52 protein-coding genes (1 of these 52 running past the window's edge) are annotated in these 57,671 nt (G+C 65.2%); 40 read left to right on the top strand and 12 right to left on the bottom strand.

The features are described 5' to 3' along the window. The 9 genes from dnaA (at window position 1) to G6P99_RS00045 (ending at window position 11,272) form a co-directional block, all read left to right on the top strand. The gene (dnaA, locus tag G6P99_RS00005) at window positions 1–1,431 is read left to right on the top strand and encodes a chromosomal replication initiator protein DnaA (RefSeq protein ID WP_029079416.1); all 1,431 of its coding nucleotides are present in this window, start codon (window positions 1–3) and stop codon (window positions 1,429–1,431) included. A gap of 366 nt (window positions 1,432–1,797) precedes the next feature. Further along, complete coding sequence (dnaN, locus tag G6P99_RS00010) at window positions 1,798–2,916, top strand: DNA polymerase III subunit beta (protein WP_029079415.1); 1,119 nt, start codon at window positions 1,798–1,800, stop codon at window positions 2,914–2,916. A gap of 49 nt (window positions 2,917–2,965) precedes the next feature. Further along, window positions 2,966–3,253 (top strand): GIY-YIG nuclease family protein, encoded by a 288-nt coding sequence (locus tag G6P99_RS00015; protein ID WP_029079414.1) that lies wholly within the window; start codon window positions 2,966–2,968, stop codon window positions 3,251–3,253. Window positions 3,254–3,299: 46 nt separating this feature from the next. Beyond that, complete coding sequence (gene recF / locus G6P99_RS00020) at window positions 3,300–4,436, top strand: DNA replication/repair protein RecF (protein WP_029079413.1); 1,137 nt, start codon at window positions 3,300–3,302, stop codon at window positions 4,434–4,436. Window positions 4,437–4,665: 229 nt separating this feature from the next. After that, window positions 4,666–7,101: a DNA topoisomerase (ATP-hydrolyzing) subunit B gene (gene gyrB, locus G6P99_RS00025; protein WP_029079412.1), complete on the top strand. Its 2,436-nt coding sequence runs from the start codon at window positions 4,666–4,668 to the stop codon at window positions 7,099–7,101. 186 nt (window positions 7,102–7,287) lie between these two features. Then, window positions 7,288–8,580 carry a UDP-N-acetylglucosamine 1-carboxyvinyltransferase gene (murA, locus tag G6P99_RS00030; protein WP_029079411.1) on the top strand — a complete coding sequence of 431 codons (1,293 nt, stop codon included), beginning with the start codon at window positions 7,288–7,290 and terminating at the stop codon, window positions 8,578–8,580. Window positions 8,581–8,730: 150 nt separating this feature from the next. Then, window positions 8,731–10,128, top strand: a complete 1,398-nt coding sequence (locus G6P99_RS00035) for an MATE family efflux transporter (protein ID WP_029079410.1) — start codon at window positions 8,731–8,733, stop codon at window positions 10,126–10,128. Between the two features lie 10 nt (window positions 10,129–10,138). Continuing rightward, entirely contained in the window at window positions 10,139–10,612 is a 474-nt protein-coding gene (locus tag G6P99_RS00040; protein ID WP_029079409.1) for a DUF2867 domain-containing protein, read from the top strand. Between the two features lie 3 nt (window positions 10,613–10,615). After that, a complete protein-coding gene (locus tag G6P99_RS00045; RefSeq protein ID WP_029079408.1) occupies window positions 10,616–11,272 on the top strand; it encodes a 2-hydroxychromene-2-carboxylate isomerase in 657 nt (218 codons plus the stop codon). A 7-nt stretch (window positions 11,273–11,279) separates the two neighbouring features. Here the strand turns inward: G6P99_RS00045 and G6P99_RS00050 are convergent, their stop codons facing one another. Continuing rightward, window positions 11,280–12,419, bottom strand: coding sequence for an FUSC family protein (locus tag G6P99_RS00050; RefSeq protein WP_165126966.1), 1,140 nt, complete (start codon window positions 12,417–12,419; stop codon window positions 11,280–11,282). 147 nt (window positions 12,420–12,566) lie between these two features. On the opposite strand from G6P99_RS00050, the gene G6P99_RS00055 reads away from it, so the two are divergent. Next, window positions 12,567–13,937 carry an MmgE/PrpD family protein gene (locus G6P99_RS00055; RefSeq protein ID WP_029079406.1) on the top strand — a complete coding sequence of 457 codons (1,371 nt, stop codon included), beginning with the start codon at window positions 12,567–12,569 and terminating at the stop codon, window positions 13,935–13,937. Between the two features lie 354 nt (window positions 13,938–14,291). On the opposite strand, the gene G6P99_RS00060 is transcribed toward G6P99_RS00055, so the two are convergent. The 4 genes from G6P99_RS00060 to G6P99_RS00075 all read right to left on the bottom strand — a co-directional run bounded on the left by G6P99_RS00060 (window position 14,292) and on the right by G6P99_RS00075 (window position 18,250). After that, window positions 14,292–14,582, bottom strand: coding sequence for a DUF1330 domain-containing protein (locus G6P99_RS00060; RefSeq protein WP_165126968.1), 291 nt, complete (start codon window positions 14,580–14,582; stop codon window positions 14,292–14,294). A 128-nt stretch (window positions 14,583–14,710) separates the two neighbouring features. Then, window positions 14,711–16,138 carry a serine hydrolase domain-containing protein gene (locus G6P99_RS00065; protein WP_029079404.1) on the bottom strand — a complete coding sequence of 476 codons (1,428 nt, stop codon included), beginning with the start codon at window positions 16,136–16,138 and terminating at the stop codon, window positions 14,711–14,713. Between the two features lie 446 nt (window positions 16,139–16,584). Next, window positions 16,585–17,643, bottom strand: a complete 1,059-nt coding sequence (locus G6P99_RS00070; protein WP_029079402.1) for a helix-turn-helix domain-containing protein — start codon at window positions 17,641–17,643, stop codon at window positions 16,585–16,587. A 31-nt stretch (window positions 17,644–17,674) separates the two neighbouring features. After that, window positions 17,675–18,250: a GNAT family N-acetyltransferase gene (locus tag G6P99_RS00075; RefSeq protein WP_029079401.1), complete on the bottom strand. Its 576-nt coding sequence runs from the start codon at window positions 18,248–18,250 to the stop codon at window positions 17,675–17,677. Window positions 18,251–18,523: 273 nt separating this feature from the next. Here G6P99_RS00075 and G6P99_RS00080 point away from each other — a divergent pair, with 273 nt between their 5' ends. From G6P99_RS00080 to G6P99_RS00100, 5 genes are all read left to right on the top strand, one after another. Then, a complete protein-coding gene (locus G6P99_RS00080) occupies window positions 18,524–19,441 on the top strand; it encodes a pirin family protein (RefSeq protein ID WP_029079400.1) in 918 nt (305 codons plus the stop codon). An 82-nt stretch (window positions 19,442–19,523) separates the two neighbouring features. Next, window positions 19,524–20,438, top strand: a complete 915-nt coding sequence (locus tag G6P99_RS00085) for a phosphoribosylaminoimidazolesuccinocarboxamide synthase (RefSeq protein ID WP_029079399.1) — start codon at window positions 19,524–19,526, stop codon at window positions 20,436–20,438. Between the two features lie 311 nt (window positions 20,439–20,749). Then, on the top strand, window positions 20,750–21,544 hold the full coding sequence (locus tag G6P99_RS00090) for a crotonase/enoyl-CoA hydratase family protein (RefSeq protein ID WP_165126970.1): 795 nt from the start codon (window positions 20,750–20,752) through the stop codon (window positions 21,542–21,544). Between the two features lie 241 nt (window positions 21,545–21,785). Continuing rightward, a complete protein-coding gene (locus tag G6P99_RS00095) occupies window positions 21,786–22,601 on the top strand; it encodes a hypothetical protein (RefSeq protein WP_165126972.1) in 816 nt (271 codons plus the stop codon). 135 nt (window positions 22,602–22,736) lie between these two features. Beyond that, entirely contained in the window at window positions 22,737–23,981 is a 1,245-nt protein-coding gene (locus tag G6P99_RS00100; RefSeq protein ID WP_156928704.1) for a hypothetical protein, read from the top strand. 142 nt (window positions 23,982–24,123) lie between these two features. Here G6P99_RS00100 and G6P99_RS00105 read toward each other — a convergent pair whose 3' ends face one another. Together G6P99_RS00105 and G6P99_RS00110 are read right to left on the bottom strand one after the other, a co-directional pair. Next, window positions 24,124–25,494 carry an NAD(P)/FAD-dependent oxidoreductase gene (locus G6P99_RS00105; RefSeq protein WP_029082408.1) on the bottom strand — a complete coding sequence of 457 codons (1,371 nt, stop codon included), beginning with the start codon at window positions 25,492–25,494 and terminating at the stop codon, window positions 24,124–24,126. Window positions 25,495–25,560: 66 nt separating this feature from the next. Further along, the gene (locus tag G6P99_RS00110) at window positions 25,561–26,184 is read right to left on the bottom strand and encodes a GntR family transcriptional regulator (protein ID WP_245284747.1); all 624 of its coding nucleotides are present in this window, start codon (window positions 26,182–26,184) and stop codon (window positions 25,561–25,563) included. 205 nt (window positions 26,185–26,389) lie between these two features. Here G6P99_RS00110 and G6P99_RS00115 point away from each other — a divergent pair, with 205 nt between their 5' ends. Together G6P99_RS00115 and G6P99_RS00120 are read left to right on the top strand one after the other, a co-directional pair. Further along, the gene (locus tag G6P99_RS00115; RefSeq protein ID WP_029082410.1) at window positions 26,390–27,289 is read left to right on the top strand and encodes an amino acid ABC transporter substrate-binding protein; all 900 of its coding nucleotides are present in this window, start codon (window positions 26,390–26,392) and stop codon (window positions 27,287–27,289) included. 205 nt (window positions 27,290–27,494) lie between these two features. Beyond that, window positions 27,495–29,099 (top strand): sensor domain-containing diguanylate cyclase, encoded by a 1,605-nt coding sequence (locus tag G6P99_RS00120; RefSeq protein ID WP_035977294.1) that lies wholly within the window; start codon window positions 27,495–27,497, stop codon window positions 29,097–29,099. A gap of 95 nt (window positions 29,100–29,194) precedes the next feature. Here the strand turns inward: G6P99_RS00120 and G6P99_RS00125 are convergent, their stop codons facing one another. Further along, window positions 29,195–30,688, bottom strand: coding sequence for an NAD-dependent succinate-semialdehyde dehydrogenase (locus tag G6P99_RS00125; protein ID WP_165126974.1), 1,494 nt, complete (start codon window positions 30,686–30,688; stop codon window positions 29,195–29,197). 170 nt (window positions 30,689–30,858) lie between these two features. Then, entirely contained in the window at window positions 30,859–31,182 is a 324-nt protein-coding gene (locus G6P99_RS00130; RefSeq protein WP_029082413.1) for a hypothetical protein, read from the bottom strand. Window positions 31,183–31,529: 347 nt separating this feature from the next. Here G6P99_RS00130 and G6P99_RS00135 point away from each other — a divergent pair, with 347 nt between their 5' ends. Together G6P99_RS00135 and G6P99_RS00140 are read left to right on the top strand one after the other, a co-directional pair. Continuing rightward, on the top strand, window positions 31,530–32,723 hold the full coding sequence (locus G6P99_RS00135; protein ID WP_029082414.1) for a serine hydrolase domain-containing protein: 1,194 nt from the start codon (window positions 31,530–31,532) through the stop codon (window positions 32,721–32,723). A gap of 163 nt (window positions 32,724–32,886) precedes the next feature. Beyond that, a complete protein-coding gene (locus G6P99_RS00140; RefSeq protein WP_029082415.1) occupies window positions 32,887–34,581 on the top strand; it encodes an AMP-binding protein in 1,695 nt (564 codons plus the stop codon). A gap of 124 nt (window positions 34,582–34,705) precedes the next feature. Here the strand turns inward: G6P99_RS00140 and G6P99_RS00145 are convergent, their stop codons facing one another. Next, window positions 34,706–35,707: an adenosine kinase gene (locus G6P99_RS00145; RefSeq protein ID WP_029082416.1), complete on the bottom strand. Its 1,002-nt coding sequence runs from the start codon at window positions 35,705–35,707 to the stop codon at window positions 34,706–34,708. A gap of 298 nt (window positions 35,708–36,005) precedes the next feature. Between G6P99_RS00145 and murJ the strand changes: the two genes are divergently transcribed. The 17 genes from murJ to G6P99_RS00230 all read left to right on the top strand — a co-directional run bounded on the left by murJ (window position 36,006) and on the right by G6P99_RS00230 (window position 51,594). Next, the gene (murJ, locus tag G6P99_RS00150) at window positions 36,006–37,541 is read left to right on the top strand and encodes a murein biosynthesis integral membrane protein MurJ (RefSeq protein WP_029082417.1); all 1,536 of its coding nucleotides are present in this window, start codon (window positions 36,006–36,008) and stop codon (window positions 37,539–37,541) included. 66 nt (window positions 37,542–37,607) lie between these two features. Continuing rightward, the gene (trpS, locus tag G6P99_RS00155) at window positions 37,608–38,660 is read left to right on the top strand and encodes a tryptophan--tRNA ligase (RefSeq protein ID WP_029082418.1); all 1,053 of its coding nucleotides are present in this window, start codon (window positions 37,608–37,610) and stop codon (window positions 38,658–38,660) included. A 29-nt stretch (window positions 38,661–38,689) separates the two neighbouring features. Next, window positions 38,690–39,085: a hypothetical protein gene (locus tag G6P99_RS00160; protein WP_051346467.1), complete on the top strand. Its 396-nt coding sequence runs from the start codon at window positions 38,690–38,692 to the stop codon at window positions 39,083–39,085. 158 nt (window positions 39,086–39,243) lie between these two features. Continuing rightward, window positions 39,244–39,738, top strand: coding sequence for a universal stress protein (locus G6P99_RS00165; protein WP_029082419.1), 495 nt, complete (start codon window positions 39,244–39,246; stop codon window positions 39,736–39,738). Between the two features lie 142 nt (window positions 39,739–39,880). Beyond that, window positions 39,881–40,450 carry a NifU family protein gene (locus G6P99_RS00170; RefSeq protein ID WP_029082420.1) on the top strand — a complete coding sequence of 190 codons (570 nt, stop codon included), beginning with the start codon at window positions 39,881–39,883 and terminating at the stop codon, window positions 40,448–40,450. Between the two features lie 88 nt (window positions 40,451–40,538). Then, window positions 40,539–41,234: a tRNA (adenosine(37)-N6)-threonylcarbamoyltransferase complex dimerization subunit type 1 TsaB gene (gene tsaB / locus G6P99_RS00175; protein WP_029082421.1), complete on the top strand. Its 696-nt coding sequence runs from the start codon at window positions 40,539–40,541 to the stop codon at window positions 41,232–41,234. Beyond that, window positions 41,231–41,716, top strand: a complete 486-nt coding sequence (gene rimI, locus G6P99_RS00180) for a ribosomal protein S18-alanine N-acetyltransferase (RefSeq protein WP_029082422.1) — start codon at window positions 41,231–41,233, stop codon at window positions 41,714–41,716. The genes tsaB and rimI overlap by 4 nt, the downstream gene beginning before the upstream one ends. A 67-nt stretch (window positions 41,717–41,783) precedes the next feature. Next, window positions 41,784–42,236: a Fur family transcriptional regulator gene (locus tag G6P99_RS00185; RefSeq protein WP_029082423.1), complete on the top strand. Its 453-nt coding sequence runs from the start codon at window positions 41,784–41,786 to the stop codon at window positions 42,234–42,236. 5 nt (window positions 42,237–42,241) lie between these two features. After that, complete coding sequence (locus G6P99_RS00190; RefSeq protein ID WP_165126976.1) at window positions 42,242–42,925, top strand: HAD family hydrolase; 684 nt, start codon at window positions 42,242–42,244, stop codon at window positions 42,923–42,925. 202 nt (window positions 42,926–43,127) lie between these two features. Further along, window positions 43,128–44,516, top strand: a complete 1,389-nt coding sequence (miaB, locus tag G6P99_RS00195; RefSeq protein WP_029082425.1) for a tRNA (N6-isopentenyl adenosine(37)-C2)-methylthiotransferase MiaB — start codon at window positions 43,128–43,130, stop codon at window positions 44,514–44,516. A 65-nt stretch (window positions 44,517–44,581) separates the two neighbouring features. Continuing rightward, entirely contained in the window at window positions 44,582–45,577 is a 996-nt protein-coding gene (locus G6P99_RS00200; protein ID WP_029082426.1) for a PhoH family protein, read from the top strand. Window positions 45,578–45,645: 68 nt separating this feature from the next. Then, window positions 45,646–46,143 (top strand): rRNA maturation RNase YbeY, encoded by a 498-nt coding sequence (ybeY, locus tag G6P99_RS00205; RefSeq protein WP_029082427.1) that lies wholly within the window; start codon window positions 45,646–45,648, stop codon window positions 46,141–46,143. A gap of 1 nt (window position 46,144) precedes the next feature. Further along, window positions 46,145–47,257, top strand: coding sequence for a hemolysin family protein (locus G6P99_RS00210; protein WP_029082428.1), 1,113 nt, complete (start codon window positions 46,145–46,147; stop codon window positions 47,255–47,257). Then, window positions 47,254–48,867, top strand: coding sequence for an apolipoprotein N-acyltransferase (gene lnt / locus G6P99_RS00215; RefSeq protein ID WP_029082429.1), 1,614 nt, complete (start codon window positions 47,254–47,256; stop codon window positions 48,865–48,867). The genes G6P99_RS00210 and lnt overlap by 4 nt, the downstream gene beginning before the upstream one ends. Window positions 48,868–49,128: 261 nt before the next feature. Then, window positions 49,129–49,545 (top strand): helix-turn-helix domain-containing protein, encoded by a 417-nt coding sequence (locus G6P99_RS00220; RefSeq protein ID WP_029082430.1) that lies wholly within the window; start codon window positions 49,129–49,131, stop codon window positions 49,543–49,545. 190 nt (window positions 49,546–49,735) lie between these two features. Then, the gene (locus G6P99_RS00225; RefSeq protein WP_165126978.1) at window positions 49,736–50,860 is read left to right on the top strand and encodes a M20 family metallopeptidase; all 1,125 of its coding nucleotides are present in this window, start codon (window positions 49,736–49,738) and stop codon (window positions 50,858–50,860) included. Continuing rightward, window positions 50,857–51,594, top strand: coding sequence for a tRNA (guanine(46)-N(7))-methyltransferase TrmB (locus tag G6P99_RS00230; RefSeq protein WP_029082432.1), 738 nt, complete (start codon window positions 50,857–50,859; stop codon window positions 51,592–51,594). Before G6P99_RS00225 ends, G6P99_RS00230 begins: the two co-directional genes overlap by 4 nt. A 111-nt stretch (window positions 51,595–51,705) precedes the next feature. Here the strand turns inward: G6P99_RS00230 and G6P99_RS00235 are convergent, their stop codons facing one another. Then, window positions 51,706–52,548 carry a phytanoyl-CoA dioxygenase family protein gene (locus G6P99_RS00235; protein ID WP_029082433.1) on the bottom strand — a complete coding sequence of 281 codons (843 nt, stop codon included), beginning with the start codon at window positions 52,546–52,548 and terminating at the stop codon, window positions 51,706–51,708. A gap of 239 nt (window positions 52,549–52,787) precedes the next feature. Next, entirely contained in the window at window positions 52,788–53,858 is a 1,071-nt protein-coding gene (locus tag G6P99_RS00240) for a DUF2336 domain-containing protein (protein ID WP_029082434.1), read from the bottom strand. Between the two features lie 347 nt (window positions 53,859–54,205). On the opposite strand from G6P99_RS00240, the gene rimP reads away from it, so the two are divergent. The 4 genes from rimP to infB form a co-directional block, all read left to right on the top strand. Continuing rightward, window positions 54,206–54,982 carry a ribosome maturation factor RimP gene (gene rimP, locus G6P99_RS00245; RefSeq protein WP_029082435.1) on the top strand — a complete coding sequence of 259 codons (777 nt, stop codon included), beginning with the start codon at window positions 54,206–54,208 and terminating at the stop codon, window positions 54,980–54,982. Window positions 54,983–54,985: 3 nt separating this feature from the next. Beyond that, window positions 54,986–56,605: a transcription termination factor NusA gene (nusA, locus tag G6P99_RS00250; RefSeq protein ID WP_029082436.1), complete on the top strand. Its 1,620-nt coding sequence runs from the start codon at window positions 54,986–54,988 to the stop codon at window positions 56,603–56,605. Between the two features lie 15 nt (window positions 56,606–56,620). After that, window positions 56,621–57,307 carry an RNA-binding protein gene (locus tag G6P99_RS00255; protein WP_029082437.1) on the top strand — a complete coding sequence of 229 codons (687 nt, stop codon included), beginning with the start codon at window positions 56,621–56,623 and terminating at the stop codon, window positions 57,305–57,307. 106 nt (window positions 57,308–57,413) lie between these two features. After that, window positions 57,414–57,671, top strand: the 5' portion of a protein-coding gene (gene infB, locus G6P99_RS00260) for a translation initiation factor IF-2 (protein ID WP_165126980.1). 2,436 nt of this gene lie beyond the right edge of the window; the window shows 258 of its 2,694 coding nt (coding positions 1–258); its start codon is at window positions 57,414–57,416; the stop codon falls past the right edge of the window.

Here is a 57,671-nt window from a genome sequence, read left to right on the forward strand (position 1 = left end):
ATGACGAATACGGAACAGGATCGCTGGTCGCGGGTGAAGGGACGTCTGCGGACGAGCGTTGGCGAGGACGTGTACACGAGCTGGTTCGCACGGATGGATCTGGAGAGCGTGCACGACGAGAGCGTGCACCTGTCGGTTCCGACCCGGTTCCTCAAGAGCTGGATCCAGGCGCATTACGCCGATCGCGTGCTCTCGTGCTGGCAGGCAGAGATGCCGGAAGTGCACAAGATCGACCTCACCGTGCGCTCCGCTATCCGTGCGATGGCCCCGGCGAAGGAGCCGGTTGCGCCCGTCGAAGCGCGCCGTGTCGAACGAACCGACGGCCGTCCGGCGCCTGAACTGCGCTCGTTCGCGACCGCGCCGGTGTCCGCAAGCCATGACGCGCTCGGCGGCTCGCCGCTCGATCCGCGCCTGACCTTTGCAAGCTTCGTCGTCGGCCGGTCCAACACGCTGGCCCACGCGGCTGCGCGCCAGGTGGCGGAAGGACGCCGCGGCGATCCGGTGATGTTCAACCCGCTCTACATTCATGCCGGCGTCGGCCTCGGCAAGACGCATCTGCTGCAGGCAGTGACCTGGGCCGGTAATTCCGGCGGCGAGCGCAAGGTGCTGTATCTTACCGCCGAGAAGTTCATGTACGGCTTCGTCGCGGCGCTGAAGACGCAGACGGCGCTGGCGTTCAAGGAAGCGCTGCGCGGCATCGACGTGCTGGTGATCGACGATCTGCAGTTCCTGCAGGGCAAGTCGACGCAGGCCGAGTTCTGCCACACGCTGAACGCGCTGATCGACGCCGGCCGTCAGGTCGTGATCGCGGCCGACCGTCCGCCGTCGGATCTGGAAAGCCTCGACGACCGCGTGCGCTCGCGGCTCGCCGGCGGTCTGGTGGTCGAGATGGCTTCGCTCGGCGAGGAACTGCGGCTCGGCATCCTCAAGTCGCGCGTCGCCGCGGCCCGCGTCCACCACGCAAGCTTCGAGGTGCCGGAGGAAGTGCTGGACTATCTGGCGCGCACCATCACCCACAACGGCCGCGACCTCGAAGGCGCGATCAATCGCCTGCTGGCGCACTCCAAGCTCAACAACCAGCCGGTGACGCTGGAGATGGCCGAGCGCGAGGTGCGCGACCTGATCCGCCCGCAGGAGCCGAAGCGGATCAAGATCGAGGACATCCAGCGCGTGGTCGCCCGGCAGTACAATGTCAGCCGCTCCGACCTCTTGTCGTCCCGCCGTACCGCCAATGTGGTGCGCCCGCGCCAGGTTGCGATGTATCTGGCGAAGACGCTGACGTTGCGCTCGCTGCCGGAGATCGGCCGGCGCTTCGGCGGCCGCGACCACACCACGGTGCTGCACGCCGTGCGCAAGATTGAGGCACTGGTCGCCAAGGACACGACGCTGTCGGAGGAAGTCGAATCGCTGAAGCGTCAGCTGCAGGAATAAGGCCGTCGCGTCAGGCTGAAGCCTTTTCGAGCGAAGTGGGTGCCGGCTCGCGTCAAGAAGACGCGTTAAAACCAGAATCAAGAGCCCCGTTCCGATTCAATCGGAACGGAGAAGGCTTTAGATCGTTCCATGGCCCTCCCCTTTTCAAGGGGGAGGGCTAAACTTTTTTCCGGCCCAAAACGTGGGGAACGGGGACCGTTTTGCGCCCGTTTCCCTTGCACCGGCCGCCCATCCGCGCCACCTTGCGGTCCCCCCGTGGGTTTGATCAAATCCGGTATTGATCCGGCTTTTCGGGTTTCCAATGCCGCGGTGCTGCCCTGAACGGCCGCCCGGCTTTTCCATCTGAGGGATCTGGCGGGTATTGCAATGAAGGTCACCGTCGAGCGCGCGCAACTGCTGAAGTCGCTGGGTCACGTTCACCGCGTGGTCGAGCGTCGCAACACCATCCCGATCCTCGGCAACGTGTTGATCCGCGCCGAGGGCGCCAAATTGTCGCTGAAGGCGACCGACCTCGACCTCGAGGTAACGGAGACGCTGGCCGCCGAGACCGGAACCGCCGGCTCGACCACGGTGCCGGCGCACATGTTCTACGACATCGTGCGCAAGCTGCCCGACGGCTCGCAGATCGTGCTGGAAGCCGACGGCGACCGCTCGGTGCTCGCGGTGAAGGCCGGGCGCTCGCGCTTCACGCTGCAGACGCTGCCCGAGAGCGACTTCCCCGGCCTTGCCGCCGGCGACATGACGCACTCGTTCTCGCTGCCGGCCTCCGACATCAAGCGCCTGATCGACCGCACGCAGTTTGCGATCTCGACCGAGGAGACCCGCTACTACCTCAACGGCATCTATCTGCATGCCGCCGGCAGCGCCAAGGCGGCAACCCTGCGCGGGGTTGCGACCGACGGCCATCGCCTGGCCCAGATCGACCTCGCGCTGCCCAAGGGCGCGACCGGCATGCCGGGCGTGATCGTCCCGCGCAAGACGGTCGGCGAGGTGCAGCGGCTGATCGAGGGCGACGACGCCGAGATCTCGATCGAGCTGTCGGACGGTAAGATCCGCTTCACGCTCGGCAATGTGGTGCTGACCTCGAAGCTGATCGACGGCACCTTCCCGGACTATGGCCGCGTCATTCCGCAGAACAACGACAAGGAACTGGTCGTCGACAAGAAGGATTTCGAGGCCGCAGTCGACCGCGTCTCGACCATCTCCAGCGAACGCGGCCGCGCCGTGAAGCTCGCTTTGTCCGCCGGCAAGCTGGTGCTCTCGGTGACCAATCCGGATTCCGGCAGCGCGACCGAAGAGCTCGAGGTCGAATACGCCTCCGACGCGCTCGATATCGGCTTCAACTCGCGCTACCTGCTCGACATCGCGGCCCAGATCGAGGGCGAAGTCGCGGTGCTCAAGCTCGCCGATCCCGGCTCGCCGACCCTGGTGCAGGACAAGGACAGCAAGGGCGCACTCTACGTGCTGATGCCGATGCGGGTGTGAAATTCACTCTCGTCATGGCCGGGCTTGACCCGGCCATCCATCAAACAAAATGATTTATTGGGTGTACATCCTCGCCAGCAAGCCCGGCGGAACCCTGTACGTCGGCGTGACCAACGATCTGGTCCGGCGCGTCTACGAGCATCGCGAGGGGCTGGCAGAGAGCTTTACGAAACGGTACGGGATCAAGACGCTGGTCTACTTTGAGGCGCATGAGACCATCGCAGCGGCGCTCCAGCGCGAGAAAAACATCAAGCACTGGTCGCGCGAGTGGAAAATTGATCTGATCGTCGCCGGCAATCCCGATTGGCGAGATTTATATGATGAAATTGTCCGCTGACGCGGACGATGGATTGCCGGGTCAAGCCCGGCAATGACAAGGTAACATGACCCCGTCCCGCATTCATCGCCTGTCGCTGACGCATTTCCGCAATTACCGGACGGCGACGCTGCAGGTCGCGGGCGACATGGTGGTGCTGGTCGGGCCGAACGGCGCCGGCAAGACCAATTGCATGGAAGCGATCTCGTTCCTGTCGCCGGGCCGCGGCCTGCGCCGCGCGACGCTGGAGGACATCGCCGACAATCAGGGCGACGGCTCCTGGGCAGTCTCGGCCGAGGTCGAGGGCGCGCTCGGGCTCGCCACGCTCGGCACCGGCATCGATCCGCCGACCGCCGAGGCGGGCAACACACGGCGCTGCCGGATCGATCGCGAACCGGTGGGTTCCGCAACCGCGTTCGGCGACCATCTGCGCATGGTGTGGCTGACGCCCGCGATGGACGGCCTGTTCATGGGCGCCGCCTCGGAACGGCGGCGCTTCTTCGACCGCCTGGTGCTGGCGATCGATTCCGAGCATTCCAGCCGCGTCTCGGCGCTGGAGCGTTCGCTGCGCTCGCGCAACCGCCTGCTCGAGGTGCGCAACTACGACGACCATTGGTGTGACGCGATCGAGCGCGAGACCGCGGAGCTTGCGGTTGCGGTCGCCGCATCGCGCGGCCAGACCGCCGCCAAGCTCGCCGTGATGCTGCGCGAGCGCGGCGCGGCCTCGGCATTCCCGTCCGCCGAGATCATGCTCGACGGCTGGATGGAGAATGCGCTGCTTCAGGAGCCTGCGACCGCAGTGGAGGACCGCTACCGCGAGATCCTGCGCGCCAGCCGGTCGCGCGACGCCGCCGCCGGACGCACGCTCGACGGCCCGCATCTGACCGATCTGCAGGTGGTCTACGCGCCGAAGAACATGCCGGCCCGCGACGCCTCGACTGGCGAGCAGAAGGCGCTGCTGATCGGGCTGGTGCTGGCGCATGCCACGATGGTCGCGGAGATGACCGGCATCGTGCCGCTGCTCTTGCTCGACGAGGTCGTCGCCCATCTCGATCCCAACAGGCGCAAGGCATTGTTCGACGAACTCGCCAAGCTCGGTGCGCAGGTCTGGATGACCGGCGCGGATCCCGCTGCCTTCGCCGACATCGGCCCGCGAGGTGAGATTTTCGACGTCGAATCCGGTCGCGCCACACGGCGCGGCTGAGGCGCCGACTCAGCCTCCGCGAGGGGCTCGAATCCACCTCCGAATCGGGCTTTTCAGAGCCTCCGGAATCGGCCTTTGAAGACCTTGAAAAAGGCCTAAAAAATCCCATCTATTCAATAGTTTGTGGACAGAGACTTTGCGCTAGGCGCAACTCCTCTTTCATGGCACAAATAGCATGATCAGCGCCCCATATTGCGCCGCTGATTCGGGACATCCTCGAAGGCCTCACATGACAGAACCTGCCCGGCAGACCCCTGCCGAATCTGAGCATCCCATTCCGGCCGAATACGGCGCGGAATCGATCCGGGTGCTGAAGGGCCTCGACGCCGTCCGCAAGCGGCCCGGCATGTATATCGGCGATACCGACGACGGGTCCGGCCTGCACCACATGGTCTACGAGGTCGTCGACAACGCGATCGACGAAGCACTCGCGGGCCATGCCAGCCGCGTCCTGGTCACTCTCAACGCCGACAATTCCGTCACCGTATTCGACGACGGCCGCGGCATTCCGGTCGACATCCACAAGGGCGAGGGCGTCTCGGCGGCCGAGGTCATCATGACCCAGCTCCACGCCGGCGGCAAATTCGACCAGAATTCCTACAAGGTGTCCGGCGGACTGCACGGCGTCGGCGTCTCCGTCGTCAACGCGCTCTCCAGCAAGCTCGGCTTGCGGATCTGGCGCGACGACAAGGAGCACTACATCGAATTCGCGCACGGTGATGCCGTGGCGCCGCTCAAGGTGGTCGGCGATGCCCCGGGCAAACGCGGCACCGAGGTCACCTTCCTCGCCTCGCCCGAGACCTTCAAGAACATCGAATATGATTTCGCGACGCTCGAGCACCGGCTGCGCGAGCTCGCCTTCCTCAATTCCGGCGTCAACATCGTGCTCTCCGACATGCGCCATGCGGTCGAGAAGCGCGAGGAGATGCACTATTCCGGCGGCGTCGAGGAATTCGTCAAATATCTCGACCGCAACAAGAAGGCGATCGTGCCGGCGCCGATCATGGTGCGCGCAGAAGCCAACGGCATCGGCGTCGAAGCCGCGCTGTGGTGGAACGACAGCTACCACGAGAACGTGCTGTGCTTCACCAACAACATCCCGCAGCGTGACGGCGGCACCCATCTGGCCGGCTTCCGCGGCGCGCTGACGCGCCAGGTCAACGGCTATGCCGAGGCCAATGCAAAGAAGGAAAAGATCGCGCTGACCGGCGATGATTGCCGCGAAGGCCTCACCGCGGTGCTGTCGGTGAAGGTGCCCGATCCGAAATTCTCGTCGCAGACCAAGGACAAGCTGGTGTCCTCGGAGGTTCGACCGGTGGTCGAGAACGTCCTGAACGAGGCGCTCGCGGCCTGGTTCGAGGAGAATCCGAAGGAAGCCAAGGAAATCGTCGGCAAGGTGATCCAGGCCGCCGCGGCACGCGAAGCTGCGCGAAAAGCCCGCGAGCTGACGCGCAAGAGCCCGCTCAGCGTCTCCTCGCTGCCCGGCAAGCTCGCCGACTGCCAGGAGAAGGATCCGGCCAAATCCGAGTTGTTCATCGTCGAGGGTGACTCGGCAGGCGGCAGCGCCAAGCAGGGCCGCAACCGCGAATTCCAGGCGGTGCTGCCACTGCGCGGCAAGATCCTCAATGTCGAGCGCGTGCGTCCCGACAAGATGCTGTCGTCCGAGCAGATCGGCACGCTGATCACCGCGCTCGGCACCGGCATCAGCGACGATTTCTCGGTCGAGAAGCTGCGCTATCACAAGATCATCGTGATGACCGACGCCGACGTCGACGGCGCCCATATCCGCACGCTGCTCTTGACCTTCTTCTATCGCCAGATGCGCTCGATCATCGATGGCGGCTATCTCTATATCGCCCAGCCGCCGCTCTATAAGGTCTCGCGCGGCAAGTCCGAGCAATATCTGAAGGATGAGCGCGCGCTGGAGGATTATCTGATCGCGACCGGGCTCGACGAATGCGTGTTCAAGCCGGCCTCCGGCGACGACCGCTCGGGCCGCGATTTGCGGTCGCTGGTCGAGGACGCAAGGGTGATCCGCTCGGTGCTGCGCAACCTGCACAGCCGCTACAATCGCGCGGTGATCGAGCAGGCCGCGATCGCGGGCGTGCTGACCCCGAGGATCACCGGCGATATCGAGACCGCCAACTCCGCGGCTGATTACATCGCCAAGCGGCTGGACGCGGTGGCCGACGAAGTGGAGCGCGGCTGGGTCGGCACCTTCACCGAAGGCCAGGGCTTCCAGTTCGAGCGCACCGTGCGCGGCGTCAAGGAAGTGGCAGTGATCGACGACGCCTTTCTCGGCTCGGCGGATGCACGCAAGCTCGACGAATATGCGACCAGGCTGCAAGAGATTTACGTGCGGGCGGGCAAGCTCCGGCGCAAGGATATCGAGCAAATCATCCACGGCCCGATCGACCTGTTCGAGGCCGTGACCGATGCCGCCCGCAAGGGTGTCTCGCTGCAGCGCTACAAAGGTCTCGGCGAGATGAACCCGGACCAGCTTTGGGAGACCACGCTGGACAAAGATGCGCGCTCGCTGCTGCAGGTGAAGATCAAGGAGGTCGACGAGGCCGACGACATCTTCACCAAGCTGATGGGCGACGTGGTCGAACCGCGCCGCGAGTTCATCCAGGACAATTCGCTCAGCGCCACCATCGACATCTAACGGCCTGCGCCCCGGCCAAATGACGCATCCGTGACGGCGCGATCGGCGCTGTCGCACTGCTACCTTTCGGGTGGATGCTGCATCGGAAACTGTGTTACGGTGCCGAACTGCCATTGATTCCGTTGTAGAATTTTGAATGGCCGAGTCCGAATTCAAGTCTGCATGATGCGTTAGGGGACATTCCGCGTGCCGCCGATCCAATACATCGTCGAAGGCGGCCGCCGCCTTTCGGGCACCATTGAGCCGTCGGGCAACAAGAATTCCGCGCTGCCGATCATCGCCGCGGCGCTGTTGACCGAGCACCCGGTCACGCTGACCAACGTGCCGCGCATTCGCGATACCGAAACGCTGGTCGAGCTGTGCCGTTCGGTCGGCGCCGCCGCCGAATGGACCGAGCGCAACACGCTGCAGATCCACGCCAAGGAGATCCGCGCCGCCGATCTCGACCCGGCGCTGTGCGCGCGCATCCGCGCCTCGATCCTGCTCGCGGGTCCGCTGCTCGCCCGTTGCGGCGAGGTCGCGCTGCCGCCGCCCGGCGGCGACGTGATCGGCCGCCGCCGGCTCGACACGCACTTTTTGGCCTTCGAGCAGCTCGGTGCCACCGTGACCGCGACGCACCGACTCGAATTCCGCGCCTCGCGACTGAAGGGCGCCGACGTGTTCCTCGACGAGCCCAGCGTCACCGCGACGGAGAACGCGCTGGTCGCCGCCGTTGCCGCCCGCGGCACCACCTATCTGCGCAACGCGGCCTCCGAGCCGCATGTGCAGGACCTCGCGAATTTCCTGGTCGCGCTCGGCGCCAAGATCGAAGGCATCGGCACCAACACCATCACCGTGCACGGGTCGGCGACGCTCGGCGGCGCGACCTACGCGATCCAGCCCGACCATATCGAGGTCGGCTCGCTGATCGGGCTTGCCGCGGTGACCCGCTCGCCGCTGCGCATCGCGCGCGCCGGCGTCGAGCATCTGCGCTCGATCCGGATGGGCTTTGAGCGGCTCGGCATCGTCTGCGGCGTCGAGGGCGACGACCTCGTCGTGCCGTCGAACCAGACCATGAAGATCCAGGACGATTTCGGCGGCCATGTGCCGAAGCTCGAGGACCAGCCCTGGCCGGCGTTCCCGGCCGACCTGATGTCGATCGCGATCGTCACTGCGACGCAGTGCGACGGCGTCATCCTGATGCACGAGAAGATGTTCGAGTCGCGGATGTTCTTCGTCGACAACCTGATCGCGATGGGCGGCCGCATCGTATTGTGCGACCCGCATCGCGCGATCGTCGCCGGCCCCAGCCGGCTGCGCGGCGCGCCGATGAGTTCGCCCGACATCCGCGCCGGCATGGCGATGCTGCTTGCCGCGGTTTGTGCCGAGGGCACCTCCACCATCAACAACGCCGACCAGATCGAGCGCGGCTATGAGCGGATCGAGGAGCGGCTCAACGCGCTCGGCGCCAGGATCAAGCGGATTCCAGCGCGATCGTGATCCGGGCATGATCCGGAAAAGTGCGAAGCGGTTTTCCCGCCGGATCATGCTCAACCAATAACTCAGGGCACGACGACCTCTGCGTGAGATCGTCGCGTCTGGGCAGCTTGGCCATCCTTCTGGCCGGTTTGCCGTGCTAAGCGTGCCATCATGACCTGCATCGACAAGATCGACCCGGCCGCGTCGCGCGCGGCCGTCGTCCCCTCTCGCAAGCTGCTCACGGCCGAGCTCGCGGAAACGCTGAAGCTCGCGGTGCCGCTTGCGCTGACGCAACTCGGGCAGATCGCGATGATGACGACCGATCTCGCCTTCATCGGCCGGCTCGGCAGCGAGAACGTCGCCGCCGCGGCGCTGGCGCATACCGTGTACTTCGTCAGCTTCACCATCGGCATGGGCATGATGTCGGCGGTCTCGCCGCTGGCGGCGCAGGCGTTCGGCGCGCGCAACCCGCGCGTGATGCGGCGCGCGCTGCGGGTCGGGCTGTGGGCCGCCTTCTTCATGGTGCTGCCGCTGATGGCGTTGCCGTTCCAGGGCGAGCGCATCCTGCTCGCGCTCGGCCAGAGCCCGGCCACCGCGCATCTGGCGCAACAATATCTGTTCGGGCTGGCCTGGGGCATCCTGCCGGCGCTGTGGTTCATCGCGCTCCGCGGCTTCATGAGCGCGGTGAACCGGCCCGAGCCGGTGCTGTGGATCACGCTCGCCGCGATTCCAGCCAACGCGCTGATGGTCTACCTTTTGCTCTATGGCAAATGGGGCATGCCCGAGCTCGGCATGTTCGGCGCCGGACTTGCGACCACGATCGTCAATCTCGCCACCTTCGTCGCCGGCGTCTGGTTCGCGGCGCGCCGCCGCCCGTTCCGCAAGTACCACGTCTTCAGCCGCGTCTGGCGCATCGACTGGCCGCTGATGGGAAAGCTCGTCGCGGTCGGCGCGCCGATCTCAATCGCCTTCCTGCTGGAGTACGGCCTGTTTGGCGCGGCCGCCCTGTTGATGGGGCTGATCAGCACCACGGCGCTGGCCGCACATCAGATCGCGCTGCAGATCGCGGCGATCCTGTTCATGGTGCCGTTCGGCGTCAGCATGGCCGCCACGGTACGGGTCGGCCAGGCCGTCGGCCGCCGCGACACCGAGGCGGTGCAGCGCGCCGGCTTTGTCGCGGTCGCGCTTGCCGGCGTGTTCATGAGCGTCATGACGCTGGCGGTGATCCTGGCCCGCTTCGAGATCGCAGCGCTGTTCCTCGGCGAGGCCTCCGACGCCACCGCGCAGCTCACCGCGGCGCTGCTCCTGATCGGCGCCACCTTCTTCATTGCCGACGGCGTGCAGACCACCACCGCCGGCGCGCTGCGCGGCATGAACGACACCCAGGTGCCGCTGCTGTTCGCCGTCATCAGCTACTGGCTGGTGGGATTCGCATCGGCGTCCGCGCTTGCCTTCTGGGCGAAGCTCGACGCCGCCGGTGTCTGGATCGGGCTGTCGCTCGGGACTGCTGTTTATGCGACGCTCCTCATCTTGCGTTTCCGCCTGCTGGCACGCAGACTGGTTGGATGAAGGTTGCCCGATGAAGGTTGACGAGGTCACGCCGAACGTGGATCCCGCCGCGCTGCTCGCCGGCGCGCAGTTTGTCGATGCGTTCAAGATCGCGACCACGCATCCCGATCTCGATGCCCGGCACGCCGCAGAGGCCATGGTGGCGCGGCAACCGCGCTGGATCGAATGGCTGGTCGCCTTGCGCAATCTCCTGGTCGCGCCGCTCGGCCTGAAGACCTCGGGCGCAGCCGACGGCGTAGTGCGCGACATGATCGGGATATTCCCGGTGGTCAGCGAAACGCCGGAGCGGCTGGTCGCGGGCTTCAACGACAAGCATCTCGACTTCCGGCTCGTCGTCGACGTCGCGCCCGAAGGACCCGCGCGCAGCATCACCGCGACCACGCTGGTGCTCACCCACAACAGGCTCGGGCGCGCCTATCTCGCGGTGATCCTGCCGTTCCACCGCCTGATCGTGCCAGCGATGCTGCGCAAGGCCGGAGGCTAGCGCATGCCCCTGTCGGTCGACCTGTTCTTCTCGTTTCGCAGCCCGTACAGCTATCTGGCGCTGCCGAAGACGCTGGAGATGGTCACCGACTATGACGTCGCGGTGAATTTGCGGCCGGTCTATCCGCTCGCGGTGCGGGTGCCCGGCTTCTTCAAGAAGACCGATCCGCGCTTCGCCCGCTATGTCGTGCTGGATTCCAGCCGGGTCGCCAAGCACGAGAACATCCCGTTCCGCTTTCCGCGCCCGGACCCGATCGTGCAGGACATGACGACGTTCGACGTCGCCGAACACCAGCCCTACATCCACCGCCTGACCCGGCTCGGCGCCGCCGCCCAGCTCGAGGGGCGCTCGCTTGCCTTCACTGCCGCGATCAGCCGGGTGCTGTGGGGCGGCTCGGTGAAGGGCTGGAACGAGGGCGATCACCTGGCTGTGGCCGCGACCGCCGCCGGCTTCGATCTCGCCGCGATGGACGCGGCCATCGTGGCCGATCCCGATCGCTATGAAGGGGTCATCAAGGGCAACGAGGACGCGCACGCGGCGTCCGGCCATTGGGGCGTGCCGACCTTTGTATTCGAGAACGAACCGTTCTTCGGTCAGGACCGTATCGACCTCCTGATCTGGCGCATGGAGAGCAAGGGCCTGACGCGCCGCACAGCGTAGTCCGCGATCATGCCGCGCTCTTCTCCGGTGTATCAGCGACGATCTTCTCGGAAGCCTCCTCGCTCGTGCACCAATTGCCGTGACAGCGCTTGAGATCGTTGAGATTCTGCCGCATCTGCTCGAGCGAGAAGCCGAGCGCGTAGAAGCGTTCGGCGGCATCGACCGGCAGGCCGCGGATCAGGCCATCCCTGCGGACCGCGCCAACCTCCTCGGTGTAGGCGTGCAGCGCGTCGTCGACCGGCGCCATGTCGGCCGGGCCGCTGCCGGCACGCAAGGCGGTCGCGACCGCCACCATATAGCTGACGATCGCCTTGCTGACGTCGGCGAGCGGCCGCGCCAGCCTGGCCTGGATATCGGCCGGCAGCGGCACCACACAGGCCCGCCCGATCATCACGACATCATGCCGCAACCGCTGGATCGTGCGCAGCAGCGGCCCGGTATCCGGCCCCGACGACAGATGCATGGAGCGCTCGCGCTCGGCCTCGAGGCCGGTCGCATGCAAATTGGTAATCGCGGTGCCGATGCCGTCCTGGATCCGGTGCAGCGCGTCGTTGTCGAGACCGCGGGTCAGGCCGGCGAGCAATTCGGCGAATGCCGCGGATAGCAGTTCCAGCAGCTTTGAAGCATTGACCCTGATCTGGCTGACCGCGCGCGACGGCAGCACCAGGAACGAGATCGCAAGCCCGGTGAGCGCGCCGACCGTGACCTCGAGGACGCGGTCGATCGCCGAATCCAGCGGGTTGGAGTGATGCATCGTCGGCAGCAGCAGCACGATCACCGCCGTCACCGTCGCCGAGTTCAGGCTGGGATTGAGCGCGGCGATGAAGGCGAGCGGCACGATCGCCAGCACCAAGAGCGCCAGCAGGCTGCCTTCGCCGGAATGCGGGATCAGAACTGCGATCGCGCCGCCATAGATCGCGCCGCCGATGGTGCCGAGCATGTAGTCGCGGGTCGCCTTCAGCGAGCGGCCGACGCTCATTTGCGTGACGATCAGCGAGGTCAGCACCGCCCATAGCGGCAGCATCAGGTTCAGCGCCAGCGCGATGGTATAGGCCGCGACGCCCGCGGACGCGATCCGGACCGCCAGCGCCAGCTGCGTCTTGCGGGTCCAAAGCTGGTCGTACATGCGTTTTGCGAAGGTCCTCATGCACCCTGATCCGCAATCAATGGAAAGGCCCGTGTTACATGATTTGAAGCCAAGCGAGTTGGAGCATGGCTGCTGCCCGCGGCGGCAAGGTGGCTTGAAAGGCCAAACCCGCCCGCCTACCCTGCGCCGCAAAATTGAGGAAACACGATGGCCCACGAAACCGCAACGCTCGCCGCCTACGTCGCCGACCTGAAATATGGCGACATCCCGCCGGAGGTGCTGGAGCGCGCCAAGGTTTTGACGCTGGATTTCCTCGGCAGCACGATCCGCGCCCGCCGCGATGCCGAATCGACGCCCTCGCTGATGAAGATGCTGGAGGCGCTGGCGCTCGACGGCAAGGGCGAGGCCACCGTGTTCGGCGACACCAAGACCTGGACGCCGGCGGTCGCGGCGCTGCTCAACGGCGCGCTCGGCCATTCGCTCGACTTCGACGACACCCACGCCGATTCCTCGCTGCATCCGAGCGCGCCGGTGGTGCCCGCCGCGTTCGCGGTCGGCGAGATGGTCGGCGCCTCCGGCCGCGACGTGCTGACCGCGATCGTCGCCGGCTATGAAGTGTGCTGCCGGCTCGGCAATGCGCTCGACCCGACCTCGCATTACGCCCGCGGCTTCCACCCGACCGCGACCGCCGGCACCTATGGCGCCGCGGCGGCGGCGGCAAAACTGTTCGCCCTGTCGAAGGAACAGATCATCTCCGCCTTCGGCGTCTCCGGCAGCCAGGCGGCGGGCTCGCTGCAATTCCTCGTCAATGGGGCCTGGAACAAGCGCTACCAGGTCGGCGCCGCCGCGATGAACGGCGTGATCGCCGCGACCCTTGCGCGCAACGACTTCGTCGGCTCGAGCGAGGCGGTCGAGGGCAAGCACGGCCTGCTGGTCGGTTACAGCGACGACGCGCATCCGGACAAGGCGGTGGCGGGCCTGGGCCATACCTACGAGACGCTGAAGATCGGCGTAAAACCCTATCCGAGCTGCCGCTACACCCACGCCGCGATCGACGCGCTGATCGCAATGCGGCGCGAGCACAATCTGACGCCGGACCAGATCAAGAAGGTCGAGATCGGCCTGCACCGCAACGGCATCACGCTGACCGGCGACGCCGCCACCAAGCGCCATCCGACCTCGGTGGTCGGCGGCCAGTTCTCGATGTTCTTCACCGGCGCGATCGCGCTCGACCAGGGCCATTTCGGCTGGGACGATTACGGCCGGCTTGGCGATAAGGCAATCGACGCGCTCGCCGACAAGTTCGACGTGGTGCAGGACGACCGCCTCGAGGTCGGCCGCACCCACCCGTTCGGCGCCCGCGTCTCGATCACCACCGACGACGGCGTGCATGAGCGCCTCTACGCCGATCCCTCGGGTGAGCCGGGCTCGTTCCCCGATGCGCAGGCGATGCAGCAGAAGTTTTTGACGCTGGCCCGCCCGGTGCTCGACAAGCGCGCCGACCAGCTCGCCGACGCGATCCTGACGCTGGAGCGGTTCGATCGCGTCGAGAAGGCGACGCAGCTGGGGCGGCAGTAGGGGCTGCGCTCGCGCCATCCAGGCGGTGTCATCACCCGCGCATGCGGGTGATCCAGTATTCCAGAGACGCCGGTGCTTGAGCCGAGAGGCCGCGGCGTACTGGATCGCCCGGTCGAGCCGGGCGATGACAGTGTGGGTGGGGACATAGCTTCGCATTCTCGCGACATGATTTGTCCGAGCTTTGCTCTTCGTTCCGCCCTCTCTTCAAGCAGAGGGCGCAGGGAAAGCCGGGTGCCGATCGCACCCATGGGCCCCGAGCAAAAGGTAGAAAGCTCGGGGGTAGGACCACACGTGTAACCGGAGGGGGAGGGAGCGTGAGTAGTGTACTCACGTCACCAAGAGTGCGCGCCTCGCCTACTCCGCGCCATCAATGATCACAAAATCCCCGTCCGAATATTTCTGCCGGATTGCTTTCGCGGCCTGGTATTCGGGGCAGGTGTAGCATTCCATCGCGGTGGCGCAATCCTTGAACTCGATGACGAAGTTGCGCTGGCGGGTCGCGCCTTCCATCACCTCATAGGGACCGTTGCGCACGATGAAGTTGGCGCCGTATTTCGCGAACACCGGCATCGCGGCGGCGAGGTATTCGGGATAACGGGCTTCGTCGTGAACCGTGACGTGCACGATCCAGTAGGCTTTCGGCATGATGGTCTCCGGCTGAGGCGTTTCCTAAGGGAATTGCGGCGCATCTGGTGCGAGATGCGCCGCGGCATCAGAAAATTCCTGCGGCCGAGATTCAATTCACGATGTCGCGCGTGTGTGTGACGTGCAGGTCAATTGCCGCCCGCGAGCCGCGCGCCGGTGGAGGTCGCTGTGACGACGTCACGGACCAGATCGAACACGCCGTCCGCCTCGGCCGGCATGTTCGGCGAACGGCCGAGCCGGACGATAACGAGCCGCTGCGACGGCACGATCACGACATACTGCCCGATCGTGCCCTTGGCGAAGAAGGCGTCGCGCGGCATGCCGTGCGCGACACGATAATTGGCGCCGAAGCTGTCGCCGAGATTGGTCCAGAAGCCCGCGCCGATGCCGACCCAGGCATTCGCCGTCGGCGATGCCGAATACTTTGCCCAGCCCTCGGGCAGGATGCGTTTTCCCCCGACGACACCGTCATTGAGGTAGAGCTGGCCGAGACGCGCCCAGTCGCGTGCGCTCGCCATCATCGCGCCCGATCCTTCCGGCGTGCCCGCAGCATCGAACTGCATCACGACATTGCGCATGCCGAGCGGACCGAACAATTCAGCCCGCGCGAACCGTATCACATCGGCGGCGTGGCCACCGGCCGCGTTGCGGATCAGATGCGAGAGGATGATGAAATTGCCGTCGTGATAATTCCACACCTTGCCCGGCGCCGTCTCGAGCGGAATGCTCTCGGCGTACGCGGCCATGTCCGGCTCCATAAACTTCATCCGGTTGACCGGCTCGAGTGCTGAGGCCAGCGAGGCCTGCAGCGAGCTGCCGAGCGCGAGGCCCGCGGTGTGGCGCAGGAGCTGATCGACCGTGATCGCGTGGCGCGGATCCTTCGGATCCTGCCAGGCGGCGACCGGCACCGGCTGGTCGACCGCAAGCTTGCCGTCGCGCACCAGAATTCCGATCAAGGCCGAGATCACCGATTTGGTCGCGGAGAAGCCGAGCAGCGGCGTGTCGGTGCCGATGCCGTCGGCATAGCGCTCGGCGACGATGCGGCCATCCTTCATGACGACGACCGCGCGGGTGCGGCGGAACGGCGGCTCGGCCGGCTCCGCGAAGGCGCGATCAAGCGCGGCCGCGAGCTGCGGGGTCTGTGGTGCAACGATCGCGGGACCGGCGATCTCGGGCAGCAACGCGGCCTGCGGCCTCGAGGGCGGCAGCGGGCCATCGGCGAGCACCGCGCCGTGGTCGAGCGTGCAGCCGAGCCCCTCGCGATAGACTGCGTGGCTGCGGCCAAGCCCGAACAGCGTCACGGTGACGTCCTTGCGATCAAGGTCGACCTCGGTGTCCATCGCCCAGGTGATCAGGCTGGTTCCCGGCATCGCGTCCGTGGTCTCGACCAGATTTCGCTTCGGGTTGAGCCCGCTGACGAAGGTCTCCGAGCAGACGACATTCGCAACAAAACCGGTCGCGACCTTGGGCACGTCGCGGGCACGGGCGGCGGACAGCGCCAGCGCACCGAAAGCGGTGCTGGCAGCGAGAATGAAGACGAGCTTTCGACGGGTCACGGGATCCTCCGGCATGGCGCGATGGTGCGCGGCCGGGATCAGGCCGCAGGGGGCGCCAGAGCGCTCGCCGGATTTGGAATCGGGCTGGCCGAGAACAGTGGGCGGCTTACCGATTCTGGAATTGTCTTGCGATTACATCAGTTTGGATCGCGAGCTTGTGAGGCGAGCATGCTGGTCAGGCTCCCTCCCCCCTGGCGGGGGAGGGTTGGGGAGAGGGGTGCGCCCCGGGGCGAGATCGTCGTTGGGAACATCGTCGTCACAGCTCACTTCCCCCTCACCGAGAAAAAGTTTGAGAGCGCGTCGTATGGCTACCCCTCTCCCTAACCCTCCTCCGCAAGGGGGGAGGGAACCCCGCCACTGCGCGTCCCTCACGTTAGCGCAAGAAGCTAAGTCCGATCCCGCGTACTCGGTATCGCTCACGATCCGCAAGCGGGAGAGGGAGAACCTCACACCGCGCTCGCTTTCAACCTCCGGTACTCCGTCGGGGTCACGCCGGTGGTCGCCTTGAAGGCGCGGTTGAAGGGGCCGAGCGACTGGAAGCCGGCGTCCATCGCGATAGTGATGACGGGGACTTCGGCCTGCGAGGGATCGCCTAGCGCCGCCTTGGCCTCCTCGATGCGGTGGTTGTTGAGGAAGACGTTGAAATTGCGGTAGCCGAGCCGCTGGTTGATCAGCCGCCGGAGACGATATTCGGGGATCTTCAGCCGGGTTGCCAGCGTGCCGATCGTGACGTTGTCGTGGCGATAGACCCGCTCGTCCGCCATCAGCCGCATCAGTGCATCGACCAGTCTCTGGTCCGCCGCCTCCTCGACCGCGGCCGGCTTCGTCAGCAATCCGGCCTCCGCCGGCACCGTGAACAGGTCGGCGCCGTCGACGCGCATCATCGCCCAGGTGATTGCGGCCACGATGGCGGTGAGCACGGCCGCGTTCAGCAAATTGGCCCATTCCACGGTCACGCGGCTGCCGGCATAGGCGATCTGAAGCAGCGCGTTCATGCCGCCGTACAGCGCAGATGCGGCGACGATGAAGACGCGGACACGGCGGCGACGCTCGACCAGATCTGCCGACCACGATCCGATGGTTTGCGCCACCGCGAGCGCAACGAAGACGAGCGTGAGCGAATTGACCATGATGATCGCGATCCGCGCGTGACCGGCGGGTGCAATCCACATGCAATTGACGAAGCTGTAGGCCACGACCGCGGCCCAGATCAGGCCCTGCCACCAGCGCAGCCGAAACGCGTCATCGAACAGCGCGCGCGTGAACAGCCAGAACACCACGATATCGCCGGTCGAGAGCGCGATCAGTGGCGCATGCCAGTCCGAGACCGGCGGCCCGGCACCAATCGACGCGGTCACTGCATGCGCGGCCGAACCCAACGCGAAGGCGGCCGCGAGGCGCCCGGACAGCGCCTTGCGAAAATCAGTGAGCAGCAAGGCGGCAAGCACCAGCAGCAGCGCCACGCTGGCGCTGCGCAGGCAGAGTTCAAGTGCGGCCGATGTCATCGCCGAACAATCGTCGGTCGGACAAGGTTTTTCAAGATGGCTCGTGCTGCCAGCGCTGACGTGTCGTCACCCAGATATCGACGACATCGCCCTCGAGCCTGCCCGGACCCTCGTTCACCGCACCGAGCCGCCGCGCCACGGCCTGCGAGGCGACGTTGGCCGGATCTATGCAATGGATGATGCGGTCGACGGTGAAGTTCGCGAACACAAAGTCGATCGCGGCGCGCGCGGCTTCCACCGCATAGCCCTTGCCGCGATGTGCCTTGGCAATGCCCCAGCCGACCTCGAAGCCCGGCCATTCCGGCGGATAATATGGGCCGACCCGGCCGATATAGCGGCTTGAGGATTTCTCCTCGACCGCGAACATGCCGAAGCCATGCAGCGTCCAATGGCCCGAGATGACGGCGGCATTGCGCCAGCCCTTCAGCTCCGAGGTGACCGGCTGGTGATCCGGCGTGATGAAGCGCGCCGTCTCCGGATCGGACAGCATCGCCGTGTTGTCCGCGATGTCGGACGCGCGCCACGGCCGCAGCAACAGCCGCTCCGTCTCGATCACGGGTCCGTCGACCTGCAACAGCTTTGCGCCCGGCCTGATCAGAGAAACCATCGCCTCCTCCAGTTTCCAAGTTTACGCTGTTATCACGTGCGTACACCCGTCAGACGTATGTCGTCGTCCCGGCGAAAGCCGGGACCCATAACCACCGATGCGCGTTGCTCGCGAAAGCTGGGGCCCCAGCTTTTGCGTACCAACTTTCGTCCGTAGTTATGGGTCCCGGCTCGCGCGGAGCCTGTCAACGGGCGGCGCTTCGCGCCGACCCGTTGGCTTGGCCGGGACGGCAGATAGAGAGTATGATCGCGGCAAAAGAGAAGGAGACTTTCCATGAGCTGGCAGCCCTCGACCGATCCCGAACTCGGCGATCCCCAGACCTGCGACGCGCTGGATCTGATCATCGTGCCGCGCACCCGCGATCTCGGCGACGGCTTTGCGGTGCGCCGCGCGCTGCCGCACGGCAAGCGGCAGATGGTCGGGCCCTTCATCTTCTTCGACCATTTCGGCCCGGTGCAATATCTCGCCGGCAAGGGCATGGACGTGCGGCCGCATCCGCATATCGGGCTCGCCACCGTCACCTATCTGTTCGACGGCAGCATCATGCATCGCGACAGTGAGGGCAACATCCAGGAGATCCAGCCCGGCGCGATGAACCTGATGACCGCGGGCCGCGGCATCGCGCATTCCGAGCGCACCCCCGACGTGCAGCGCCAAGACGGCCAGAAGATGCTCGGCCTGCAAAGCTGGATCGCGCTGCCGGCGGGCAAGGAAGAGATCGCGCCGTCGTTCCAGCATTATGGCGCGGGCGATCTGCCGATGATCTCCGAGCGCGACTTCACCGCGCGCGTGATCGCGGGCTCTGCCTTCGGCATCACTTCGCCGGTCAGCATGGTCTCGCCGTGGTTCTATACCGAGGTAACCGCGCAGGCCGGCACCTCGGTGCCGCTCGACCCCGATCACGAGGAGCGCGCGATCTATCTCGTCGACGGCGAGGTCGAGATCGCCGGCGACCGCCATGAGGGGCCGCGACTCCTGATCTTCCGGCCCGGCGACCGCATCACCGTGAAGACGCTGCGGCCGACCCGCATGATGTTTTTGGGCGGCGACGCCCTGGAAGGGCCGCGCCACATCTGGTGGAATTTCGTTTCGTCGTCCAAGGAGCGGATCGAGCAGGCCAAACAGGACTGGAAAACCGGGCGTTTCGCGCAGGTTCCACACGAACACGAGTTCATTCCGCTGCCGGAGTGAGCTATTTCCTGCGATAGTCTCTGGCGCCCGCACGCCTCGTGCGGGCGCACGTCTTTGCAAGCGACCTAGAAAGACCAAGCCGATGTCTGCGATGCTCTCAAGCGATTTGCCCCTGCCCCGGATCGGCCGCGGCAAGGTGCGCGATATCTACGCCGTCGGCGACGACCGGGTGCTGCTGCTCACCACCGACCGCATCTCGGCGTTCGACGTCGTGATGGCGGAAACCATTCCGATGAAGGGCGCGGTGCTGACCCAGATCAGCGCCTGGTGGTTCCGGCAGCTCGAAGGCACCGTGCCGCATCACATGATCAGCGCCGATGCCGACGAGATCATCCGCGCGGTGCCTGAGCTCAAGAACCATCGCGCCGACATCCTGGGGCGCGCGATGCTGTGCAAGCGCACCACCGTGTTCCCGATCGAATGCGTGATCCGCGGCTACATCTCGGGCTCGGCCTGGAAGGAATATGCGGCCGACGGCACGCTTGCCGGCGAGAAGCTGCCGGCCGGCCTGGTCGAGAGCCAGAAGCTGGAGCCTTCGATCTTCAGCCCGGCGACCAAGGCCGAGGCCGGCCATGACGAGAACATCACGGTGGCGCGGGTGCGCGAGATCGTAGGCGCCGACGTTGCCGCGACGCTCGAGAAGATGGCGCGCGACGTCTACGGCTATGGCGAACAGACCAGCCGCGCCCGCGGCATCATCATCGCGGATACGAAATTCGAGTTCGGGCGCGACAAAGACGGCCGCATCATCCTGATCGACGAGGTGATGACGCCGGATTCGTCGCGCTTCTGGGCGGTCGATGCCTACAAGCCGGGCCAGCCGCAACCGAGCTTCGACAAGCAGCCGCTGCGCGACTATCTCGATGTCGAGCGCCACGCCGGCCGCTGGAACGGCGACGCGCCCGCCCCGCCGCTGCCGGCCAGCGTGGTGGATGCGACCAGCAAGCGCTACCTTGAAGCATATCGTCGCGTGACTGGAAGCGAGCTGAAGGTCTAGCTACCATCGTCATCGACGACGCAGCCCTTCATCCCGTCACCCCCGCGCGACGGCTTTGCCGTTGTCGCTGGAGGTGCTCGCGAAAGCGAGCCTCGCGGGCCGCCGGCCACCAGCCGGGCCGGGCATCCTTCGAGACGCGCTACGCGCTCCTCCAGCGACAAAGGCGAAGCCTTTGCGCGGGGATGACGGGAAGCGCAGTGCCAGCCTCGCTTTCCCACCCCACGGAAATTACGCTCGTACTCGCGGGATTGCGCGCACCTCGCCACTGATGTCACTCTCCGGGCACAACAAGAACAGCCAGGGAGCGCCCCATGTCCGATGCCGATACCGTGCTCGTCGAGCGCGATGGCCCTGTTACCATCGTCTCCATCAACCGTCCGCATTGCCGCAACGCCGTCGACGGCGCCACTGCGCGCAAGCTGTATGACGCGTTCCTTGCCTTCGATGCCGACGCAAGCGCATCGGTCGCCGTCTTCACCGGCACTGGCGGCTATTTTTGCGCCGGCGCCGATTTGAAAGCGGTGGCGGCAGGCGACCCCAACAAGAAGCGCGAGATCGGCGGCCACAACACGATCGCGCCGATGGGACCGAGCCGGCTGCGGCTTTCGAAACCCGTGATCGCCGCGATCGAGGGCTTTGCGGTGGCCGGCGGCATGGAGCTCGCGCTGTGGGCCGACATGCGCGTGGTCGCCGAGGACGCGATCTTCGGCGTGTTCTGCCGCCGCTTCGGCGTGCCGCTGATCGATCTCGGCACCATCCGCCTGCCGCGGCTGATCGGCCATTCGCAGGCGATCGATCTGATCCTCACCGGACGCCCGGTCGGCGGCGCGGAGGCGCATCGCATGGGGCTCGCCAACCGATTGGTGCCGAAGGGCGAGACGCGCGCGCACGCGATCGCGCTTGCCAATGACATCGCCCGCTTCCCGCAGAACTGCATGCGCGCCGACCGCCTGTCGGCGCTGCGGCAGTGGGACCTCGACGAGGAGGAGGCGATCGGGAACGAGATGCGCGGCGGGCTCGATGTGATCGCCTCGGGTGAGACGCTGTCGGGCGCAACGCGCTTCGCCTCCGGCGTCGGTCGTCACGGCGCCTTCGGCAATGAATAGGATCATCTGCTTCCGCACATGCGAGGCGACCTCTCCACGCAGCAGAGGCCGCAGCGCCTGTCGCGGGCGTGAAGCCGATTCAGGTGAGCGATCAGCACGTTGCGCCGCGCGCGCGGGAAGTGTGATCACGCCGTAGGACAAGATCACATGCTGCCATGAGAAGCTTTGCCGATTTTTAACCTGACAACCCGCTCGCCGAATTGCATCGTTGAGATGACACAATCCCGGGGCGGCGACTGTCATGGAGCGGCTTATTGAAGTAAGAAGGCGGAGCGAAATATTTCCGCCAGCCTTCAATTTCAAAATGTTTCTTCGTTTCGCAAAAAAAATATCTTCGCTACGGACAACGCGCGCACTATCCCAGATCAAGATCGTCGAATTGCCTCGCCTCGGCGCAATCACCGGCGATGCGATGTCCGAGCGACCGGATGTTCTTCAGGATGTTTCAGCGACGGCGCTGGAACACATGCAGCGCTGTCTGCCGCAATCCTGGTCGAGCCTGACCCGAGCGGACCTTTTATACGTATTTGCCTCAACTGCAGCGCATAATCTCAGGCCCTACGGCAAAGGATGTCCGTCGCAGGAATACGGTGAGCTGCTGCGCTCGGAGCATCTCGACTGCTCGAACTACGGCCTGCTGACCTATTACTTCTCGCGTCTTCTCCTCGGCGAAGCAGATCGCAGGCCGCTTTCCTTTGTCGGCTGGGACGGAGGCGCCGTCGGAAATCATCAGATGCTGTTCCTGAGCGAGCCCGGCAAGACACCGCATCTGGCAATCGATCCGACCCTGGGCATCGCCTGCATCGCGAGCTTTGACGATATCGCATCGGGCAAGCCGGTTCCGCCTGATGCGATCGCGATCATCGGCGCGACGGAACAACTCAACGCTTCAAGAGTTGTCTTCATTACGGCACTGCTGGAGGGGCAATTCCGACCATCCGATCTCCTGTACTATTTCCCGACCGTCGAGGACTATCTCACGCGGTATGGCAACCCGTTCGATTGGCCGACGCCGGCCATTTCCATTCTGCGAGACCGGCATTCCGGAGATCGTTGAGGCAGCGGCCAGCCGATGCATAGCGTCATTCACACCAGATCGCACAGCATTCTCGTTCTCTACGACCCGAATGCCCTGGCCACAGAATTCGTCCGTCAGCACCTGATGGCGATCCAGCGCCATTCGAGGCATGACGTGGCCTATGCCGCCGCGACGTTCGATTGCAAGGCCGATTTTCCTCTCGAATTGTTCGATGCGCTCGTCATTCATTTCTCGGTGCGCATGCCGTTCGAAACGATGTCGCCCTCGTTCGTGGAACTCGTGTCCAGCTTCAGCGGACCCAAGGTGCTGCTGATCCAGGACGAATACGACATGCCGCGGAAGGCGTGCGCCTTGATCAGGAAGCTCGGCGTCGACACGATCTTCACGACCGTGCCCAAACCGTTTGTCGAAAAGTTCTATCCGTCCGACGAACTGCCGAACGTGAAGTTCAGATCCTGCCTGACGGGCTATGTTCCCGACGAACTGCCGTTCGAGCTGGCCACACCGCTGGCGGAACGACGCCTCTGGCTCGCTTACCGTGGAAGAAAGCTGCCGATCTGGTACGGGCAATTGGGATTCGAAAAATCCACTATCGCGCAGCGGATGAAGGCTGAATGCGCCGCTCGCAATCTCCCCCACGACATCGAATGGGAGGAAGACAAGCGGGTCAACGGCTCCGCCTGGTTCTCTTTCATGACGGATACGAGAGCGATGCTTGGCACCGAGAGCGGCGCCAATGTCCTCGACGCATGGGGCGATATTCGCAACGCTGTCCTGGCGATGGCGAAGGAGCAGCCGGATCTCAGCGATGACGAGCTTTACCGGCGCGTCGTCGCTCCGCATGAAAACAATGTCAGCATGGGCCAGATGAGCCCGAAGATCTTCGAGGCGATTGGACTGAAGACCGGGCTGGTGTTGTTCGAGGGATCCTACTCCAACGTGATCAGGCCCGACGAACACTACATTCCGCTCCGAAAGGACTACAGCAATCTGGATGACGTGCTGAAGCGGCTCGCCGACGTACCCAGCCTGCAAAAAATGGTCGATCGCGCCTATCACGACGTCATTCTAGGCGGCGCGTATGGCTACCACCGATTTGTCAGCGACATCGACGAGGCGATCGAGCAAGCCAGCACGCTTGGTCCACCGCGCGAGCGGCGGCCGACATTCGCGCTGGTGCGTATCGATGCGCAACAACAGAGCTGGTCGGCACTGACACCGCACCTGCCTCTTACCGCACCAATTGAGCTGCGGTCGCCACAGCCGCATCCGCTCATCTCGGGCAAGGCCCGCGACCTCTGGCTGAAGCTGCCGGAACGGGTGAGAACGCCCTTGGCCAGCTTGTTCGGGCCCCCGGCAAGGCGCATCAGGGCGCTCATCGGCAGTGATAGCCATTGAGTGCGCGCGCGACGGGCGCGGATGAAGCCGAGCGCGTCCGGGAGCGTCCGTGGTTACAATCCCGGATTTCGCGGAGCCTGTCATCGGGCGCGCGTTTGCGCGACCCGTTGGCTGCATCCGGGCCACGAAGGTCGGGTTTAAGCTACAGCAATCCGCGGCTCTCGCTGGCCGCGAGCTCGTCCATCAGCGCCTTGTCCTGATAGCGCGCGAGCGAAAGGCTGCGGGCAAAGGCCGGCACGGGCGCGCCGACGACGGCGCGGGCACAGAGATCGCCAGTGGCACACGCGCCCATCGTGCCGTAGCCGGACAGCGCGGTGGCCAAGAACACGCCCGATGTCTTCGCCGCGCCGATCAGCGGCCAGTTCTCCTTCGTCATCGGATAGTAGCCGCCATAGTGCACGCGGTCGCGCGGCAGCGCGCCGAGATAGTGCGCGAGCCGCGGCTGCAGCCGGCTCGCCGCGCGCAGCACGACCTCAGGAAAATATGGATTCAGCTCCGGCTCGCGGGCCGGCTCCGTGGTCTGCTCGGCGTTGAAGGCCCAACCGAGCTTGATCCACTCGCCGTGATCGCCGCCGTCGGGCCGGCAATGGATGCTGCCCGGCATCGGCTGCAGCAGGCGCGAAAATTCCGGCGCCGCTGCAAGCGCCTCGCGCTCGTCATCGGACCAGGCCAGGGTCTGGCCGTCGAGATCGATCGCAAACGGCATTCTGCGGTCGACCGCGCGGTTGCGGTCGGCGAACGCGATCTTCTGTTGCAGCACGTTGACGATCGGAAGCTGCTCGTCATGCATCGCGGCGACATGCGCCGCAAACGGGCCCGCCGCGTTGACGATGATGTCGGCCTTGATGGTTTGTCGCGCGCCATCGGCCAGCACATCGACGGCGAAGCGATCGGTCTTTGCAATGCCGACGACTTTTGCCTGCTGGAATTGCGCACCAAGCGGCCGCATGGTCTCCAGCATGTACTGGCCGAGCTGCTGGCCACTGATGTCGCCGGCACGGCGGATGTGCAGCGCGGTCGCGACCTCCTTGTCGAAGGACGGGTAATGCGCCGCGATCAGATCGCGGCCAAGCAGGACGTCGACACCATCGGGCGCGCTCTGCCAGTCCGCCGAATGCGGCGGCAGATAGCCGCGGCTTACGCCCTCATGCAAGCGGATCAGCTTTGCGGCCTGCTCGCCATAGCCGGCGTAGAGTTGCTGCAGCAATTCCTCAGGTCGCTCCTCGCGCGTGACCAGGAGATATCCGCGCCGCGTCATGTGGATGCGGTTGTCGCTGCGGCGCGCGATCTCCTCCATCAGGTCGGTGGAATGGTCAGTGAAATCAGCCATCGTCTGATGCGGCCACCAGTTGCGGTAGTTCTCGCCCGACTGCGCCGAGGTCAATGCCATCGGCTGGCCCTCGTCGACGATGAGCAGACGCGCGCGCTTGTGCTGGACCGCGAGGTAATAGGCCGTGGCGATGCCGACGATGCCCGCACCGATCACCAGGATTTCGACGTCATTGGTCTTCACGCGTAGTCTCCCAAAGGCCGCAACGGGGCCTGCGACGATTCAAATTGTCCGAGCGATCAGGTGGAGCTAGCCCGGATCGCGTAACGCCTGACGCTGTGCCGAGCGCAGCGTCTTCTGCGTTTCCTCGATATGCTCGCGCAGCAGCCGGACCGCCTTCTTGGCCTCGCCGTCGCGGCAGAATTCGAGCAACTTGTAATGCTCGCGTTGCGGACGTTCCTTGCCGGTCGCCTGCGACACCAGCGCCCGTGTGAAGCGGCCGACATGGCCGTAATTCGCCTCGATCATTGAGAGCAGGCGCGGGCGATTGCACGGCGCGTAGAGCGTGGCGTGGAATTTCCAGTTGAAGGCGCCCCATTGCGCCGGATCAGGCTCAGTGTCGTAGGCGCGGAGGATTTTCGTCGCTTCCTCGATATCGATCTCGCCCATGGCGGGGATCGCCAAGCGCAACGCATGACATTCGAGCGCGATCCGGATCTCGAGCAGCTCGATCACCTCGTCGATCGACAGGTCGGAGACGACCGCGCCGCGGTTGGGCAGGAACGTGACAAAACCCTCGGCCTCGAGCTGGCGCAACGCCTCGCGCACCGGGATGCGGCTGGTCCCGAACCGCGCGGCGAGTTCGTCCTGACGCAGCTGCAATCCGGGCGCGAGCTCGCCCGAGCTAATCGCAGCCCGCAGCGCTTCGCGCACGGCGTCCGGCGCGGAACCGTGGGGTCCGGCCGCTCGAGGGCTTGTTGCGGTTGCAGGTTCCATCCGGCTGCTCTCTCGCTGGGTGACCCGGCCATGATATCCGATCATGTCACGATTGTATAAAATCGATTTGCCGATTATGCAATGCCATGTATAAAATCTGGTCTTATCATATCCAATTCTGCCGACGGTCGAGAGCCATCTGATGAATCAGACTTTCAAGCAGTTGATTTACATAGCTTTTCTTTCAATTGCGGTATCCGCCTCGGCGCAAGCCCAATCGGCCGGCGGCACGCTGGCCAAGATCCGCGACGCCGGCGAGATCCGGCTCGGGCACCGCGACGTCTCGGTCCCGTTCTCCTATCTCGACGACAACCAGAAGCCGGTCGGCTTCGCGATGGACCTCTGTGCGCGGATCGTCGATGCGGTGAAGAGCGAGCTCAAGCTGCCCTCGCTGCAGACCAGGCTGCAGCCGATCCAGCTCTCCACCCAGATCCCGCTGATCGAGAACGGCACCATCGACATCGTCTGCGGTCCCGTCACCAACACGCTGGAGCGGCAGAAGGTGGTGGCCTTCAGCACCACGATCTTCGTGTCGAGCATCCGCGCGGTGGTGCAGAAGGACGCGCCGATCAAGACCTTCGAGGATCTCGCCGACCGGCCGGTCTCGCTGACCTCAGGCTCGACCTCGATCGGCCTGTTGAGCGCGCGCGCCCAGGCCAAGACCTTTCAGACCAAGAACATCCTGACGCCGGATCATGCCGCCTCGTTCCTCGCGCTGACCACCGGGCGCAGCGATGCCTTCGTGATGGATGATATCCTGCTCGCCAGCCTGATCGCGGGCAGCCCCAATCCCGCGAACTGGCGCATCATCGACGACAGCCTCCGCACCGAGCCCTACGGGTTGATCATCCGCAAGGGCGATCCGGAGTTCAAGGCCCTGGTCGACAAGACGCTGGTGGCCATGATGAAGAGCAACGAATTCCACGAGCTCTACGCAAAATGGTTCACGCGGCCGATCCCGCCGAAGAACGTGAACCTGAACTTCCCGATGACCGCGCCGCTGAAGGACGCGGTCGCCAATCCGAACGACAAGGGCGTGTGAGAGAACGTCCGTCCGGCGGCCGAACGGATCCCGGCAAGCCTCTCAACGACGCGTCCCAAACCGCGCGAACACGGCGCTGTTGCGGCAAAATCACCGGTTCCCGTCAACCGCATGTTAGGCAGGAACCGAACTCCCAAGAAGAAACCTCGGGCCATTGTAACGTCTGTGAGTTTCGAATAGCGGCTCCTCATTGGGAAACGCCGCCATGTCCGTACCCAATCTCAAAATCCGCGGCCGCACGCTGCTCGCCGCCAAGGTCATCTTCAACTTCGGCCAATCCGCAATCGATTGCGTGGTGCGCCGGATCACCGACGATGGCGCGACCATCGAACTGGAAAGCGGGCTCGGGATTCCCGAGCACTTCCAGCTCTCGATCGCCAGCGAAAGCGCGGTGCTTGCCTGCAGGCGGACCTGGCAATCCGAAAAGCAGATCGGGGTCACCTTCGAACTGCAGCACGCTGCCGACAGCGCGGCGTCGAATGAGAAGGCATCAGCCGAACCCGGCGGAGATCATGCCGTGCGCCGCCAGATGCTGGCCCTGCGGGCGGCGCTCGATCAGGTGCCGCTCGGCATCGTTCTGCTCGACCCGAGGCTGAATGCCCGTTTCATCAACCAGGCGTTCCGGCGAATGTGGGCGCTGTCGGATGCGGTCGCCGACCGGCATCCCTCCTTTGCCGAGCTGATCTTCCACGGCCGCGATACCGGCGCCTACGAGATTCCGGCAGACCGGATCGAACCCTATGTCGCAGAGCGCATCGAGCGCGTTGCGCGGAACGAGAGTTTTCGGCTCGATCTGCGTCGCAGCAAGGGCGACGTCATCCGCATGCAATGCACGCCGCTGCCCGACGGCAGCCGGATGCTGAGCTATGTGGAGGTCACCGATATCGTCCGTCAGTCGGATGAGCTGAAGGCGCTGCGCGACGCGCTGGAAACCGTGCAGGACGGCGTGCTGCTGCTCGACGCCGATCTCAGGGCAACCTTCATGAATCAGAAAGTACGGCTGTTCTGGGAGATCGACGAACAGGAGGCGGCGACACGCCCGACCTATGCCGCGTTGATCACCCGCGCGCGGCGGGCGGTCGATCCGCATGCATCGCCGAAGGAGCTCATGGGCTTTGCCAGCAAACGGATCGCCGAGGTCAAGGCGGGCGATCATGTCCGCGAGTTGCAGACCCCCGACGGCCGCCGCCTCCGGGCGCATTGCACCACCATGGCCGGTGGCGGCCGCATGATCACCTATTACGACGTCACCGATCTGATCCGGAATGCGGAGCAACTCGAGCGGCTCGCGACCACCGATCCGCTGACCGGTCTGTTCAACAGGCGGCACTTCCTGTTCACGCTGGATGCCGAGTGGAGCCGTTTCCAGCGCTACCACCGCGCGATGTCGGTGCTGATGGTGGACATCGATCACTTCAAGAACGTCAACGACCGCTATGGCCACGCCATCGGCGACGAGGCGATCAAGGCCATGGTCGGCGCCTGCCTGCACGGCAAGCGGAAATCCGACATTGTCGGCCGGGTCGGCGGCGAGGAGTTCGCCATCGTGCTGCCGGAGACGAATCTGTCGCGCGCCAGGATCGTTGCGGAGCGCGTCCGCAAGCGCATCGCCTCCCAGACGCTGCGCGTGCGTGATGCACCGTTCCAGATCACGGCGAGCATCGGGATCGCCGAAGCCTCGCTCAGCATGGCTGGCACGGAAGCGCTGATGAATGCCGCCGACCAGGCGCTGTATCAGGCGAAGGCGCTGGGGCGGAATTGCTGCGTATGCTGGACGCCGCCGACGCCGGCTCCGCTGGCTGCGGAGTAGCATCGCGGCCGGAGATGGTCGGCGAGGGCCGCGACCACGTCGAGGTTCCGTCGCCCGGCAATCGCCGGACGACGGATCGGCAAGGGTTACTAGGGTTAAACTCCCGCCATCATCACATATTTGATCTCGACATATTCATCCATGCCGTGGCGCGAGCCTTCGCGGCCGAGGCCGCTTTCCTTGACGCCGCCGAACGGCGCGACCTCGGTCGTGATCAGGCCGGAGTTGACGCCGACCATGCCCGACTCCAGCGCTTCGGCGACGCGCCAGACGCGGCCGATGTCGCGCGAATAGAAGTAGGAAGCGAGGCCGAACGGCGAGGCGTTGCACATCGCGATCACGTCGGCTTCGTCCTTGAAGCGGATCACCGGTGCGAGCGGACCGAAGGTTTCCTCCTGCGCAACAAGCGCGTCGGGCCGCACATCCGACAGCACGGTCGGCTCGAAGAAGCTGCGGCCGAGCGACGAGCGCTTGCCGCCGGTGACGATCTTGGCGCCGCCCTTCACGGCATCGGCAATATGGCGCTCGACCTTCTCGATCGCTTTCATGTTGATCAGCGGGCCCTGGGTTACGCCTTGCTCGGTGCCATCACCGATCTTCATCGCCGCGACCTTCTTCGACAGCTTCTCGACGAACTGATCGTAGATCTTGTCCTGGGCGTAGATGCGATTGGCGCAGACGCAGGTCTGCCCCATGTTGCGATACTTCGAGACGATGGCGCCTTCGACGGCAGCATCGATATCGGCATCGTCGAACACCACGAAGGGCGCGTTGCCGCCGAGTTCGAGGCCGAGCTTCTTCACACCGACCGACGCCTGCCGGTACAGGATCTTGCCGACGTTGGTCGAACCGGTGAAGCCGACGAAGCGCACCGCCGGATGCTCGCACAGCACCTTGCCGATCGGCGGCGCATCACCGGTAACGATGTTGAGCACTCCCTTGGGCACGCCGGCCTTCTCGGCCAGCACAGCCAGCGCGAGCGCCGACAGCGGCGTCTCGTTGGCGGGTTTCAGCACCACCGTGCAGCCCGCCGCCAGCGCCGGCGACACTTTTCGCGTGATCATCGAGTTCGGGAAATTCCACGGCGTGATGGCGCCGCAGACGCCGATCGGCTGCCGGATCGCGAGCAGGCGGGCATCCGGACGCTGGGTCGGAATGGTCTCGCCATAGACGCGGCGGGCTTCCTCCGCGAAGAATTCGACATAGGCGGCGCCGATGTCGACTTCGCCGAGCGCTTCCGCCAGCGGCTTGCCCTGCTCGGAGGTCAGGATCAGCGCGAGGTCCTCGCGGTTGGCGATGATCAGGTCGAACCATTTGCGCAAAATGTTGGAGCGCTGCTTGGCGGTCAGCTTGGCCCAGGCCGGGAATGCGCGCTCGGCGGCCTCGACGGCGCGGGTCGCATCATCGGCGCTCAACTGCGGGATCTTTATCAGTTCGGCGCCGGTGGCCGGATTGTTGACGGCAAATTCTGGCGTGCCGACCCAGGCGCCGTCGATGTAGCAGCGGTCGCGCAGCAGCGACGGATCTTTCAGGCGGTCCTGGAGGGAGGCTGCGGATTGCGTAGCGCGTGCGGCAACGGGCGGGGTCATGGCGTTACTCCTCGAATTTCCTTGGATTTACTCGAATTTCCCGGGATTTTCTCTTGGGGGTATTCGCGGCCTATATAGGCCGGAACGCGCCGCGATGCACCGGCGGCCGGCGCGACCCTGCGTCGAGGAATAGAGAGAGCTGGCGCGGAGCTACGCGGCGTTGCGCGCGGTCAGAGCGCGCCGCCGGACATATAGGTTTCGCGGCGGCCGATCATGCGCTCGGCGGCGGCCTTGGCATCCGCCTTGCTCGAGGTCGCACAGGTCCGGTATTCGAGGTCGGCCTGCGCCCGCGCATCGCGGCGGCCGAACCAGGATTTGGCGCCGGTCTGCAGCAGCGCCAGCGCCTGTGCGACATTATCGACTGCCTCGAATGAGTGCAGCGCGCCGGTACCTGCGTAGCGGACTTCGTACAGACCCGGGCTGATCGGCGCCTCGATGTTCTCGCCGCGGCCCGGCCGCGGATAGCGCTTCCATTCACTCCATGTCGAAATCATTTGCTGCGTCCCCGCAAGGCGCGAAATGACGAATCTTTTCGTCAAATCCATCCCAATCCGCCGCACCGTTTGTGCAGCGATCTGAATGCGTTATTGCAAAAAATCACGTGCGAAAATCAATTTGCCGATCACGTTACCGTGGCCCGCCCCGAAGGTCACCGGGACTTGCGCGGAGTCCACCGCAAAATGTGAGCGCGTGGTGAACATCCGCTGAGCAGGACCGTTCCTGCCATCCGGCCTTCACGACATCGCGACATCATCGCAGCGCGCCCGCCTTGCGGGAGCGGAAAAGCGGGAGGATGATCCGCCCACTTCAAAACAATAAACCCCACCGGAGGAAGCCCCCAATGCAAAGCAAGGCTCAGATTGATCAGGTATTGCGTCAGAAGAGCGAGGCAAAGGAGATTCCCGGCGTCGTCGCAATCGCGGCCACCGGCAAGGACGTGATCTACCAGGGCGCGTTCGGCAACCGTGACCTCTCCAAGAGCGATCCGATGACGGCGGACAGCGTGTTCTGGATCGCCTCGATGACCAAGGCGGTGACCTGCGCGGGCGCGATGCAACTGGTCGAGCAGGGCAAACTCTCGCTCGATGAGCCGATCGGCAAGCTGCTGCCCGATCTCGCCGCACCACAGGTGCTGGACGGCTTCGACGCCAAGGGCGAGCCAAAGCTGCGGCCGGCGAAAACGCCGATCACGCTGCGCCAACTCATGACCCACACCGCCGGCTTCTGCTACGACCTGTGGAACGCCGACATGGGCAAATACATGGAAAAGACCGGCACGCCCGGGATCATCTCGTGCCTCAATGCCGCGCTGAAGACGCCGCTCGCCAACGAGCCCGGCACACGCTGGGAATACGGCATCAATATCGACTTCGTCGGCAAGGCCGTGGAGGCGGCGAGCGGCAAGAAGCTCGATGCTTATTTGCGTGACAACATGTTCGCGCCGCTCGGCATGAGCGAGACCGGCTTCAAGATATCCGACGACATGCGCAAGCGGCTGGTCGGCATGCATGCGCGCGGCGAGGACGGCGCGCTGGCGGCGATCCCGTTCGAGCTCGAGCAGAACCCTGAATTCCACATGGGTGGCGGCGGCCTCTATTCGACCGCGGCCGACTACATCAAGTTCTGCCAGATGATCCTCAACAAGGGCAAAGGCAACGGCAACCAGCTGCTGAAGGCCGAGACCGTCGCGGCCATGGGGCAGAACCAGATGGGCGACATCAATGTCGTCAAGATGACGACGGCGGCGCCGCCCTACACCAACGACGTCGACCTCTATCCCGATCAGGTGAAGAAGTGGGGGCTGAGCTTCCTGATCAACACCGCCAAGACGCCGGAAGGCCGCAGCCCCGGCAGCCTCGCCTGGGCGGGCCTTGCCAACACCTATTACTGGATCGATCCGTCGCGCGACGTCTGCGGCGTGATCCTGACCCAGCTGCTGCCGTTCGCCGACATGCACAGCCTGGAGGCCTTCGCAGGCTTCGAGAAGGGCATCTATGCCGGGCTCGACGCCGGCAGCGGACAGCGGGCGGCCTGAGGTTCCGATCAAGCAGCGGAAAATCCCTCCCCTCGCGGGGAGGGATTTTTCATGCCCGCCATAGGTCGGGCCTGTCCTGTCGGCGCCAAACGACTAAGATTGCACAAAAAAGTGCGGCTACACGAACACGACCACGAGGAGGACGATCTTGGCACCCGGGACCCTGGCACCCAAAGCAGACAGCTATGTCTGCGGCATTTCCGATACGCCGCTGCTCGGTGAAACCATCGGCCGCAGCCTCGACCGCGCACGGGCGCGATGGGGCGACCGCGAGGCGCTGGTCTCGCCCAGCCACAATGTGCGCTGGACCTGGAACGAATTCGCCTGTCACGTCGAGGCACTGGCGGCAGGCTTCCTTGCGCTCGGGCTGACACGCGGCGAGCGGATCGGCATCTGGTCGCTGAACCGGCCGGAATGGACGCTGACGCAATTCGCCGCCGCGAAAGCCGGACTGATCCTCGTCACCATCAATCCGGCCTATCGGCTGAGCGAGCTCGAATTCGCGCTCGGCAAGGTCGGCTGCGCCGCGATCGTGACGGCGACCGCGTTCAAGACCTCTGCCTATATGGAGATGCTGAACACGCTGCTGCCCGAGCTTGCGTCATCGGAGCCCGGCCAGTTGCGATCGGTGCGGCTGCCGCAATTGCGCGCCGTGATCCAGATCGGCGGCCCGGCGGCACCAGGCACCATTCCGTTCGAGCAGGCGTCGCAGATGGGCGGCGAGCGCCATCGCGAGCAGCTTGCGGCGCTCGGCGACAGCCTGCAGTTCGACGATCCGGTCAACATTCAATTCACCAGCGGCACCACGGGCTCACCGAAGGGCGTGACGCTGACCCACCACAACATCCTCAACAACGGCTATTTCACCGGTCGCGCCATGCGCCTGACCGAGCAGGACCGCATCTGCATTCCGGTGCCGCTCTATCACTGCTTCGGCATGGTGATGGGCAATCTCGCCTCGGTGACACTCGGCACCACCATGGTCTACCCGGGCGAAGGCTTTGATCCGCTGGCGACGCTGACCACGATCGCGCAGGAAAAATGCACGACGCTGTACGGCGTGCCGACCATGTTCATCGCCGAGCTCGACCATCCGGACTTCGCGCGCTTCGATTTGTCCTCGCTGCGCACCGGCATCATGGCAGGCGCGCCCTGCCCGATCGAGGTGATGAAGCGCGTCAACACCGAGATGAACATGCGCGAGGTGACGATCGCCTACGGCATGACCGAAACCAGCCCGGTGAGCTTCCAGAGCGCGACCGACGATCCGCTGGAGCGCCGCGTCTCCACCGTCGGCCGCATCCATCCGCACGTCGAGGTCAAGGTGGTCGATCTCGACGGCAAGGTGGTGCCGCGCGGCGGACGCGGCGAGCTCTGCACCCGCGGCTACAGCATCATGCTCGGCTATTGGGACGAGAAGGAAAAAACGTCAGACGTGCTCGACGCCAATGGCTGGATGCACACCGGCGACCTCGCCGTGATCGACGACGAGGGCTATTGCAACATCGTCGGCCGCATCAAGGACATGGTGATCCGCGGCGGCGAGAATCTCTATCCGCGCGAGATCGAGGAATTCCTCTACCGCCATCCCAAGATCCAGGACGTGCAGATCTTCGGCGTCGCCGACGCGCGCTATGGCGAGGAGCTGTGCGCCTGGGTCAGGGTCCGACAAGGCGAGACGCTGACCGCCGACGAGATCCGCGCCTTCTGCCAGGGCCAGATCGCCCACAACAAGATCCCGCGCTACGTCGAGTTCGTCGAGGAATTCCCGATGACGGTGACGGGGAAGATCCAGAAATTCGTGATGCGCGACGCGGTGGAGCAGCGGCTCGGGCTGAAGGCGGCGAAGACGGCTTAAAAGCGAGCGCGCTATCTCAACATCGTCATGCCCGGGCTTGACCCGGGCATCCACGTCTTGGTTTCCACGGCAAGAAAGACGTGGATGGCCGGGTCAAGCCCGGCTATGACGAGTGAAGCTGCGGCTAAACCAACAGCCCCTTCCCCTTCGCCAGATCCTTCAGCGACACCAGCGGCCGCGCGCCGATGTGCTGGATCACCTCGGCCGCCGCGAGCGCGCCGAGACGGCCGGCATTCTCATGGCCGACATTGCGGACGAGGCCGACCAGGAAGCCGGCGGCGAACAGGTCGCCGGCGCCGGTGGTGTCGACGAGCCTGTCGATCGGATAGGCCGGCGCTGACACGACGCCATCCTTCGAGACGACAACACAGCCCTTCTCGCTACGGGTGACGACGCCGAGCTTGGTGTCCTTGCCGAATTGCTTCAGCGCAGTGTCGAAATCCGAGGTCTGGTACAGCGAGTGCAGCTCGGACTCGTTGGAGAACACCAGGTCGACGATGCCCTTGCGCATCAAATCAAGGAATTCGTCGCGGTAGCGATCGACACAGAACGAATCCGACAGCGTCAGCGCGACCTGGCGGCCGGCGCCATGCGCAATCGTCGCCGCCTTCACGAAGGCGTCCTTGGCGTTCTTCGGATCCCAGAGATAGCCTTCGAGATAGATGATGCTGGCGGCTGCGATCTGCGCTGGATCGATGTCGTCCGGCGTCAGGTCCTGCGCGGCGCCGAGATAGGTGTTCATGGTGCGCTCGCCGTCCGGCGTCACCAGGATGTAGCAGCAGCCGGTGGCCGGGCCGGCCTTGGCCGGCGCGGTGTCGAAGGTGACGCCGGCGGCGCGGATGTCGTGGACATAGAGCCGGCCGATCTGGTCGTCCTTGACCTTGCCGACATAGGCGGCGCGGGCGCCGAGATTGCCGACGCCGACGATGGTGTTGGCGGCCGAGCCGCCCGACACCTCGGTCGCTACCCCCATGTCGCTGTAGATCGCGGTGGCGCGCGCTTCGTCGATCAGCTGCATCGAGCCCTTGGTCATGCCGTGACGGGCAAGGAATGCCTCGTCGGTTTGCACCAGCACGTCGAAGATCGCATTGCCGATCCCGAGAACGTCATATTTTGCGTCAGCCATAGACCTGCCCTGTGTTAACGCCACCCAACAAGAGCCGCGACCTATCACGTTACGCCTTAGGGCAGCAAGCAGGGCTGTTCGGAACGAATCGATCGGGACCACACCCTATTAACCCGTCATCCCCGCGCAAAGGCGAAGCCTTTGTCGCTGGAGGAGCGCGTAGCGCGTCTCGAAGGATGCACGGCCCGGCCTGTGGCCGATTCATCCTTCGAGGCTCGCCGAAGAGGCTCGCACCTCAGGATGACGGGGCTGGTAGAGTGGCGCTGGCAGCAAGGCACGCGGCTGCTATACAGACCCCATGTTCCGCTCCTTCCTCACCGTCTCCTCGGGAACGCTGGCCTCGCGACTGCTCGGCTTCGTGCGCGATTCCGTGATCGCGGCGCTGCTTGGCGCGGGTCCGGTGGCGGATGCCTTCCTGGCGGCGTTTCAGCTCGTCAATGTGGTGCGGCGGCTGTTGTCCGAGGGCGGGCTGAATGCGGCGCTGGTGCCGGCCTGGCTCAAGGTTCGCGACAGCGATGGCGAAGCGGCCGCGCGCGCCTTTGCCGGCCGCGTGCTCGGCACGATCAGCGCCGCTGTGATCGCGGCCGCGCTCGTGATCGGCGTCGTGATGCCGCTGGTGATCGCGGCGATCGCGCCGGGTTTCGTCGGCCGCGACACGCTGCAATTCGCCGTCGACATCGCCAGGCTGATGCTGCCCTATCTCGCCTTCGCCGGTCCCGTCACCGTGATGATGGCGCTGCTCAACGCGCAGGGCCGCTTCGCGCTGACCGCGTTCGCGCCGCTGTTGTTCAACATCGCGCTGATTTCAGTGATGGCCGTGCTGCTGGTGCGGCAACAGGAGCCGGTGCAGGCCGCGCTGGTGATGGCCGCAACCATCGGCGTCGCCGGCTTGCTGCAGCTCTCGATGCTGGCACTGCGCGGCGCAGGACTCGCCTCGCCGCTCCGCGTCTCCTTCGATCCCGACATGCGCAGCTTTCTCGGCCGCGCGATCCCCGGCATGGTCGCGAGCAGCGCGCCGCAATGGCTCATGGTGGCCGGCGCGGTGATCGCGTCCACTTCGCCATCGGCGGTGTCCTGGCTCTATTTCGCCAACCGCCTGCTCGAGCTGCCGCTCGGCATTGTCGGCGTCGCGATGGGCACCGTGCTGATCCCGGAAATGACGCGCGCCGTGCGCAGCGGCGAATCTAGCGCAATCGCGCATGCGGAATCGCGCGCGCTCGAGCTTGCGGCCGGGCTGACGCTGCCGGCGACGCTCGGCCTGTTGCTGCTGAGCGGCCCGATCGTGCGGATGCTGTTCGAGCATGGCGCATTCACCGCAGAGGATACCGCGGCCACCGCGCAGGCCCTGATCTGGCTGACGCTGGCCTTGCCGGCGCATGTGTTGGTGAAGGCGCTGTCGCCGGCGTTTTTCGCGCGCGAGGACACGCTGACGCCGCTGTTGGCGACGCTGAAGGCCATCGTTGTTGCGATCGCGGCCGCCTTCCTGTTCGGCCATATCTTCGGGGCGAGCGGAACTGCCGCGGGCATTGCGCTCGGCGCCTGGAGCAATGCGCTGGCGCTGATCCGCAAGGGCGCCGCGAGCTTCGGCTTCTCGATCGACGCCGATGCGCGCCGCCGGCTGCCGCGCATCCTGGGCGCAGCGCTTGCGATGGGCGCCCTGTTGTGGCTCGCGGCGGGTGCGCTGTTGGCGGGCAGCCACGGTTTCGTGCAGGCGGCCGCCCTCCTCACGCTGATTGTGGCCGGCATCGCCGGTTACGGGCTGTTCTTGCAGCTTTTCGGCGTCACCGGCTGGCGCGAGGCGGTTAACGCCGTCAGGCAAAGGCGCCCCGCCTGACTTGCGCACGCTGGGCTTAAATGGCAAACGACGCCGCAAAGCCGACCATTTCCGGGAATCGAGACCATGGCGTTCGTTGAACGGGTTTTCTCAGGCGTCCAGCCGACGGGCAATCTGCACCTCGGCAACTATCTCGGCGCCATCGTCAACTTCGTGAAGATGCAGCAGACCCATAACTGCATCTATTGCGTCGTCGACATGCATGCGATCACGCAAGGCGTCGAGGTCTGGGGGGGCCCGGCCGAGCTCGCGCGCAACACCCGCGAGGTGACCGCGGCCTTCATCGCCTCGGGTATCGATGCCAGGAAGCACATCGTGTTCAACCAGAGCCAGATCGCCGGCCATGCCGAGCTGACCTGGATCTTCAACTGCGTGGCCCGGATCGGCTGGCTGAACCGCATGACGCAGTTCAAGGAGAAGGCCGGCAAGGACCGCGAGAACGCCTCCATCGGTCTCTACGATTATCCGGTGCTGATGGCCGCCGACATCCTGCTGTACCGCGCCACCCATGTGCCGGTCGGCGAGGACCAGAAGCAGCATCTGGAGCTATCGCGGGATATCGCGCAGAAGTTCAACAACGACTTCGCGGATTCGATCCGCGGCCACGGCTTTGCCGACGGTCTGCTCTTCCCGCAGCCCGAGCCGCTGATCACGGGGCCGGCGACCCGGGTGATGAGCCTGCGCGACGGCACCAAGAAGATGTCGAAATCGGACGCGTCGGACAATTCGCGCATCAACCTCACCGACGACGCCGATACCATCGCGCAGAAGATCCGCAAGGCGAAGACCGATCCGGAGCCGCTGCCGTCGGAGGAGAAGGGCCTGGAGCCGCGGCCCGAGGCCGACAATCTGGTCGGCATTTATGCCGCGCTCGCCGGCGTCTCCAAGCAGGAGGTGCTGACGCAGTTCGGCGGCGGGCAATTCTCCAGCTTCAAGAACGCGCTGGTCGAGGTGTGCGTCGCAAAACTGGCGCCGATCGCCTCCGAGATGAAGAAGCTGGTGGCCGATCCCGGCCATGTCGACGCAGTGCTGGCCGACGGCGCCAACCGCGCCCGCGGCATCGCCGACGAGACCATGCGCATCACCAAGGACATCGTCGGCTTCATCCGCCCGCGCTAGGGAGAGCGTTCAACGAACGCTGTAGGTTCGTGAGGACACCCGATTACGTCAGAGACGGCTGGTGTCTTGAAGATGGCGAGGAATACCAGCGCGCGGCTCCGGCAACCTTTCACATCCCGGATCTGGCGCTGCGGCGCCTTCTCCAGCCCGGCGACCTCGCCAAGTTGATCTTCAAGATCGCCGTCGAGGGTGACGAACACGGGGCCGTGGAGCGAATGTGGGTGATCGTCCGCGAACGTACCCCGACCGGCTATATCGGGATGCTGGACAACCAGCCCAACTCGATCGCAGAAAACGATCAATTCTGGCTCGGAACCGAGTTGCCGTTCGAGTATCGGCACATCATTGCGGTCGCCCACGCCGATGAGGCCAGTGTCGCACTTGCGAAGGCGCCCGCTCCTATCCCGTGGGATCGCGCAAGCTAGAACGCGCTCCGACGCTGCAACGCCGCTTGTCGGAAACGGCCGCGCCGTGGCACCATGGGCCTTGTTTGAGCATGATCTGGTTCGGAAAACCGCTTCACACTTTTCGCTGCCGCGGCCTCCGGCTCCGGATCATGCTCGTGGCCAGCACCGGGACATGCATGACCACCCAGCGACGAAGCTACGAGACAGGTCACAAGCCGAAATGCCTCGTCATCGTTGACGACACGGCGGAATGGGACCGTGCGGTCTATTACGCCAGCCGGTGGGCCATCCGGGTCGGCGGCGGCGTCCTGATGCTGCGGGTGATCGAGACCGAGGACCAGAACCAGCAATGGCTCGGGGTGGCCGACATTATGCGCGCGGAGGCCGAGGAAGCCGCCAACGAGGCGCTCGACCGCGCCGCCGGCCGCGCCAACGGGATCGCCGCGATCACCCCGGAGCGGGTGATTCGCGAGGGCGACCCTGTCGAGCAGATCCTCGACGTGATCGAAAAGGACGTCGATATCGCGATGCTGGTGCTGGCCGCCAATCCGGGCGCCGAGGGGCCCGGGCCGATCATCACCACCATGGCCAAGACCGTGGGGGCATTCCCGATCCCCGTGACCATCGTGCCCGGCGGCCTGTCTGACGCCGAGATCGACGCCCTGTCCTAGCGTTATCGGCTCCGAAACCGCTCCAGAGCATGGATGCGGGCCTGGAACCGCGGTTTTGCGGCTTGATCGCGGGCTTTTTAATTGCCATCTGGTAGGGGAACCCAACGCGCCGGCCTTGAACCGGCGACGCCGGAGACAGCAAATGTTCATCCAGACCGAAGCCACACCCAATCCCGCCACCCTGAAATTCATTCCGGGCCGCACGGTGCTCGACAGCGGCACCATGGAATTCTCATCGCCGGAATCCGCCGCGCGCTCGCCGCTTGCCGAACGGCTGTTCGCCGTCACCGGCGTCACCGGCGTGTTCTACGGCGCCGACTTCGTCACCGTGACGAAGGCGGACGGCGACTGGCAGCACCTCAAGCCCGCGATCCTCGGCGCGATCATGGAGCACTACATGTCCGGCGCGCCGCTGCTCGCCGACGGCACCGCTGGAAGCGACGACGCACGCGATGAGGAAGACGAGTTCTTCGACGAGGCAGACGCCGAAACAGTCGAGCAGATCAAGGACCTGATCGAGACCCGCGTGCGTCCCGCAGTCGCCAATGACGGCGGCGACATCACCTTCCGCGGCTTCAAGGACGGCATCGTCTATCTCAACATGAAGGGCTCCTGCGCCGGCTGCCCGTCATCGACCGCGACCTTGCAGCACGGCATCCAGAACCTGCTGCGGCACTTCGTGCCCGACGTGCAGGAAGTCCGGCCGATGTGATGGAGCGGCGAATGGCGCGTGGCGAATGGCAAATAGCGTTCTCCTGTAATTGCCAATTCGCCATTCCCCATTCGCTATTCGCCCTCCCATGATGATTCTCGCCATCGATACCGCGCTCGACGCCTGCTCCGCGGCGGTGCTCGACACCACCTCAGGCAATACCATCGCCATCGAATCCCAGGCGATGCAGCGCGGCCATGCCGAGGCGCTGATGCCGCTGATCGCCCGGGTGATGAAAGAGAGCGGCATCGGCTTTGCAGGGCTTGACCGCATCGCCGTCACCACCGGCCCCGGCAGTTTCACCGGCCTCCGCGTCGGCCTCTCGGCAGCGCGCGGCCTCGCGCTGTCAGCGGAAAAGCCGGTGGTCGGGCTGTCGACGCTCGCGGCCTACGCCGCGCCCGTGGTTGCCGAGAATGGCGAGCACGCGATCCTGTCGGCGATCGATGCGCGGCACGACCACGTCTATTTCCAGCTGGTGGGCGGCGACGGCAGCTTGATGCTCAAGCCAAAGGTTGCGCCGATCGCGGAAGCGCTCGAGGCCGCACAGTTCGGCGCGCTGCATCTGGTCGGCAACGCCGCAAATATCCTTGCCGAGCGCTGGCCTGCGGACGCCACGCCGCCGGTCAAGGTCGACAGGCAGCCAGCGCCTGACATTACCTGGGTTGCCTGGGTCGGCGCGGCCGTCGATCCCGACACTGCACCGCCGCGGCCGTTCTATCTGCGCGCACCCGACGCGAAGCCGCCGAAGGATCGCCTCGAAGTCAGCACGCCGCCATCGACATGACCGGCTGGCTGTCACGATGGTGGGGCGGCGGCACGCCCGCGGTCGAGCCCGCATCCCTGCGTGACGCGGCGCGGCTCGCGCAATTGCACGGCGCGTCGTTTCACCGCGGCTGGGGCGAAGGCGAATTCGAAACGATGCTGACCGAGCGCAACACGCTGGTGCACCGGCTGCGGCAGGGACGCAAGGTGATCGGCTTCGCCGTGTCGCGGATGGCGGCGGACGAAGCGGAAATCCTGTCGATTGCGATCGATTCCAATCAGCGCGGGCGCGGCCTGTCGCGCGACCTGCTCTTGACCCATCTCGGCCATCTTGCCGGCCGCGGCATCCGCACCATCTTCCTCGAGGTGGAAGAGAACAATCAGCCGGCGCGACGGCTCTATGAAAGGGCCGGATTCGGCGTGATCGGCCGCCGCGAACGCTATTACAAGCAGCCCGGCGGGGAACATTTGAACGCACTTCTGATGCGGCGCGACTTGTCGTAACATCCGCGCGATGGCAGAAAAGCCCCCGCTCTGCCACCCAAGGTTTGAAGAATACGGCCTGAAACCCATGACCACGGTGAAAATCCCGCCTGCGCATAAAAATACCGGCATCGAGGCGCGCTGCGCCGCGACCGGCATGCGCATGACCGAACAGCGCCGCGTGATCGCGCGGGTGCTGGCGGAGGCCATGGATCACCCTGATGTCGAGGAGCTGTACCGCCGCTGCGTCGCGGTCGACGACAAGATTTCGATCTCGACGGTCTATCGCACCGTCAAGCTGTTCGAGGACGCCGGCATCATCGAGCGTCACGACTTCCGAGAGGGCCGCGCGCGCTACGAGCAGATGCCCGAGAGCCATCACGACCACCTGATCAATCTGCGCGACGGCAAGGTGATCGAATTCACCTCAGAGGAAATCGAGAAACTGCAGGCCGAGATCGCACGCAAGCTCGGCTACAAGCTGGTCGATCACCGTCTCGAGCTCTATTGCGTCCCACTCGACGAAGACAGCAAGTCGTAAACCGGGTGGGCTTCGATCTCGTCATCTTCGATTGCGACGGCGTGCTCGTTGACAGCGAGGTGATCTCGTGTCGCGCGCATGCGGAGACGCTGACCCGTCACGGCTTTCCGATCACGCCGGACGGCGTGCTGAAGGGCTTCCTCGGCGTGTCCGACCGCGAGGCGCGGCGGATCGTGGAGAGCGAGATCGGCCGTGCGTTGCCCGACACATTCGAGGCCGACGTCAAGCATGCGACGCTGAGCTTCTATGCCGACGATCTCAGCGCCATCGCGCATGTCGGCGACGCGATCGCCGCGCTCGAATTGCCGAAATGCGTGGCGTCGAGCGGCACGCCGGAAAAGATCCATCACGGCCTGACCTGCGCCGGGCTCTACGACCAGCTCGCGCCGCATATTTTCTCCGCCACGCAGGTCAAGCGCGGCAAGCCGGCCCCCGATCTCTTCCTGTTCGCGGCCGCCCAGATGGGCGCGCGCCCTTCGCGCTGCGTCGTGATCGAGGACAGCGTGGCCGGCGTCACCGGCGCCCGCGCCGCCGGAATGACCGTGCTCGGTTTCCACGGCGGCAGCCACTGCACGGCTGATCATGAGGACCTGCTGCGCCAGGCCGGCGCCGCCGTCACATTCGCCGATATGCGCCAATTGCCCGATTTGATCGCTAAAATCGGGGCTGAAGTCCAGATCGCCGGCTGAGCCCACTCCGTCATTCCAGGGCGCGACCGTGGGGAGCGAACCCGGAATCTCGAGATTCCCCGATGCACAATTGTGCATCTGCGGTCTTGTCCTTCGGACCATCCCAGAATGACGGGGTGAAAAGCTGGCTTTTCGCCGGTTTAAGCTATATTTCAGCCCCGGCGCCCCGATGGCGCCGTTTCCTTTTCGCATTCAGGGTTCCATGACGACGCCGCGCAAGCTGCACATCAAATCCTATGGCTGCCAGATGAACGTCTACGATGCGCAGCGCATGGTGGACACGCTGGCCAGCGAGGGCTTTGTCGAGACCGCGAGCGCCGATGACGCCGACCTCGTGATCCTCAACACCTGCCACATTCGCGAGAAGGCGTCGGAGAAGGTCTATTCCGAACTCGGGCGGCTCAGGGTCGCCAAGGATGAGGCCGCGCGCCAGGGCCGCGAGATGAAGATCGCGGTCGCAGGCTGTGTCGCGCAGGCGGAGGGCGCCGAGATCATCCATCGTGCGCCGACCGTCGACATCGTGGTCGGGCCGCAGAGCTATCATCATCTGCCCGCGCTCCTGAAGCGCGCCGAGGAAAACGGCCGCGCACTGGAAACGGAATTCCCGGTCGAGGACAAGTTCGGCTTCCTGCCGCAGCCGAAGCCGGATGCGATCCGCGCCCGCGGCATCTCCGCCTTCGTCACGGTGCAGGAAGGTTGCGACAAGTTCTGCACCTTCTGCGTGGTGCCCTATACGCGCGGCGCGGAAGTCTCGCGTCCGGTCGCCAGGATCATCGACGACGTCAAGCAGCTCGCCGACAACGGTGTGCGCGAATTCACGCTGATCGGACAGAACGTCAACGCCTATCACGGCGAAGGTCCCGACGGCCGCGTCTGGCCGCTCGGCAAATTGTTGCAGCGGCTCGCCACCATTCCCGGCGTCAGACGGCTGCGCTATTCGACCAGCCATCCCCGCGACGTCGACGACGAGCTGATCGCGGCGCATCGCGATTTGCCCGAGCTGATGCCGTTCGTGCACCTGCCGGTGCAATCGGGGGCGGACCGAATCCTCGCCGCCATGAACCGCAAACATACCGCCGATGACTACCGGCGCGTCATCGACCGGTTCCGTGCCGCGCGGCAAGACATTGCTTTTTCATCAGATTTTATCGTGGGCTTCCCCGGAGAGACTGAGGAAGAATTTTCCGCCACTCTCGCGCTTGTCACGCAAATCGGGTACGCTGCGGCATATTCATTCAAGTATTCGCCACGGCCGGGCACGCCGGCGGCGGAGATGCGGGAGACGGTGTCAGCAGCCGAGATGGACGAGCGCTTGGGGCGGCTTCAGGAACTGATCGACAGCCAGCAGTCGGCCTTCAACCGGGCCGCGATCGGCACGACGGTGGAAGTGCTGTTCGAGCGCGCCGCGCGCAATCCGGGACAGATCGTCGGCCGCACCGCCTATCTGCAGCCTGCCCATGTGATGGCATCGCCTGACATTATCGGCCAGGTCCGCTCCGTGAGGATCGACAGCCTCGAGCGTTACAGCCTGATCGGCGAGCTGGCCACGACAGCCGCACCAAATTTCATTTCGCAGACCATTGGAGCCTGAAATCCTTGCCCAAAAGCGCATCGGATTCGCCTTCGCTTGCTCCCAGCCGCAAACCTGACCGCGACATGCAAATTCCACCTGAGACCCAGGTCGTCATCGATTTCGACGACAACCGCGCCGCATCCGCACTGGTCGGCCCCTACGGACAGAATCTGGCGCTGATCGAGCGGCGGCTCGGCGTCGTGGTCGATTCCCGCGGCAATCACCTCACCATCGCAGGCTCCCGCGACGGCTGCGACGCCGCGCGGCGGGTGCTCGAGACGCTCTATGCGCAGGCCGTCGAGGGCCACGATCTCGATCAGGGCGAGGTCGAAGGTGCGATCCGCGCCGTGATCGCGCAGGGATCGCTGTTCGAATTCGACAACAAGACCGCCAAGCCGACCTTCGAGACCATCAATCTGCGCAAGCGTCCGGTGCGCGCCCGCACCGCGGCGCAGGATTCCTACATCCGCGCGCTGAAGCGGCACGAGCTGGTGTTCGGCGTCGGTCCGGCCGGCACCGGCAAGACCTGGCTCGCGGTCGCCCATGCGGCGCAACTGTTCGAGCGCAAGGAGGTCGATCGCATCATCCTGACCCGGCCCGCGGTCGAGGCCGGCGAGCGGCTCGGCTTCCTGCCCGGCGACCTCAAGGAGAAAGTCGATCCGTATCTGCGCCCGATCTATGACGCGCTGTACGATCTGATGGATGCCCGCGTCGTCGAACGCGCGCTGCAAGGCAACGAGATCGAGATCGCGCCGCTCGCCTTCATGCGCGGCCGCACCCTGACCAATGCCGCCATCATCCTCGACGAGGCGCAGAACACCACGACGATGCAGATGAAGATGTTCTTGACACGTCTCGGCGAGAACAGCCGGATGATCGTCACCGGCGACCCGTCGCAGGTCGACCTGCCGCATGGCCAGGCTTCGGGGCTCACGGAAGCCGTGAAGCTGCTCGATGGCGTCGAGGGCATCGCCCAGGTGCATTTCAAGGCCGAGGACGTGATCCGCCATGAATTGGTGGCGCGCATCGTGGCCGCCTATGAGGGATTGCCGCAAAAGCCGGCAAACGCCAGATCTTGAGACCAATAGCTTCGGCCGCGAGCCCGCACGACGCGGGTTCCGGCCATAACGCAGATTTTGAAACGACCGTGTCTGCTCTTCCTGCAACCGAGGTTCTCGTCACCGCCGACTGCTGGCAGGCCGAGCCCGACGCCGACGCGGTGATCCATCGCGCGATCGAGGCTGCCGCCGCGATCGCCGATGCCGATGTCGCCGACGCCGAGCTTGCGGTGATGCTGACCGACGACGCCGGCATCCGCACGCTCAACGCCAACTGGCGCAGCATCGACAAGCCGACCAACGTGCTGTCGTTTCCGGCGCTGCAGCCCGAAGGCGCCGGCGGCGAGGACGATGCCCCGCGCATGCTCGGCGATATCGCGATCGCCTATGAGACGACGCGGCGCGAGGCCGATGAAGAACAGAAACCGTTCGACCATCATTTGAGCCATCTCGCGGTGCATGGCTTCCTGCATCTGATCGGTTACGACCACGAGAACGACGACGATGCCGAGGACATGGAGGCGCTCGAGCGCGAGATCCTCTCTTCTCTCGGCATTCCCGACCCCTATGCGGATCGGACCGCCTGACATGCCGGATTCCGAACCAACGCACGACAATCCGCGCAACGTGGGCAACCTGCCCGCCGTCGTGCACGAAGGCGAGGTGCAACGTGCGCCCGCCGAAGGCTGGCTGGTGCGCGCGATCCGTACGCTGTTCGGCTGGAAGGCCGGCTCGGTGCGCGACGACCTGCAGGTGGTGCTCGACGCCTCGACGCCCGACGATGTCGGCTTCTCGGCGATCGAGCGCACCATGCTGCGCAACATCCTGTCGCTGAACGAGCGGCGGATCGCCGACGTCATGGTGCACCGCGCCGACATCGTCGCGGTCAAGCGCGACATTCCGCTCGGCGAATTGATGAGCCTGTTCGAGAGCGCCGCGCATTCGCGGCTCGTCGTCTACAACGAGACGCTCGACGACCCCGAGGGCATGGTGCATATCCGCGACCTGCTCGCCTTCATGACCGCGAGAGCGCGCGTCACCGACGCGACCAAGACGAAGCGCAAGAAGCCGTTCCCGGCAGGGCTCGACCTGCGCACGGTCGATCTCGCACTGCCGCTGGCGGACGCCAATATCATCCGCAAGCTGCTCTACATCCCGCCGTCGATGCGCGCGATCGACCTCTTGGCGCAGATGCAGGCCTCGCGCATCCATCTCGCGCTGGTGGTCGACGAATATGGCGGCACCGACGGGCTGGTGTCGATCGAGGATATCGTCGAGCAGATCGTCGGCGAGATCGACGACGAGCACGATTCGGACGAACCGCCGTCGATCGTTCGGCAGGCCGACAACTCCTTCATCGCCGACGCGCGCGCCAGCCTCGACGATGTCCGCTCGGTGATCGGCGATGATTTCGTGATCGGCGAGGCCGGCGAGGAGGTCGAGACGCTCGGCGGCTATCTGGTGTCGTTTGTCGGCCGGCTGCCGGTGCGCGGCGAGGTGATCTCGGGGCCCGGCAATTACGAGGTCGAGGTGCTCGACGCCGATCCGCGACGGGTCAAGCGGGTGCGAATCAGCGCGCGCAAGGAACGGCCGACGCCGCGCAAGGAGCGCGAGCGGCGCCGCGAGCAGTCCCCGGACTCCGGAACGCCACAGGCGAATGACAATTTGCCGCCGCCCGGCGAGGGAGCCGGACCGCAGTGAGGCTCTCCGACCGGCTCCGATCGATCGGCCTTGCGGTCATCCTGACCTGGGGATGGAAGCGCGCCGTCCTCGCACTCACAGCCGGCGCGCTGTCGTCACTGGCGATGGCGCCGTTCAACGCCTGGCCCGTTCTGTTTTTGACCTTTTCCATCGCGGTCTGGCTGATCGACGGCAGTGCCGCCGGGCGCTGGCGCGGCGTGCCCGCGGCGGCGCTGTCCGGTTTCTGGTTCGGCCTCGGCTACTTCGTGCCGGGCCTGTACTGGATCGGCTACGCGTTCTTCGTCGATGCGCAGACCTTCGCCTGGCTGACGCCGTTCGCCGTGCTCGGCCTGCCCGCCTATCTCGCGCTGTTCACCGCCTTCGGTTTCGCGCTGGCGCGGCTGATCTGGCCGCGCGATGCCTCGCGCGTGCTGGCGCTCGCCGTCAGCCTGACGATATCGGAGTGGCTGCGCGGTCATCTCCTGAGCGGCTTTCCGTGGAATGCGTTCGGTTACGCGCTGACCGAGCCATTGGCGCTCGCCCAGACGGCGTCGCTGATCGGGTTGTGGGGCATGACGTTCCTGGCGGTCGCGATCTTCGCGAGCCCCGCCGTGCTGATCGACGGCGCCTCACGCGGCCGCAAGCCGTGGCGCGCACCGGTCGCAGCCGTGCTGGTTCTGGCGGCGATGCTGGCGTTCGGCGCAGTCCGTCTCTCACAGGAGCCGACCAGGATGGTCGACGGCGTCAAGCTCCGCATCATGCAGCCCGATTTGCAGCAGGACGCCAAGTTCAACTACTCCGCCAAGGCGGCGGTGATGCAGAAATATCTCACTCTGTCGGATCGGGCCTCGGGGCCGCACTCCACAGGCGTGAGCGATTCCACCATCCTGATCTGGCCGGAATCCGCGTTTCCGTTCTTCCTGACCAAGGAAGCCGATGCGATGGCGCAGATTGCCGAGCTGCTGCCAAAGGGAACCGTGCTGATCACAGGTTCAGTGCGTGCGCCCGATCTGCCGCCCGGCGTCCGCGTCACGCGCGCCTACAATTCGATCTACGTGATCGACCATGATGGCAGCGTGCTCGCGGTCTACGACAAGCTGCATCTGGTGCCGTTCGGCGAATATCTGCCGTTCCAGGACTGGATGGAGAAGCTCGGCTTCGAGCAGCTGACCAAGATGCAGGGCGGCTACATTCCGGGCACAATCCGCCGGACCCTCGACATTCCGAACGCGCCGCGCGCTTTGCCCCTGATCTGCTACGAGGCGATATTTCCCGGCAATGTGGTGAGCCGCGACGACCGTCCCGGCTGGATCGTCAATGTCACCAATGACGGCTGGTTCGGAATCTCGACCGGCCCCTATCAGCACCTGCAGCAGGCCCGGCTGCGCTCGATCGAGGAAGGCCTGCCGATGGTGCGCGCCGCCAATACGGGCGTCTCGGCCATCATCGACCCGGTTGGGCGGATCGTTGCACAGCTTGGGCTCGGCATCGAAGGCGTGCTCGATGCCGGCCTGCCCACGGCCCTGGCGCCGACGATCTATGCGCGCATCGGGAACATCCCCGCCGCTGTGATTGTGATCACAGCGCTGGCGTTCGTGCTGCGGCGCCGTTTTGTGAGGCGAAAGGCCTGACCACAGATATCGGCAGTTGTCGCCGAACCCGAAAAAGTGTCGAAATTTACCTCAGCGCGATTCCACCAGTTGACAGATCGACCGTGCACTTCGCATTGTACGGGTCCACGCGAAATCACAAGCCAAGTCAGCCCCTTTGCGCAAATTGTCCGCATTTCGTCCCGATCCTCCTTGCAGGATTTGACGGCACCGGCGCCTGAGGCATACTCCACTTCCAACTTGCCTCAGCCACGGGCGCGCAATCCCTTAGGAGAGTTGGAAATGTCCACCAAAGCGCCCAATCCTGTTGACAAATATGTCGGCAGCCGCGTCCGCATGCGACGTATCATGCTCGGCATGAGTCAGGAGAAACTGGGCGAGGCGTTAGGCCTGACGTTCCAGCAGGTGCAGAAATACGAGAAGGGCACCAATCGCGTCGGCGCCAGCCGGCTGCAGCAGATCTCCGAAATCCTGCAGGTGCCGGTCTCCTTCCTGTTCGACGGCGGCCCGAGCGGCGTCAGGACCGAGAACGGCTTCAGCGAGGGCGCCTCGCCGAGCTATGTCTCCGATTTTCTGGCAACCGCCGAAGGCCTGGCCCTGACCCGCGCCTTCACGCGCATCGCCGACGCCAAGCTCCGCCGCAGCATCGTCGAACTGGTCGAGCAGATCGCGGCGCGCGAGGCGTCCGAACAGGCCTGATCCGGCCATATCCGTTTGAGAGATCGTCAAATCTGGAATATGTCATTCCGGCGCACGCTAAGGCGCGATCAGTCATCGCGCTTTAGCTCGTTGTTTGAGCATGATCTTTTCGGAGAAAAGCTTCGCGCTTTTCCGGATCATGCTCGCGTGCGCTGAATGATAAAGCGAATTCACAGGCAGCAACAACAACATGTCCAGCAACCCGTTCGAAACCACGTCGATTCTCGACGGCATTCGCCGCTGGGTCGAGATCGAGTCACCGACGGAGCGGCCGGATCAGGTCAACAGACTGGCTGATCTCGTGGCCTCGGGCTATCGCGACCTGCCGGCCAAAGTCGAACGCATTGCGGGACGTGACGGCTGCGGCGATCATTTGGTCGCACGCTCGTCCTGGGGGCAGGACGCACCGGGCATTCTGGTGCTGAGCCATCTCGATACAGTTCATCCGATGGGATTCATCGACCGGTTACCATTCAAGATCGAAGGCGACAGCGCGTTCGGCCCCGGCATCTACGACATGAAGGGCGGCGCCTATCTCGCCTATCATGCGTTCCGGCAGATCTGCGCAGATGACGCGCGCCCGCCGCTCGGCATCACCCAGCTCTACGTTTCGGACGAGGAGATCGGCAGCCCGACCTCGCGAGCGCTGATCGAGGCCGAGGGCCGCAAGGCCAAATACGTGCTGGTCACCGAGCCCGCGCGCGACGGCGGCAAGATCGTCACCGGACGCAAGGGCGTCGCGCGCTTCGACGTTCATATCAAGGGCGCGCCGGCGCATGCCGGCACGCGCCCCGAGGACGGCCGCAGCGCGATACGGGAGCTCGGCCATGTGATCCTGGCGCTGGAGGCGATGAACGATCTCAAGCGCGGCATCACCGTCAATGTCGGCGTCGTCCGCGGCGGCACCAAGCCGAACGTGATCGCCGAGGAGGCCTATGCGGAAGTCGATCTGCGCGTGCCGACCATCGCCGACGCCGAGGAGCTGGTGCCGAAGATCCTCGGAATCACCTCGCGCACCGAGGGCGTCAGCGTGAAGGTGACAGGCGAATTGAACCGTCCGCCCTACGAGAAGAGCAACGCCGGCGCCGCGCTTTACGAACACGCCAGGGAGCTTGCCGCCGAACTCGGCTTCGAGCTGCTCGATGTCTTCACCGGCGGCGGCTCCGACGGCAATTTCACCGCACCGCATACCGCAACCCTCGACGGTCTCGGCGTCGACGGCAAGGGCGCGCATACCCATTACGAGCAGCTCTATGTCTCGTCGATCGAGCCGCGCGCGCGGCTGCTCCACCGCCTCTATCAAACGCTGCGATGATATCTGCGCCTGACGACAATGATCGTGATCCATCCGACGACGGCGCGATGGCGCATTCGCGCGGCTCGTTCTTCGGGCGGCGCAAGGGCCACAAGCTGCGCGCGCACCAGGCCGACCTGATCGACAATCTGCTGCCGCATCTGGCGCTCGACATCGCTGGCCCCGCGCCTGCGACGCTGACCGAATTGTTCGATGACGGGATCGGGGATGTAAGGCTCGAGATCGGCTTCGGCGGCGGCGAGCATCTGATCGCAGAAGCACAGGCATTTCCGGCGACGGGCTTCATCGGCTGCGAGCCCTATGTCAACGGCATGGCGAAGATCCTGACTCAGATCGAGGCGCGGAATATCGGCAACATCCGCCTGTTCGCCGGCGACGCGGCCGAGCTGTTGGCCTGGGCACCGCCGCGCGCGCTGGCGCGCATCGACCTGATCCATCCCGATCCCTGGCCGAAGCGGCGGCACTGGAAGCGGCGCTTCGTGCAGGATGCGACGGTCGCTGCCATGACACGATTGCTGCCGCCGGGCGGCGAATTCCGCTTCGTCAGCGACATCGACGATTATTGCGCCTGGACGCTCGCACATCTGATGCGCTCGCCCGACTTTGCCTGGCTCGCCGAGCGCGCGATCGACTGGCAGCAGCCGTGGCCCAACTACACGATGACGCGCTACGGCGCCAAGGCCGAGCGCGAAGGGCGCAAGGCGGCGTATCTGCGATTTCGTCGCACGTCTTAGCATCGTCGTTCCGGGGCGATGCGTAGCATCGAACCTCAGATGCGCAATTGCGCATCGGGGAACCTCGAGATTCCGGGTTCTCGCTACGCGAGCCCCGGAATGACGAAAGAGCTATCCCTGCCCAGCCAGCCGCGCCTTCCTGACGTCGGTCGCCTCCCACACCATGCGCTTGCCGCGCTCGCGACCGAGCAGCCCGATCGGATCGTGATTGTCGATGTGGCCGAACTGGCCCTTGTAGACGCTGTAGCCGCACAATTCCTGCAGGCGGCGCGGAAAGCGCGCCGCGGTCTCGCGCGGAATCCCGAGCTGCAAATTTTCCTGCTGCCGCATCCAGCCCCAGCAATAAGCGCAGGAGAACGCAAAGCGCCTGGCGTCGCTGGTGTTGGCGCCGCCGCCGTGCCACAGCGCGCTGTCGAACAGCATCACGCTGCCTTCGGGCATCGTCGCAGTGATGGCGTCGTAATCCTTGCCGTATTCCGGCGACGAATCGAGTTTGTGGCTGCGCGGAATGATCCGCGTCGCGCCATTGTCGTCGCGGAAATCCGACAGCGCCCAGATCGCATTGATCGTGATCGGGATGTGCGGCCGCGGCAGCTGGATCAACTGGGTGTCTTCGTGAATCGGCTGCGCCACCTCGCCCGGACCGAGCACCAGCGAGCAGAACGACGACAGCAGGCATTCCTTGTCCAGCACGCGTTCGACCACCGGCAGCACGTTCTCATGCAGCGGCACTTCCCAGAACAGATCGTCATAGGTCAGGAGGTTGTTGATGCGCAGCGTCTTGAAGCCCTCGAACGACGTCCTGGCGGGGCCGAGATTGTGCTCGCTCTCGATCCGCAGCACCGCCGCTTTCAATCCCTCGACCAACTCCGGCGAGGCGGCGCGCTCGATCACCGTGTATCCGTCGTCGCGGATCCGCGCGGCGTGCGATTGGATGTCGGCGTCCGTCAGCATGGCGATCTCCCGATTGGCACTGTGTCGCGCCTTGCGGAAAGCATAGCGGAACGCTTTGTGTTTGCGAGGTGTTTTGCTGGTACCGTCACCCTGAGGAGGCCGCAACGCGGCCGTCTCGAAAGGTCGACGGCCCGACTGTGGCCGTGCATCCTTCGAGACGCGCGCAAAAGCGCGCTCCTCCAGCGACAACGGCAAAGCCGTTGCGCGGGGATGACGGAATCAAGAGCTTGTTGGCGTGCCTACCGCGACTTCCAGAAATCCACGACGCGCTGCGCGGTCGACGGCATCAGGCGAACGAAGTTCACCCGCGCACCTTCGATATCTGCCGGTGACGGCACGCGGTTGGCGCCGAGCCGCATCAGGATCAGGGCGCGCACGGTCGGCCATTCGAAGCCGATCGTCTTGCCGGCGATCAGGATCGGATCGTAGCGATCGCCGGAGATCAGGCGGTCGAGCGTGACGATCTTGACGCCGGTCATCGCGGCGAGCGCCGCCACGCATTCCTCGTATTTGAACGCCGTTGCGAAGCCTGCCACCGCGGCCTCGTTCAATTCGCCGGCGCGATGCAGCGCCAGGATCGCGCGCAGCGCGGCTGCCAAATCGCGGCCGACGACCTCAGCGACCACACCTTCGATCTCGTTCATCGCCAGCTTGATCTCGGCCTGCCGCTCCGGCTTGGCGACGCTATGCAACCGGCGGCGGATCACGTCGATCGAGCCGGCCAGCAGGCTCTTCAAATGTTCGGGCGGAAGATCGTCGCGGCGTCCGATCCTCAGCGTCAGCACGCCGTCCTGGCCGGCGCGACGCACCAGCGTCGCAAAGGAATCGTCGGAGAACGCGGCGCCGGCATTGCTGGCGGCGCATCGGATCACATCGCGATCGCCGCGACGGATGATGACATCGGTCAGCGCGGTCGAAAGCTTTGGCCGCTCGGCCATCGCAAGCAGATGACCCTGGCCCTTGGCATTGGCGATCTCGACCAGCACCCGATCGTCGATGACGGGCGACTTGCGCAGCAGCGGGCCCGCGATCGCGACATCATCCTCACGAGCGAGTTGCCCGACTAGGTGCCGCGGCGCATTGGCGAGCGGCGCGAGCCGTTCGGCGAGATCGATCCGTGCCGCGAGCTCGGCATGCGGGACCAGGCTGGTCAGCACCCCGTCGAACAGGTCGATATGGTCGGGGCGAAAGCTCCCGGCGCCCTGCAGGAACAGCTCGCCGAGCCGCCGTGCGGCCTCGGCGCGGCGCTTGGGGTCGCCGCGGCGAACGATGTCGTCGAGTTCCGGGATCAGCGCAGGGGCTGTCGTCATGAGCCTTGTCCAAACCGGCGGCTTCTGCCGGTTTTCGGCAATCTATGGTCCCGTTCGTAAACGGAGGGTTAGGTCGAATCTGCCCCCGCGGAGCGGCAAAATCGCGTTCCGCCCGAAACGGAGGCCTTGCCGGCCCCGAGCAAAAGAGCTATATCCACCGCAACTTATGGTATCTCATACGATCGCGTAGGAGAGTGGGCCCCCCGGGACCCGCTCTTTTTTATTACCTGACGGGACCCAGCGAGGCCGGGTTCGGTTTAGGTAGCGTTAGCGGCCACTTAAGGCCATTTGAACAACACAACAGACCTCAGCAGCCTCTAGACCTTAGACAGCCTTTGACACTGGATATGACCGAACCGACCGCCACGCCCGTGGACACCGAACTGCTCGCCGAGCCGCGGCTCGTCGTCGAGCCCGGGGTCGCGGCGCGCGTCGCTGCGGTCGCGGTCCCGGTGCTGCAGGGCATGGGCTATCGCCTGGTGCGCATCAAGGTCTCGGGCGACGCCGGCTGCACGGTGCAGATCATGGCGGAACGGCCCGACGGCACGATACAGCTCGAGGATTGCGAGGCGATCTCGCGCGCGCTGTCGCCGGTGCTCGATGTCGCCGACCCGATCGAGCGCGCCTACCGGCTGGAGATCTCGTCGCCCGGCATCGACCGCCCGCTGGTGCGCCGTTCCGACTTCGAGCGCTACACCGGTCATCTCGTGAAGATCGAGATGGCGGTGGCGCATCAGGGTCGCAAGCGGTTCCGCGGCCTGCTCGCCGGCGTCGAGGGCAATGCGGTGCGCATCAAGCGCGACGATCCGCGCCCCGGCGAGGACGCCGAGGTCTTGCTGGTGATGGAAGACATCTCTGACGCGCGGCTGGTGCTGACCGACGAGCTGATCGAGGAATCAATGCGCCGCGGCAAGGCCGCCGAGCGCGAACTGCGCCGCGAGCTCGGCCTGGCGCCGCCGCAGCCGGCCCACGCCAGGAAGAGCGATCCCGCGAAGAGTCAGAAGCCGAAACCCAAGCCTGGTAACACGCCCGGCACGAAGCCGGCTCCGACCAACACCAAAAAGCACCGCCTGGCCGCCGAACGCGCGCGCCGTGGCGAGATCGATCCATCCGAAGGAGACTAAGCCATGGCAGTCAGCGCCAACAAACTCGAACTGCTGCAGATCGCAGACGCAGTTGCGCGCGAAAAGTCGATCGACCGCTCCATCGTGATCGCGGCGATGGAAGACGCCATCGCCAAGGCCGCGCGTGCCCGCTACGGCAGCGAGACCGACGTCCATGCCGAGATCGACGCCAAGAAGGGCGAACTTCGCCTGACCCGCCACATGCTGGTGGTCGAAATCGTCGAGAACTCGTCGAACCAGATTTCGCTGCACGACGCGCAGCGCGCCAATCCGGGCGCCCAGGTCGGCGACACCATCGCCGATACGCTGCCGCCGCTGGAATATGGCCGCATCGCCGCGCAGTCCGCCAAGCAGGTGATCGTGCAGAAGGTGCGCGAGGCCGAGCGCGACCGGCAGTACCAGGAATTCAAGGACCGCATCGGCGACATCGTCAACGGCATCGTCAAGCGCGTCGAATATGGCAGCGTGATCGTCGACCTCGGCCGCGGCGAAGCGATCGTGCGCCGCGACGAGATGCTGCCACGCGAAGTGTTCCGCAACGGCGACCGCGTCCGCGCTTATATCTTCGACGTCCGCCGCGAGACCCGCGGTCCGCAGATCTTCCTGTCGCGCACCCATCCGCAGTTCATGGCGAAGCTGTTCGCGCAGGAAGTGCCGGAAATCTATGACGGCATCGTCGAGATCAAGGCGGTTGCCCGCGATCCGGGCTCGCGCGCCAAGATCGGCGTGATCTCGCGCGATTCCTCGGTCGACCCGGTCGGCGCCTGCGTCGGCATGCGCGGCTCGCGCGTGCAGGCCGTGGTGAACGAGCTGCAGGGCGAGAAGATCGACATCATCCCGTGGTCGCCCGACATCGCGACCTTCGTGGTCAACGCGCTGGCGCCGGCCGAAGTCGCCAAGGTCGTGATCGACGAGGACCGCGAGCGCATCGAGGTCGTGGTTCCCGACACCAACAACCAGCTGTCGCTGGCGATCGGCCGCCGCGGCCAGAACGTCCGCCTCGCCTCGCAGCTGACCGGCTGGGACATCGACATCCTGACCGAGCAGGAAGAGTCGGAGCGCCGCCAGGCCGACTTCGAGAACTCGACCCGCGTGTTCATGGAAGCGCTCAATGTCGACGAAGTGGTCGGCCAGCTGCTCGCTTCAGAAGGCTTCACCTCGGTCGAGGAACTCGCGCTGGTCGACGTCAAGGAACTCGCCGGCATCGAAGGTTTCGACGAGGAGACCGCCACCGAGTTGCAGACCCGCGCCCGCGAATATCTGGAACAGCTTGAGGCTGAACTGGAAGCCAAGCGCAAGGAACTCGGCGTCGAGGACGCCATGAAGGACGTGCCGGGCGTGACCGGGAAGATGCTGGTGAAGCTCGGCGAGAACGACGTGAAGACCGTCGAGGACCTCGCCGGCTGCGCCACCGACGATCTGGTCGGCTGGACCGAGCGCAAGGAAGGCGGCGAGCCGACCAAGCATGCCGGGTTCCTCGATGGCATCGAGGTCTCGCGCGACGAGGCCGAGGCCATGATCATGCAGGCTCGCGTGAAGGCCGGCTGGATCACCGAGGCCGACCTCGCCAAGCCTGCTGCTGCTGAGGAGGCCGAGGCCGCCGAAGCAGAAGCGGCGACCTAAGGAGATGGCCCACGGATGCTCGCTCAGCCTGACCCCGATCTCGACGATGGACCGCGGACGCAGAAGTCCGCGACCACGCGGATGTGCGCGGTCAGCCGCGAGGTGCGTCCGATCGACGAGCTGATCCGGTTCGTCGTCGCCCCCACCGGCGAGGTGATCCCGGACCTCAAGCGCAAGCTGCCCGGCCGCGGATTGTGGGTGTCCGCATCGCGGCGCAGCGTTGCGGAAGCGGTCCGTCGTCACCAATTTAGCAAGGGATTCAAGCGCGACGTCCGCGTTGCGCCGACCCTTCCCACCGACACCGATGCACTTCTGGTGCGCAGCGTTACCGAGGCCCTGGCGATGGCCGCCAAGGCCGGTCAGGTCGTTTCGGGCTTCGGCAAGGTCGAGGACGCACTCAACCGGAACGAAACTGCAGCCCTGATCCACGCTTCGGACGGCGCCGCGGACGGAATCCGCAAATTGGACGCGATCGTCCGGCAAAGGGGCGAAAAACGTGGTGAATCGCCGGTAATCCCCGTCGTCAATGTTTTGACGTCGGAAGAATTGGATTTGGCACTTGGGCGGTCAAATGTGATACATGCTGCGCTGCTCGCGGGCCCGGCGAGCAAGACGTTCCTGTCACGCTGCCAGATGCTGGTCCGATACCGGATGGCCGACGACGACAAGACCGCCGAAGCGGCCAGAAATTCCAGAGCGTGATCCGGGAAGGCGGACGCCGTCTTTCCGACCGGATCATGCTCAGCAAAAGACGACGTTGAAGGATTTGTGCGGCACACGCACAGCGAAACGAGATTAGGACTGCTGAATGGTTGATACCAAGACCCCTGGCGACAAGACTCTGAGTGTCCCGAGCAAGACGTTGTCGCTGAAGCCGCGCGTCGAGACGGGCACCGTGCGCCAGAGCTTCAGCCACGGCCGGACCAAGCAGGTCGTGGTCGAGAAGCGCGGCAAGCGCCGCGTCGGTGGCGACGGCCCGGGCGAGGCGCATGCGCCGGAACCCGTGGTTGCAAAGCCTGCGGCGCCCCCTGTCGCCAAGCCACCGCTCGGCCGCCCCGCGGCCCCG

Origin of the sequence: Bradyrhizobium sp. 6(2017), assembly GCF_011058295.2 — a bacterium.
GTDB lineage: Bacteria > Pseudomonadota > Alphaproteobacteria > Rhizobiales > Xanthobacteraceae > Bradyrhizobium > Bradyrhizobium septentrionale.

Excerpts from the sequence above, each read along its gene's own strand:
- rimP (WP_029082435.1), top strand. The coding sequence starts at position 54,206 with ATGACCGAACCGACCGCCACGCCCGTGGACACCGAACTGCTCGCCGAG.
- G6P99_RS00045 (WP_029079408.1), top strand. The coding sequence starts at position 10,616 with ATGCCCCTGTCGGTCGACCTGTTCTTCTCGTTTCGCAGCCCGTACAGC.
- G6P99_RS00115 (WP_029082410.1), top strand. The coding sequence starts at position 26,390 with ATGAATCAGACTTTCAAGCAGTTGATTTACATAGCTTTTCTTTCAATT.
- G6P99_RS00015 (WP_029079414.1), top strand. The coding sequence starts at position 2,966 with ATGATTTATTGGGTGTACATCCTCGCCAGCAAGCCCGGCGGAACCCTG.
- G6P99_RS00060 (WP_165126968.1), bottom strand. The coding sequence starts at position 14,582 with ATGCCGAAAGCCTACTGGATCGTGCACGTCACGGTTCACGACGAAGCC.
- G6P99_RS00075 (WP_029079401.1), bottom strand. The coding sequence starts at position 18,250 with ATGGTTTCTCTGATCAGGCCGGGCGCAAAGCTGTTGCAGGTCGACGGA.
- G6P99_RS00035 (WP_029079410.1), top strand. The coding sequence starts at position 8,731 with ATGACCTGCATCGACAAGATCGACCCGGCCGCGTCGCGCGCGGCCGTC.
- G6P99_RS00130 (WP_029082413.1), bottom strand. The coding sequence starts at position 31,182 with ATGATTTCGACATGGAGTGAATGGAAGCGCTATCCGCGGCCGGGCCGC.
- G6P99_RS00145 (WP_029082416.1), bottom strand. The coding sequence starts at position 35,707 with ATGGCTGACGCAAAATATGACGTTCTCGGGATCGGCAATGCGATCTTC.
- G6P99_RS00210 (WP_029082428.1), top strand. The coding sequence starts at position 46,145 with ATGCCGGATTCCGAACCAACGCACGACAATCCGCGCAACGTGGGCAAC.
- G6P99_RS00055 (WP_029079406.1), top strand. The coding sequence starts at position 12,567 with ATGGCCCACGAAACCGCAACGCTCGCCGCCTACGTCGCCGACCTGAAA.
- rimI (WP_029082422.1), top strand. The coding sequence starts at position 41,231 with ATGACCGGCTGGCTGTCACGATGGTGGGGCGGCGGCACGCCCGCGGTC.
- G6P99_RS00090 (WP_165126970.1), top strand. The coding sequence starts at position 20,750 with ATGTCCGATGCCGATACCGTGCTCGTCGAGCGCGATGGCCCTGTTACC.
- G6P99_RS00225 (WP_165126978.1), top strand. The coding sequence starts at position 49,736 with ATGTCCAGCAACCCGTTCGAAACCACGTCGATTCTCGACGGCATTCGC.
- nusA (WP_029082436.1), top strand. The coding sequence starts at position 54,986 with ATGGCAGTCAGCGCCAACAAACTCGAACTGCTGCAGATCGCAGACGCA.
- G6P99_RS00165 (WP_029082419.1), top strand. The coding sequence starts at position 39,244 with ATGACCACCCAGCGACGAAGCTACGAGACAGGTCACAAGCCGAAATGC.
- murJ (WP_029082417.1), top strand. The coding sequence starts at position 36,006 with ATGTTCCGCTCCTTCCTCACCGTCTCCTCGGGAACGCTGGCCTCGCGA.
- tsaB (WP_029082421.1), top strand. The coding sequence starts at position 40,539 with ATGATGATTCTCGCCATCGATACCGCGCTCGACGCCTGCTCCGCGGCG.
- G6P99_RS00085 (WP_029079399.1), top strand. The coding sequence starts at position 19,524 with ATGTCTGCGATGCTCTCAAGCGATTTGCCCCTGCCCCGGATCGGCCGC.
- miaB (WP_029082425.1), top strand. The coding sequence starts at position 43,128 with ATGACGACGCCGCGCAAGCTGCACATCAAATCCTATGGCTGCCAGATG.
- recF (WP_029079413.1), top strand. The coding sequence starts at position 3,300 with ATGACCCCGTCCCGCATTCATCGCCTGTCGCTGACGCATTTCCGCAAT.
- G6P99_RS00095 (WP_165126972.1), top strand. The coding sequence starts at position 21,786 with ATGGAGCGGCTTATTGAAGTAAGAAGGCGGAGCGAAATATTTCCGCCA.
- G6P99_RS00255 (WP_029082437.1), top strand. The coding sequence starts at position 56,621 with ATGCTCGCTCAGCCTGACCCCGATCTCGACGATGGACCGCGGACGCAG.
- G6P99_RS00230 (WP_029082432.1), top strand. The coding sequence starts at position 50,857 with ATGATATCTGCGCCTGACGACAATGATCGTGATCCATCCGACGACGGC.
- G6P99_RS00200 (WP_029082426.1), top strand. The coding sequence starts at position 44,582 with ATGCAAATTCCACCTGAGACCCAGGTCGTCATCGATTTCGACGACAAC.
- G6P99_RS00120 (WP_035977294.1), top strand. The coding sequence starts at position 27,495 with ATGTCCGTACCCAATCTCAAAATCCGCGGCCGCACGCTGCTCGCCGCC.
- G6P99_RS00235 (WP_029082433.1), bottom strand. The coding sequence starts at position 52,548 with ATGCTGACGGACGCCGACATCCAATCGCACGCCGCGCGGATCCGCGAC.
- G6P99_RS00050 (WP_165126966.1), bottom strand. The coding sequence starts at position 12,419 with ATGAGGACCTTCGCAAAACGCATGTACGACCAGCTTTGGACCCGCAAG.
- G6P99_RS00070 (WP_029079402.1), bottom strand. The coding sequence starts at position 17,643 with ATGACATCGGCCGCACTTGAACTCTGCCTGCGCAGCGCCAGCGTGGCG.
- G6P99_RS00040 (WP_029079409.1), top strand. The coding sequence starts at position 10,139 with ATGAAGGTTGACGAGGTCACGCCGAACGTGGATCCCGCCGCGCTGCTC.
- G6P99_RS00125 (WP_165126974.1), bottom strand. The coding sequence starts at position 30,688 with ATGACCCCGCCCGTTGCCGCACGCGCTACGCAATCCGCAGCCTCCCTC.
- trpS (WP_029082418.1), top strand. The coding sequence starts at position 37,608 with ATGGCGTTCGTTGAACGGGTTTTCTCAGGCGTCCAGCCGACGGGCAAT.
- G6P99_RS00240 (WP_029082434.1), bottom strand. The coding sequence starts at position 53,858 with ATGACGACAGCCCCTGCGCTGATCCCGGAACTCGACGACATCGTTCGC.
- G6P99_RS00220 (WP_029082430.1), top strand. The coding sequence starts at position 49,129 with ATGTCCACCAAAGCGCCCAATCCTGTTGACAAATATGTCGGCAGCCGC.
- gyrB (WP_029079412.1), top strand. The coding sequence starts at position 4,666 with ATGACAGAACCTGCCCGGCAGACCCCTGCCGAATCTGAGCATCCCATT.
- G6P99_RS00185 (WP_029082423.1), top strand. The coding sequence starts at position 41,784 with ATGACCACGGTGAAAATCCCGCCTGCGCATAAAAATACCGGCATCGAG.
- G6P99_RS00135 (WP_029082414.1), top strand. The coding sequence starts at position 31,530 with ATGCAAAGCAAGGCTCAGATTGATCAGGTATTGCGTCAGAAGAGCGAG.
- G6P99_RS00170 (WP_029082420.1), top strand. The coding sequence starts at position 39,881 with ATGTTCATCCAGACCGAAGCCACACCCAATCCCGCCACCCTGAAATTC.
- dnaN (WP_029079415.1), top strand. The coding sequence starts at position 1,798 with ATGAAGGTCACCGTCGAGCGCGCGCAACTGCTGAAGTCGCTGGGTCAC.
- dnaA (WP_029079416.1), top strand. The coding sequence starts at position 1 with ATGACGAATACGGAACAGGATCGCTGGTCGCGGGTGAAGGGACGTCTG.
- G6P99_RS00080 (WP_029079400.1), top strand. The coding sequence starts at position 18,524 with ATGAGCTGGCAGCCCTCGACCGATCCCGAACTCGGCGATCCCCAGACC.